This window comes from Paraburkholderia sp. RL18-101-BIB-B (assembly GCF_046026985.1).
GTDB lineage: Bacteria > Pseudomonadota > Gammaproteobacteria > Burkholderiales > Burkholderiaceae > Paraburkholderia.
The window spans coordinates 171,154-227,912 of record NZ_JARESV010000011.1; the positions used below are offsets into that span (position 1 = coordinate 171,154).

The 56,759-nt window shown below is 63.6% G+C and carries 45 protein-coding genes and 1 pseudogene (1 of these 46 running past the window's edge); 26 read left to right on the forward strand and 20 right to left on the reverse strand.

The genetic code is table 11. The features are described from left to right. A protein-coding gene (locus P0D73_RS18600; protein ID WP_408178861.1) for a deoxynucleoside kinase crosses the window boundary here: on the forward strand, positions 1-594 show its 3' portion. The gene continues 87 nt to the left of window position 1, outside the view; 594 of the gene's 681 nt are visible here — the last part of the coding sequence; the start codon falls outside the window, past its left edge; it ends in the stop codon at positions 592-594. Between the two features lie 38 nt (positions 595-632). Further along, positions 633-1,448: a 3-methyl-2-oxobutanoate hydroxymethyltransferase gene (panB, locus tag P0D73_RS18605; RefSeq protein WP_408432443.1), complete on the forward strand. Its 816-nt coding sequence runs from the start codon at positions 633-635 to the stop codon at positions 1,446-1,448. A gap of 344 nt (positions 1,449-1,792) precedes the next feature. Here panB and pabB read toward each other — a convergent pair whose 3' ends face one another. The 4 genes from pabB to grpE all read right to left on the reverse strand — a co-directional run bounded on the left by pabB (position 1,793) and on the right by grpE (position 8,218). Continuing rightward, positions 1,793-3,709, reverse strand: a complete 1,917-nt coding sequence (pabB, locus tag P0D73_RS18610) for an aminodeoxychorismate synthase component I (RefSeq protein WP_408432445.1) — start codon at positions 3,707-3,709, stop codon at positions 1,793-1,795. A 25-nt stretch (positions 3,710-3,734) separates the two neighbouring features. After that, complete coding sequence (gene dnaJ, locus P0D73_RS18615) at positions 3,735-4,874, reverse strand: molecular chaperone DnaJ (RefSeq protein ID WP_132375993.1); 1,140 nt, start codon at positions 4,872-4,874, stop codon at positions 3,735-3,737. A 280-nt stretch (positions 4,875-5,154) separates the two neighbouring features. Further along, a complete protein-coding gene (gene dnaK / locus P0D73_RS18620) occupies positions 5,155-7,107 on the reverse strand; it encodes a molecular chaperone DnaK (protein WP_132375994.1) in 1,953 nt (650 codons plus the stop codon). 526 nt (positions 7,108-7,633) lie between these two features. Beyond that, positions 7,634-8,218 carry a nucleotide exchange factor GrpE gene (grpE, locus tag P0D73_RS18625; protein ID WP_408432448.1) on the reverse strand — a complete coding sequence of 195 codons (585 nt, stop codon included), beginning with the start codon at positions 8,216-8,218 and terminating at the stop codon, positions 7,634-7,636. An 18-nt stretch (positions 8,219-8,236) separates the two neighbouring features. Between grpE and P0D73_RS18630 the strand changes: the two genes are divergently transcribed. Further along, positions 8,237-8,533: a hypothetical protein gene (locus tag P0D73_RS18630; protein ID WP_408432450.1), complete on the forward strand. Its 297-nt coding sequence runs from the start codon at positions 8,237-8,239 to the stop codon at positions 8,531-8,533. 209 nt (positions 8,534-8,742) lie between these two features. On the opposite strand, the gene P0D73_RS18635 is transcribed toward P0D73_RS18630, so the two are convergent. From P0D73_RS18635 to hrcA, 3 genes are all read right to left on the reverse strand, one after another. Further along, positions 8,743-9,150, reverse strand: a complete 408-nt coding sequence (locus P0D73_RS18635) for an RNA-binding S4 domain-containing protein (protein WP_132375997.1) — start codon at positions 9,148-9,150, stop codon at positions 8,743-8,745. Between the two features lie 8 nt (positions 9,151-9,158). Next, positions 9,159-10,229: a ferrochelatase gene (hemH, locus tag P0D73_RS18640; RefSeq protein WP_408432452.1), complete on the reverse strand. Its 1,071-nt coding sequence runs from the start codon at positions 10,227-10,229 to the stop codon at positions 9,159-9,161. A 174-nt stretch (positions 10,230-10,403) separates the two neighbouring features. After that, positions 10,404-11,423 (reverse strand): heat-inducible transcriptional repressor HrcA, encoded by a 1,020-nt coding sequence (gene hrcA, locus P0D73_RS18645; protein WP_106284494.1) that lies wholly within the window; start codon positions 11,421-11,423, stop codon positions 10,404-10,406. 330 nt (positions 11,424-11,753) lie between these two features. On the opposite strand from hrcA, the gene P0D73_RS18650 reads away from it, so the two are divergent. Both P0D73_RS18650 and recN read left to right on the forward strand, forming a co-directional pair. After that, on the forward strand, positions 11,754-12,656 hold the full coding sequence (locus P0D73_RS18650; RefSeq protein ID WP_408178867.1) for an NAD kinase: 903 nt from the start codon (positions 11,754-11,756) through the stop codon (positions 12,654-12,656). A 71-nt stretch (positions 12,657-12,727) separates the two neighbouring features. Then, a complete protein-coding gene (gene recN, locus P0D73_RS18655) occupies positions 12,728-14,398 on the forward strand; it encodes a DNA repair protein RecN (protein ID WP_408283415.1) in 1,671 nt (556 codons plus the stop codon). A gap of 188 nt (positions 14,399-14,586) precedes the next feature. Here the strand turns inward: recN and glnE are convergent, their stop codons facing one another. Next, positions 14,587-17,379: a bifunctional [glutamate--ammonia ligase]-adenylyl-L-tyrosine phosphorylase/[glutamate--ammonia-ligase] adenylyltransferase gene (gene glnE, locus P0D73_RS18660; RefSeq protein ID WP_408178869.1), complete on the reverse strand. Its 2,793-nt coding sequence runs from the start codon at positions 17,377-17,379 to the stop codon at positions 14,587-14,589. Positions 17,380-17,565: 186 nt separating this feature from the next. Here glnE and P0D73_RS18665 point away from each other — a divergent pair, with 186 nt between their 5' ends. From P0D73_RS18665 to P0D73_RS18690, 6 genes and pseudogenes are all read left to right on the forward strand, one after another. Then, the gene (locus tag P0D73_RS18665) at positions 17,566-21,750 is read left to right on the forward strand and encodes a YhdP family protein (protein WP_408432454.1); all 4,185 of its coding nucleotides are present in this window, start codon (positions 17,566-17,568) and stop codon (positions 21,748-21,750) included. A gap of 129 nt (positions 21,751-21,879) precedes the next feature. Further along, positions 21,880-22,731: a carbon-nitrogen hydrolase family protein gene (locus P0D73_RS18670; RefSeq protein WP_408178871.1), complete on the forward strand. Its 852-nt coding sequence runs from the start codon at positions 21,880-21,882 to the stop codon at positions 22,729-22,731. Between the two features lie 120 nt (positions 22,732-22,851). Next, a complete protein-coding gene (gene tldD / locus P0D73_RS18675) occupies positions 22,852-24,318 on the forward strand; it encodes a metalloprotease TldD (RefSeq protein WP_132376004.1) in 1,467 nt (488 codons plus the stop codon). A 378-nt stretch (positions 24,319-24,696) separates the two neighbouring features. Further along, positions 24,697-25,770, forward strand: a complete 1,074-nt coding sequence (gene aroG / locus P0D73_RS18680) for a 3-deoxy-7-phosphoheptulonate synthase AroG (protein WP_012431785.1) — start codon at positions 24,697-24,699, stop codon at positions 25,768-25,770. A 185-nt stretch (positions 25,771-25,955) separates the two neighbouring features. Further along, positions 25,956-26,294, forward strand: a pseudogene (locus P0D73_RS18685) (type II toxin-antitoxin system RelE/ParE family toxin). Positions 26,295-26,297: 3 nt separating this feature from the next. Further along, positions 26,298-26,630 (forward strand): helix-turn-helix domain-containing protein, encoded by a 333-nt coding sequence (locus P0D73_RS18690; protein WP_116142847.1) that lies wholly within the window; start codon positions 26,298-26,300, stop codon positions 26,628-26,630. A 77-nt stretch (positions 26,631-26,707) separates the two neighbouring features. Here the strand turns inward: P0D73_RS18690 and P0D73_RS18695 are convergent, their stop codons facing one another. Continuing rightward, the gene (locus tag P0D73_RS18695; protein WP_408432457.1) at positions 26,708-27,262 is read right to left on the reverse strand and encodes a cob(I)yrinic acid a,c-diamide adenosyltransferase; all 555 of its coding nucleotides are present in this window, start codon (positions 27,260-27,262) and stop codon (positions 26,708-26,710) included. Positions 27,263-27,478: 216 nt separating this feature from the next. On the opposite strand from P0D73_RS18695, the gene P0D73_RS18700 reads away from it, so the two are divergent. The 6 genes from P0D73_RS18700 (at position 27,479) to proC (ending at position 34,543) form a co-directional block, all read left to right on the forward strand. Then, positions 27,479-28,894 carry an FAD-linked oxidase C-terminal domain-containing protein gene (locus tag P0D73_RS18700; protein ID WP_408178873.1) on the forward strand — a complete coding sequence of 472 codons (1,416 nt, stop codon included), beginning with the start codon at positions 27,479-27,481 and terminating at the stop codon, positions 28,892-28,894. Positions 28,895-28,965: 71 nt separating this feature from the next. After that, positions 28,966-30,459, forward strand: a complete 1,494-nt coding sequence (locus P0D73_RS18705) for an FAD-linked oxidase C-terminal domain-containing protein (RefSeq protein ID WP_408178874.1) — start codon at positions 28,966-28,968, stop codon at positions 30,457-30,459. 151 nt (positions 30,460-30,610) lie between these two features. Beyond that, the gene (glcE, locus tag P0D73_RS18710) at positions 30,611-31,699 is read left to right on the forward strand and encodes a glycolate oxidase subunit GlcE (protein WP_408178875.1); all 1,089 of its coding nucleotides are present in this window, start codon (positions 30,611-30,613) and stop codon (positions 31,697-31,699) included. Positions 31,700-31,707: 8 nt separating this feature from the next. Beyond that, positions 31,708-32,934 carry a glycolate oxidase subunit GlcF gene (gene glcF, locus P0D73_RS18715; RefSeq protein WP_408178876.1) on the forward strand — a complete coding sequence of 409 codons (1,227 nt, stop codon included), beginning with the start codon at positions 31,708-31,710 and terminating at the stop codon, positions 32,932-32,934. A 37-nt stretch (positions 32,935-32,971) separates the two neighbouring features. Then, on the forward strand, positions 32,972-33,670 hold the full coding sequence (locus P0D73_RS18720; protein ID WP_408283434.1) for a YggS family pyridoxal phosphate-dependent enzyme: 699 nt from the start codon (positions 32,972-32,974) through the stop codon (positions 33,668-33,670). Between the two features lie 57 nt (positions 33,671-33,727). Further along, on the forward strand, positions 33,728-34,543 hold the full coding sequence (gene proC, locus P0D73_RS18725) for a pyrroline-5-carboxylate reductase (RefSeq protein ID WP_408283437.1): 816 nt from the start codon (positions 33,728-33,730) through the stop codon (positions 34,541-34,543). A 347-nt stretch (positions 34,544-34,890) separates the two neighbouring features. Here proC and ubiA read toward each other — a convergent pair whose 3' ends face one another. The 7 genes from ubiA to recG form a co-directional block, all read right to left on the reverse strand. After that, positions 34,891-35,754, reverse strand: a complete 864-nt coding sequence (gene ubiA, locus P0D73_RS18730) for a 4-hydroxybenzoate octaprenyltransferase (RefSeq protein WP_408283440.1) — start codon at positions 35,752-35,754, stop codon at positions 34,891-34,893. A 198-nt stretch (positions 35,755-35,952) separates the two neighbouring features. After that, entirely contained in the window at positions 35,953-36,450 is a 498-nt protein-coding gene (locus tag P0D73_RS18735) for a Dps family protein (RefSeq protein ID WP_132376013.1), read from the reverse strand. 153 nt (positions 36,451-36,603) lie between these two features. Further along, positions 36,604-36,762 carry a hypothetical protein gene (locus P0D73_RS18740; RefSeq protein WP_408315496.1) on the reverse strand — a complete coding sequence of 53 codons (159 nt, stop codon included), beginning with the start codon at positions 36,760-36,762 and terminating at the stop codon, positions 36,604-36,606. Positions 36,763-36,848: 86 nt separating this feature from the next. Beyond that, complete coding sequence (locus P0D73_RS18745; protein ID WP_408432459.1) at positions 36,849-38,303, reverse strand: catalase; 1,455 nt, start codon at positions 38,301-38,303, stop codon at positions 36,849-36,851. A gap of 76 nt (positions 38,304-38,379) precedes the next feature. After that, the gene (locus P0D73_RS18750; RefSeq protein ID WP_408178882.1) at positions 38,380-38,517 is read right to left on the reverse strand and encodes a hypothetical protein; all 138 of its coding nucleotides are present in this window, start codon (positions 38,515-38,517) and stop codon (positions 38,380-38,382) included. Between the two features lie 177 nt (positions 38,518-38,694). After that, complete coding sequence (locus P0D73_RS18755) at positions 38,695-39,654, reverse strand: LysR substrate-binding domain-containing protein (RefSeq protein ID WP_132376015.1); 960 nt, start codon at positions 39,652-39,654, stop codon at positions 38,695-38,697. 785 nt (positions 39,655-40,439) lie between these two features. Next, a complete protein-coding gene (recG, locus tag P0D73_RS18760; protein ID WP_408432461.1) occupies positions 40,440-42,794 on the reverse strand; it encodes an ATP-dependent DNA helicase RecG in 2,355 nt (784 codons plus the stop codon). A 148-nt stretch (positions 42,795-42,942) separates the two neighbouring features. Here recG and queA point away from each other — a divergent pair, with 148 nt between their 5' ends. The 5 genes from queA to secF all read left to right on the forward strand — a co-directional run bounded on the left by queA (position 42,943) and on the right by secF (position 48,980). Then, positions 42,943-44,001 carry a tRNA preQ1(34) S-adenosylmethionine ribosyltransferase-isomerase QueA gene (gene queA, locus P0D73_RS18765; RefSeq protein ID WP_408294578.1) on the forward strand — a complete coding sequence of 353 codons (1,059 nt, stop codon included), beginning with the start codon at positions 42,943-42,945 and terminating at the stop codon, positions 43,999-44,001. A 107-nt stretch (positions 44,002-44,108) separates the two neighbouring features. Continuing rightward, positions 44,109-45,299, forward strand: coding sequence for a tRNA guanosine(34) transglycosylase Tgt (tgt, locus tag P0D73_RS18770; RefSeq protein WP_408294575.1), 1,191 nt, complete (start codon positions 44,109-44,111; stop codon positions 45,297-45,299). 197 nt (positions 45,300-45,496) lie between these two features. Further along, positions 45,497-45,826, forward strand: a complete 330-nt coding sequence (gene yajC / locus P0D73_RS18775) for a preprotein translocase subunit YajC (RefSeq protein WP_007179286.1) — start codon at positions 45,497-45,499, stop codon at positions 45,824-45,826. Between the two features lie 118 nt (positions 45,827-45,944). Beyond that, positions 45,945-48,011 (forward strand): protein translocase subunit SecD, encoded by a 2,067-nt coding sequence (gene secD, locus P0D73_RS18780; RefSeq protein ID WP_408320740.1) that lies wholly within the window; start codon positions 45,945-45,947, stop codon positions 48,009-48,011. Between the two features lie 18 nt (positions 48,012-48,029). After that, complete coding sequence (gene secF / locus P0D73_RS18785; RefSeq protein WP_132376020.1) at positions 48,030-48,980, forward strand: protein translocase subunit SecF; 951 nt, start codon at positions 48,030-48,032, stop codon at positions 48,978-48,980. Positions 48,981-49,109: 129 nt separating this feature from the next. Here secF and P0D73_RS18790 read toward each other — a convergent pair whose 3' ends face one another. The 4 genes from P0D73_RS18790 to P0D73_RS18805 form a co-directional block, all read right to left on the reverse strand. Continuing rightward, on the reverse strand, positions 49,110-50,387 hold the full coding sequence (locus tag P0D73_RS18790; protein WP_408320742.1) for an MFS transporter: 1,278 nt from the start codon (positions 50,385-50,387) through the stop codon (positions 49,110-49,112). Positions 50,388-50,665: 278 nt separating this feature from the next. Then, positions 50,666-51,235: a YceI family protein gene (locus tag P0D73_RS18795; protein WP_132376981.1), complete on the reverse strand. Its 570-nt coding sequence runs from the start codon at positions 51,233-51,235 to the stop codon at positions 50,666-50,668. A 68-nt stretch (positions 51,236-51,303) separates the two neighbouring features. Next, on the reverse strand, positions 51,304-51,867 hold the full coding sequence (locus tag P0D73_RS18800; protein WP_132376022.1) for a YceI family protein: 564 nt from the start codon (positions 51,865-51,867) through the stop codon (positions 51,304-51,306). Between the two features lie 8 nt (positions 51,868-51,875). Then, positions 51,876-52,436 carry a cytochrome b gene (locus P0D73_RS18805; RefSeq protein ID WP_132376023.1) on the reverse strand — a complete coding sequence of 187 codons (561 nt, stop codon included), beginning with the start codon at positions 52,434-52,436 and terminating at the stop codon, positions 51,876-51,878. 417 nt (positions 52,437-52,853) lie between these two features. On the opposite strand from P0D73_RS18805, the gene P0D73_RS18810 reads away from it, so the two are divergent. Genes P0D73_RS18810 through P0D73_RS18825 form a run of 4 tightly spaced genes read left to right on the forward strand, consistent with a single transcriptional unit; the run spans position 52,854 to position 56,688 of the window. Further along, positions 52,854-53,639, forward strand: a complete 786-nt coding sequence (locus P0D73_RS18810) for a paraquat-inducible protein A (RefSeq protein ID WP_408183323.1) — start codon at positions 52,854-52,856, stop codon at positions 53,637-53,639. Between the two features lie 7 nt (positions 53,640-53,646). Continuing rightward, a complete protein-coding gene (locus P0D73_RS18815; RefSeq protein ID WP_132376025.1) occupies positions 53,647-54,309 on the forward strand; it encodes a paraquat-inducible protein A in 663 nt (220 codons plus the stop codon). Continuing rightward, positions 54,302-55,960, forward strand: a complete 1,659-nt coding sequence (locus tag P0D73_RS18820) for a PqiB family protein (protein WP_408320744.1) — start codon at positions 54,302-54,304, stop codon at positions 55,958-55,960. Before P0D73_RS18815 ends, P0D73_RS18820 begins: the two co-directional genes overlap by 8 nt. Further along, the gene (locus P0D73_RS18825; RefSeq protein ID WP_132376027.1) at positions 55,957-56,688 is read left to right on the forward strand and encodes a PqiC family protein; all 732 of its coding nucleotides are present in this window, start codon (positions 55,957-55,959) and stop codon (positions 56,686-56,688) included. Before P0D73_RS18820 ends, P0D73_RS18825 begins: the two co-directional genes overlap by 4 nt. Positions 56,689-56,759 lie beyond the last annotated feature (71 nt).

The following is a 56,759-nucleotide window of genomic DNA, read 5'->3' on the forward strand; positions in this document are numbered from 1 at the left end:
AAGACGTCGCTCGCACGCCGCCTCGCGCAGCGCTGGTCGATGCACGAACTGTTCGAACGGCCGCAGGACAATCCTTTCCTCGAACGCTTTTATCGCGACACCGCGCGTTACGCGTTGCCCACGCAACTGCACTTTGCCTTGCAGCGCGCGCAGCAGGCGCAGGACGTGAGCGCGGCGCACCTGTCGGGCACGCCGCTGATCGCCGATTTCATGACGCAGAAGAACGACATCTTCGCGCGTCTGACGCTACAGGAAGACGAGTGGCAGTTGTATCGCGCGCTTGCCACGCGGATCGACGTCAACGCGCCGGCGCCCGACTTCGTGGTCTATCTGCAGGCGAGTCCCGAGGTGCTGTTCGCGCGCATCCAGAAGCGCGCGGTGCCAATGGAGCTACAGATTTCCGACGCGTATCTGCACGCGCTGTGCGACGCGTACAACGAGTTTTTCTATCACTACGACCGCACGCCCGTGCTGACGGTCAACGCCGAACACCTCAATCCGCTCGACTCAGACGCGGACCTTGCGCTGCTCGCCGAACGCATCGAAACCATGCGCGGCCGCAAGGAGTTCTTTGTCAAGGGCACGTCGCTGTAAGCGGCGCCGCCACCTCTCTTTTCTCAACGGATTGACCCATGACCTATTTGCAGGAAGCGAGCCGGAACGCCATCACCGTGCCGAAACTGCAGGCAATGCGCGATGCCGGCGAAAAAATCGCCATGCTCACCTGCTACGACGCGAGCTTTGCCGCGCTGCTGGATCGCGCGGGCGTCGACGTGCTGTTGATCGGCGACTCGCTCGGCAACGTGCTGCAAGGCCAGACGACCACCCTGCCCGTGGCGCTCGCCGACATCGCGTATCACACGGCTAGCGTGGCGCGTGCGCGGCCCGCGGCGCTAATCGTGGCCGACTTGCCGTTCGGCACCTACGGCACGCCGGAAGACGCCTTCAGAAGCTCGGTGGAGTTGATGCGCGCCGGCGCGCAGATGGTGAAGCTCGAAGGCGGCGAATGGCTCGCGGACACGGTGCGCTTCCTGGTGGAACGTTCGATTCCCGTATGCGCGCACGTCGGTCTGACGCCGCAATCCGTGCATGCGTTCGGCGGCTTCAAGGTGCAAGGCAAAACCGAGGCGGGGGCGACGCAGTTGATGCGCGACTCGCTCGCCGTCCAGCAAGCCGGCGCGCAGTTGATCGTGATGGAAGCGATTCCGACGCTGCTCGCGAGCGACGTGACGAAGCAGTTACGCATTCCGACGATCGGCATCGGCGCGGGCGTGGATTGTTCGGGTCAGGTGCTGGTGCTGCACGACATGCTGGGCATTTTCCCCGGTAAACGGCCGCGCTTTGTGAAGGATTTCATGCAAGGGCAGCCAAGTATTCTGGCGGCCGTGGAAGCGTATGTGGCCGCAGTGAAGGATGGTTCGTTTCCTGGGCCGGAGCACACGTTCTGAGTTTCAAGCGATAGAGAATGCGGCGGAACGGGCGTCTTCGCGCCCGTTTTGAGACCAATCGGATATCGTATGCAAAGCTGGTTGTCTGTCTTCGTCTTCCTGTTAATGCGGCTTGGCCGCGAGCCGGGGAGAGACCACCATGAGCCCATTTTGCCTGATCGATGTAGCGGGAATCCGCGACCCCGCCACCGTACCGCATGACGTGCGGAAATCCGCCTGGCATGCGCGCCTGACCGGCTGGATGGCTCGGCTACGGCATATTCTTCACGGCTGAAGCGCGCAGACAGGCGAGCCGGCGCCGCGTTTCCTGCTGCTGCCGTTAGCGGCTTACTCTCTCGCCTCTCTCAGTCCACAATCCGCGCCGGTACCGCGCCTCGCAGCGCATTGCACACCATTAGCGCTTCGGCGTTTTGCAAATCCGTCCGGCTCAGCACACGTTCGGCCACCTGCAAATCCGACACGTCCTCGAGTAGAACGCCGCGCATCACGCCGGGTAGTACGCCCGACACAAGCGGCGGTGTCCACCAGCGCCCACCCAACTTCACCAACACATTCGAACGGCCGCCTTCGGTCAACTCGCCTTGCGCGTTGAAGAACAACGTATCGAATGCGCCCTTCGCTTCGGCTTCGCGCCAGCCGCGATCGTATTCGGCGCGGCGCGTCGTTTTGTGGCGTAGCAGCGGGTCGGCGGCGTCGGTTGCCGGGAAAGCGTGATCGGGTCCAAGCAGCACGCCGACTGTCGATTCGGCTAGCGGCGTCAATACCGCGGCAGTGATCTGTATCGTGCCGTTTTTGCTCAACGCAAGCCGCATGCGATGCGGCGTGTGCGCAGGCAGCGACGCACACTTCGCCGCGATCTCTGCGCTAATGGCGTTTGCGTCGTCAAGTTTGAAGCCGAGCGTCGCGGCGCTCGACGAGAGCCGTGCGAGATGGCGTGATAGATGCCGCACGCCCTCTTCGCGTGTCGCATACATCGTTTCGAATAGCTCGAAACCCGGCTCGGCGCCGGTCAGAAAGCTGGCCTTCAATTGGCACTCCGCATATTCGTCTGTGGCGATGCTGTCGAGCACGATGCCCGCGCCGACGCCCATCTTGCCTTCTAGTTGGCCAGTTTGTGTCGAGTGGCTCAACGTCAGCGTGCGGATCGCGACGGATAAGCAGAAGTCGCCACAGGCGGTCTGGTTTGCTTCGAGCGTGGTTGTGTCTGTGGGATCAGCAGCCGATGAAGGCGCATCCAGCCAACCAATCGCGCCGGTATAGAGCCCGCGTGGCGTGCTCTCGAGTTCATCGATCAACTGCATCGTGCGATGCTTCGGCGCGCCGGTGATCGAGCCGCAGGGAAACAACGCGCGCAATATTCCGGCGAACGACGTGCCGGGCCGCAACGTCGCATGCACCGTCGAGGTCATCTGCCACACCGACGCATACGGCTCGACCGAAAACAACGCCGGCACTTTGACCGAGCCTGTTTGCGCGACCCGCGACAGATCATTGCGCAACAGGTCGACGATCATCACGTTTTCGGCACGGTTTTTTGGATCGTTGCCGAGGAATTCGGCAGCGCGCCGGTCCGCCGCCGAGTCGTCCGAGCGCGGCGCCGTGCCTTTCATCGGCCGCGCACGCAACATCGCGCCCTGCTTCTCGATGAAGAGCTCCGGTGAGCAGGACAGCACCCACTGTCCGCCCGGTAACACGATCAGCGCGCCATACGGCACCGGCTGACGCGCCCTCAACCGCCGATACAGCGCGGTCGGCGAGCCGAATACGTCGAACCCGAGCCGATACGTGTAGTTGACCTGATACGAATCGCCCGCGCGCAGGGCCGAGTGAATTGCATCGATCGCCGCATTGAATTGCGCCGTGTCGACGCTCGCGCGCACGTTGGCCGTACCCGCCACTGATGGCTCGGCCGTGCCTTCGTCGCGCGCCATGAGCCACGCGTCGACCTCTTCGCGAGCAAGCTTCTCGCAACGTTCGAACAATAAAAAACGCAGCGTGGCATCGCCACGCTGCGTTTTCAGAGACCGGTGTACTTCTCCGTCGAGAAGATTCCGGCCGAACTCATAGTCGGCGAGCACGACGGCATGCAAACCTCGCTGCGTCTCAGCGACCACGGTCTCGCACACGGCTTCGAGCTGCGCGGCATCCGCACACACCCGTTCATGCACAAAACCCGTGTACAGACGACTCGAACGGCGCGCCGCCGTCGCGTCGCAATCGTCGAGCAACGCGAACACCGCGTCGCGCTCATCTGCCGTCATACCTACCGCCAACTTCAAACTGCCATTAATCGAAGAAACTCTTCACCCGATCGAACCAGCTCTTGCTTTGCGGACTATGCCGCGAGCCACCCTCGACCAATGCCTTCTCGAACTGCTTGAGCAGATCGCGTTGCGGCTCGGTGAGCTTGACCGGCGTTTCGACTTGCACGTGCACGTACAGATCGCCGGCAATGCTCGAACGCAGCCCCTTGATGCCCTTGCCACGCAGACGGAACGTCTTGCCCGACTGCGTGCCTTCCGGCACGGTGAAGCTGGCGCGGCCCGCGAGGGTCGGCACTTCGATTTCGCCGCCGAGCGCCGCGGTGGTGAACGGAATCGGCATCTGGCAATGCAGATCGTCGCCGTCGCGCTCGAAAACCGAGTGCTGCTTGATGTGAATCTCGACGTACAGATCGCCCGACGGGCCGCCGTTGATACCCGGCTCGCCATTGCCGGCGGAACGGATACGCATGCCGTCGTCGATACCTGCCGGGATCTTCACTTCCAGCGTCTTGGTTTCCTTCACCTTGCCCGCGCCGTGGCAGTGGCCGCACGGTTCAGGAATGTAGGTGCCGGTGCCGTGGCACTTCGGGCAGGTTTGCTGAATGCTGAAAAAGCCTTGCGACATACGCACCGAACCCGAACCGCTACAGGTCGGGCAGGTTTCCGGCTTGGTGCCGGGCTTGGCGCCCGAACCGTGACAGACTTCGCACGAGACCCAGCTCGGCACGCGAATCTGCGTGTCATAGCCGTGTGCGGCCTGTTCCAGCGTGATTTCCATGCTGTAGCGCAGATCGGCGCCGCGATACACCTGCGGGCCGGCGCGGCCGCCGCCGCGTGCGGCACCACCGGCCGCCTGGCCGAAGATGTCGCCGAAGATATCGCCGAATGCGTCGGCAAACCCGCCGAAGCCTTGCGCCCCGGCACCGCCCATGTTCGGATCGACGCCCGCGTGGCCGTACTGATCGTACGCGGCACGCTTTTGCGAGTCCGACAGCATTTCATAGGCTTCCTTCACCTCTTTGAAATGCTCTTCCGCATCCTTGTTGCCCGGATTGCGGTCGGGGTGGTGCTTCATCGCCAGCTTGCGATAAGCCTTCTTGATTTCGTCGTCGCTCGCGTTCTTTGCGACGCCCAGAACCTCGTAGTAATCCCGTTTCGCCATATCGGTTCAACGCCACTCGCGCAATGCGCACGGTGGCTCCTCTTGAATGCTGGAGTCTCACGACTCGTCCGGCCGTCGTTTCATGCCGCCTGAATGCGGCTCAAAACAACGCCCTCCATAAAACAAATGTGCCCGGAGAGCCTAAAAGGCTCGCCAGGCGTGATAACCGCTCTTGCACGTTTCTGCTGTCCTGCTGTTCGACAAAGCTGGCGCAGTCTCCGGTGCAGCCGGGCCGCACACAAGGCTGTGTGCGGCTTTACGGTCGAAAGGCGACCTGGCTTTAGTCTTTCTTGACTTCCTTGAACTCGGCGTCGACCACGTCGTCCTGCTGGTGGCTCGCGCCACCGGCCGTTGCACCCGGGCTTGCCGCGCCCGCTGCCGCTGCTTCGGCACCCTGCGCAGCCTGCATGTCGGCGTACATCTTCTCGCCCATCTTCTGCGAGGCGGTGGCCACCACTTCGATCTTGGCTTCGATCGCGGCCTTGTCGCTCGAACCGCTCTTCAGCGTTTCTTCGAGGTCCTTCAGCGCGGCTTCGATCTTTTCCTTCTCAGAAGCTTCCAGCTTGTCGCCGTATTCGGTGAGCGCCTTCTTCGTGCTGTGGACCAGCGCGTCGCCCTGGTTGCGCGCATCGGCCAGTTCACGCAGCTTGTGATCTTCTTCCGCGTTCGCTTCGGCGTCCTTCACCATCTTCTCGATTTCGGCTTCGGACAGACCCGAGTTTGCCTTGATCGTGATGCGGTTTTCCTTGCCGGTCGCCTTGTCTTTCGCGCCGACGTGCAGAATGCCGTTCGCGTCGATGTCGAAGCTCACCTCGATCTGCGGCGTGCCGCGCGGTGCCGGCGGAATGCCTTCCAGATTGAACTCGCCCAGCAGCTTGTTGCCCGCTGCCATTTCGCGTTCGCCCTGGAACACCTTGATCGTCACGGCGCCCTGATTGTCGTCGGCCGTCGAATAGACCTGGGCGTGCTTGGTCGGGATCGTGGTGTTCTTGTTGATCATCTTCGTCATCACGCCGCCGAGCGTTTCGATGCCGAGCGACAGCGGGGTCACGTCGAGCAGCAGAACGTCCTTGCGGTCGCCCGACAGAACCTGGCCTTGAATCGCGGCGCCCACGGCGACGGCTTCGTCCGGGTTCACGTCACGGCGCGGATCCTTGCCGAAGAACTCCTTGACCTTTTCCTGCACCTTCGGCATGCGGGTCATACCGCCGACGAGAATCACGTCGTCGATTTCGCCGACCTTCACGCCTGCGTCCTTGATCGCCACGCGGCACGGTTCGATGGTGCGTTCGATCAGCTCTTCAACCAGCGCTTCCAGCTTCGCACGCGTAATTTTCAGGTTCAAGTGCTTCGGACCCGACGCGTCGGCCGTGATGTACGGCAGGTTGATTTCGGTTTGCTGGCTCGACGACAGTTCGATCTTCGCCTTTTCAGCCGATTCCTTCAGGCGTTGCAGCGCGAGCACATCTTTCGACAGATCCACGCCCTGTTCTTTCTTGAACTCGGCAATGATGTAATCGATGATGCGCTGGTCGAAGTCTTCACCGCCCAGGAACGTATCGCCGTTCGTGGAGAGCACTTCGAACTGCATTTCACCGTCGACGTCCGCGATTTCGATGATCGACACGTCGAACGTACCGCCGCCCAGGTCATACACCGCGATCTTGCGGTCGCCCTTTTCGGCCTTGTCCAGACCGAACGCCAGAGCGGCTGCCGTCGGCTCGTTGATGATCCGCTTCACTTCCAGACCGGCGATGCGGCCTGCATCTTTGGTTGCCTGGCGCTGGCTGTCGTTGAAGTACGCGGGAACCGTGATCACAGCTTCCGTGACCGGCTCGCCGAGATAGTCTTCAGCGGTCTTCTTCATCTTGCGCAGCACTTCCGCGGAGATTTGCGGCGGAGCGAGCTTCTGATCGCGCACTTCGACCCATGCGTCGCCGTTATCGGCTTTCATGATCTTGTACGGCATCAGGCCGATGTCTTTCTGCACTTCTTTTTCTTCGAAGCGGCGGCCGATCAGGCGCTTGACTGCGTACAGCGTGTTCTTCGGGTTGGTGACCGACTGACGCTTCGCAGGCGCGCCGACGAGAATCTCGCCGTCTTCCATGTAAGCGATGATCGACGGCGTGGTGCGCGCACCTTCCGAGTTCTCGATCACCTTGACCGAATTGCCTTCCATGATCGCCACGCACGAGTTGGTCGTGCCGAGGTCGATGCCGATGATTTTGCCCATTTTTACTAATCTCCTAACTTTGATCGCTGCGGGAAGCGCCTTGTTTGCCCAGCTGGCGGTAAGGCGATCCGCTCTCAATTCCTACCTGCACTCAACATAAGTGCGTCCGCATCGTTTTCAAGACCTCTTTTGCGATGCGGTCTTTAATTTTTTTCAATCGGGCGAACTTTTGCCCAAATTTGTTCCATTAACCGAGCCGCCTGCCTGCCGACGTGGAAGTGAAACCACGTGGCCGCGCCGTGCAGCATGAAGCGCCGGCCCAGTTCGCGATGCTCGCCAACGTTGCTGTGAAACCATTCGAGACCGAGCGCGCGAATCGCGCCCGGCTCACGGGCACGGCTTTCCTGAAGATCTCACAGTTGAAGCGGTCGAGATTCTGGCAAACACCACGCCAGCTCATCGTCTGCTCCGAATGACTCGGCGCCGAGCTCGCGCATCGCGAAGACGCGAAGCACCGAGGCGCCGACGAGAACACTGGCCGCGGCGCTGCCTGCCGGCCGAAACGGCTTACCGAGCCTTCCGGCGCTTACTTCGGTGCCGCGACGGTCACGAGTGCCGGCCGCAGCACGCGATCGGCGATCACGAAGCCCTTTTGCAGCACGGCCACCACGGTGTTCGGCTCCTGCTCGGCCGGCACCATGGAAATGGCCTGATGGCGGTGCGGGTCGAACTTCTCGCCAATCGGATTCAGGGCGACGACGCGGCCCTTCTCCAACGCGCCGGTGAGCTGGCGCAGCGTGAGTTCGACGCCTTCGCGCACCTTCTGCAGATCGTCGGATGAGTGGGCGACGGCTGCCTCGAGGCTGTCGATTACCGGCAGCAGATGCTCGGCGAAGCTCTCGATTGCAAACTTGTGTGCCTTGGCGACGTCTTCCTGAGCGCGGCGGCGGACGTTTTCGGTCTCAGCCTTAGCCCGCAGGAAGCTTTCCTGCAACTCGGCGATCTTCGCTTCAGCTTCGGCCAAGGCCGCTTGCTCGGCGTTGACCGGCGAGTCGGTCGCGGCGTTGGCAGCCGCTTCCTGCTGAGGTGCCGCGGCATCGGCGGCCTGGCGCGCGGTTTCGTCGGCGGGCGTGGGATTCTGGCTCGTCGGGTTCTCTTGCGTGTTTTCCATGTCGCTGAAAGTCGTTAAATGGGTGAAAGCGAGGTAAAAGCCAACGGTGGCAGGCAGCGCATCAAACCTGGCGCGGTTTGTGCGTTGCAAAATCGCGACAGACAACTTCGCGAGTCACCGCAAATCAAAACGGCAGATGAGGCCGGGAACAACCATTTCAAGCGGTTCTCCCGGATCTTTTCGCACCACGAACGCGCGGCCGAAATGCCCGGTTACAACGATTATTGCTGCGCAATCAGATTGGGATTGAGTGCTATCGACAAGTGGCCTATGCTCCACTTAAGCATCGGAAAAGACGCGTTAACCCTAATCTGACGTCAACCTTTCCGACATATTGCAATTTCCACCCGATTCGCCCGTCTTTATCCTGAACCTTCCCGAGGGGAGTACCGTGAAACTGACCTTTGCAATCTCGGTGGTCGCATTGGTTCTGATTGCGGGCACCACGACCATCTGCATGTCCGGGGCTGTCAACGACCACACTACCGAATACGGCGGTGTGCACGCGACCATGGAACAACTGTTCAACCCCCACCTGAAAGTTTGTCGATAGTGCGCCTGTCGCGTTTCGTCGGCCGGCCGTGCAATGCGGCCGCCGGCTCGCGATACGTCTTGCGCCGCTCCTGTTCGACCTGCCGCTTCACCTTGCTCGCTTCGGTTTCCGCATAAAGCGTTTGCGCGACGCTCGCCGGGCCGCGCACGTCGCACACGCCCAACACTTCCACCTGCCACACGATCCGTTCGATCTCGATCTCCACCAGGTCGCCGACCCGCACGTCTTTGGCCGGCTTGACGCTGGCGCCGCCAATCCGCACATGGCCTTTTTCGACGGCGTCGGCCGCGAGCGAACGCGTCTTGAAGAAGCGCGCCGCCCAAAGCCATTTGTCGATGCGCAGCTTCGCGCCCGCTTCAGTTGAAATCGTGTAATTCATGAGCCTGTTCAAGGTCCTGTCGTATGCGGCACCGGCAACGCCTGCACCGGCCAGCCCTGCAGGTTCTGCGCGACGATTTCGCCCAGCGCGGCAATCCATGCCTGCGAGGCGTTCAAGCAGGGAATCCGATGGAAATCCTTGCCGCCCGCGTGGAGGAATTCGTCGCGCACTTCCATGCCGATTTCCTCGATGGTTTCAAGGCAATCGGCTGTAAACCCCGGACAGAACACGTCGGCGCGCCGCACGCCCGCCGCACCCAGTTCCTTCAGCGTGGGCGCCGTGTAGGGCTGCAGCCATTCGGCCTTGCCAAAACGCGACTGGAACGTGATGCGGCATTCCACCTGCGTCAGTTCGAGCGCTTGCATCAGAAGTGCGCCGGTTTGCTGGCATTGCTCGTGGTATGGGTCGCCGAGATCCAGCGTGCGCTTGGGCACGCCGTGGAAACTCAGCACCAGCTTATCGCCCGCGGCAAAGTCCGGCCGGCCGTGCTGATGCCAATAGTGATGCACCTGCGCGGCAAGCGCTGCGATGTAGGCGGGATGGTCGGCGTACTGCCGCACCGTGCGGATCTCCGGCTGATTGCGCATACGCTTGAGCGCCGAAAAGGCGTCGTCGAAAGCGGTGGCGGTGGTCGACGACGAATACTGCGGATACATGGGCATCAGCAGCACGCGCTCGGCGCCCGCCAGCTTGAGCTGGTTCAGCATGGCCGGAATGCCCGGCGTGCCGTAGCGCATCGCGTAATCGACCAGCACAGTGTAGTCGTTCAATTGCAACAGATGGCGCAAGCCCTCCACCTGCTTCTCTGTGTGAACGCGCAGTGGCGAGCCTTCGGGCATCCACACCGCGGCGTACTTCTTGGCGGACGCGCGGCCCCGGACCGGCAAAATCAGCAGCCGCAGAATGATCTGCCAGAGCAGCGCCGGAATTTCGACCACGCGCGGATCGGACAGAAACTGCGCGAGATAGCGGCGGACCGCACGCGGCGTCGGCGCGTCGGGCGTGCCGAGATTGATCAGCAGCACGGCGACACGGTGTGACGTGGCGTTCTGTGAGGGCCGCTCGAGGTCGAAGCGCATAGGCAGCAGAAGTAACCGGTTTTGGCGGAGAGTCGGTTCAGGTGGGATTCATTATAGCGGCGCGGTTCATGCACCGGTCCGCCGGACACCCCTGGCCATTCGGCCAATTGGCAAGCCGCGCGCGGTCACGCATTATTTGCAGCAGGTGCCGCCGCGGCCAGGAGTCGAAGCTATTTATTGCTGGCTGAGAGTCAGGGAAAGCAGGCGCGCGGTGATGTCCACAATCGGAATCACGCGGTTGTAGGCCATGCGGGTCGGCCCGATCACGCCGAGCGTGCCGACGATCTTGCCGTTCACCTCGTACGGCGCGGTGACCACGCTCATTTCCTCGATCGGCACGAGATTCGACTCGCCGCCGATGAAAATCTGCACGCCCGCCGCGTGACTCGACACGTCGAGCAATTGAAGGAGACTAGTCTTTTGGTCGAACACATCGAACAACTTGCGCAAGCGCGCCATGTCCGACGAAAGGTCGGCGACTTCGAGCAGGTTGCGCTCGCCGGAAATCAGCACGGTCTCGCCCGTGTCGGATTCGTCCGTGCTGGCGGTGACGGCGGCATGCATCAGCGTAGTCATGTCGCCGCGCAACTCGTCGATTTCTTCGCGCAGGCGGCGGCGCACGTCGTCGAACGAAAGGCCCGCGAAGTGCGCGTTGATGTAGTTGGACGCCTCGACCAGTTGCGACGGCGAGAAATCGCGCTGGGTCGCCATGATGCGGTTCTGCACGTCCCCTTCCGGCGTGACGATGATCAGCAGAATGCGCTTGTCGGACAAACGCATGAACTCGATCTGCTTGAACACATGGCTGCGCCGCGGCGTGAGCACCACGCCGGCGAACTGCGACAAATTGGAGAGCACGCTGGCCGCCGCCGCAACGATTTTCTGCGGTTCGCCCGCCTGCAGCGTAGTCTTGACGGTACGTGTCACGGCCTCTTCGTCTGCGGCGGACTCCACCGTCAGCATGGTGTCCACGAACAGGCGGTAGCCGCGAGGCGTAGGAATGCGGCCCGCCGAAGTATGCGGACTGATCACGAGCCCCAGGTCCTCGAGGTCGGACATCACGTTGCGGATCGTTGCGGGACTCAGTTCGAGGCCCGAATAGCGCGACAACGTGCGCGAGCCGACCGGCTGACCTTCGGCGATGTAACGCTCGATCAGCGTTTTGAGGAGGGTTTGTGCGCGAGGATCTAGCATGACGGAAAATTTTAGCTCAATGGCACGACAACCGCGAGCGCTAGGGGCGCCCATCCCTGACGAACGCGCCGCCTGTTGCCAGCGCAGCGCATTGCCTTCGGTCCGGCCTGCTAGCCGGCGTTCCGCCCGACGCTTTGCGGACCACCTTGCGGGCCACCTTCTGGGCGGCCCCGCTGCCGGCACCCCGCCGCACTTTAACCGGCGCACATGTCATCAAGGCTTCACCATTCTAACGACAATCGCGAGATGCGCTGACGGCCCGCGCATGCCGGCCCGCTACCGGGTCTGTCTGCGGTTCTTTTCAGGCCCTACCTATGGTGTAATGCCGGCATGCAAGTGACCAGCCAGTTCAAGACCGTCGCGCTCGTCGGGCGCAACAATACGCCGGGCATCGCCGAGCCCTTGACCACGCTCGCCTCGTGCATCGCGAAGCGCGGCTTCGAGGTCGTGTTCGAAGCCGACACCGCCGCCGAGATCGGCGTCACCGACTATCCGGCGCTGCGTCCCGCCGAGATCGGCGCGCGCGCCGACGTTGCGGTGGTGCTGGGCGGCGACGGCACCATGCTCGGCATCGGCCGCCAGCTTGCGCCGTACCGCACGCCGCTGATCGGCATCAACCACGGGCGGCTCGGCTTCATTACCGACATTCCGATCTCCGACATGCGCGAGATCGTGCCGCAAATGCTGTCGGGCAATTTCGAGCGCGAAGAACGTGTGCTGCTCGAAGCGCGCATCATGCGCGGCGGCAATCCGATCTATCACGCGCTGGCCTTCAACGACGTGGTGGTCAACCGCAGCGGCTTCTCGGGCATGGCGGAACTGCATGTCTCGGTGGACGGCCGCTTCATGTACAACCAGCGCTCGGACGGCCTGATCGTGGCCACGCCCACCGGCTCGACCGCTTACGCGCTGTCGTCGCAAGGGCCGATTCTGCATCCGCAATTGCAAGGCATCGTGCTGGTGCCGATCGCGCCGCACGCGCTCTCGAACCGGCCGATCGTGCTGCCGGACGACTCCAAGGTGAGCATCCAGATCGTCTCGGGGCGCGAAGTGAACGTCAATTTCGACATGCAGTCGTTCACCTCGCTCGAACTGAGCGACACGATCGAAGTGCGCCGCTCGCGTCATACGGTGCCGATGCTGCATCCCGTCGGCTACAGCTACTTCGCCACGCTGCGCAAGAAGCTGCACTGGAACGAATACCCGTCGCACGAAGAAGATCCCAAGCCCTGAGCGGCAAGGACACCGGAACGCGAACGCCGCCGCTGCCGAAACCCGACTATCACGCTCACCAGACGACCTCCATGCTTCGCCACCTCTCGATACGCGACTTCGTCATCGTCGCCGCGCTCGATCTCGAATTCGACAGCGGCTTTACTGTTTTCTCCGGCGAAACCGGCGCCGGCAAATCGATCCTGATCGACGCGCTGGCGCTCGCGCTCGGCGCCCGCGCCGATGCGAACGTCGTGCGCGCCGGCGAAAGCCGCGCCGACATCACCGCGGAGTTCGAGACGCACGCGCAGGTCGAGCAATGGCTCGACGAGCAGGCGCTCGGCACGACCGGCGACGACGGCCATCACGACGGCACGGTGATGCTGCGGCGCGTGGTGGATGCGAACGGCCGCTCGCGGGCCTTCATCAACGGCACCGCGGCGACGCTCGCGCAGTTGCGCGAGGTCGGCGAAATGCTGGTGGATATTCATGGCCAGCATGCACACCAGTTGCTGATGCGCCCCGACGCGCAACGCGAACTGTTCGACACACACGCCGGCCTGTCCGACACTGCCGCGACCGTTACGCGAGCATGGCGCATGTGGCGCGAGAAGGTTCAGGCGGTCGAGCACGCGCAAACGCGTGACCGTGAACTGCAACTGGAACGCGAGCGCCTCGCCTGGCAGCTCACCGAACTGGACAAGCTCGCGCCGCAACCCGGTGAGTGGGAAGAAGTGAACGCCGAGCATCGGCGGCTGTCGCACTCCGCCAATCTCATCGACGGCGTGCAAGGCGCGCTCGGCGCGCTGTCCGAATCGGACGAGGCCATGATCACGCATCTTTCCTCGATCGTCTCGAAGGTGCGTGATCTGGCGGAGATCGATCCGGCCTTGAACGACGTGCTGGCCGCGCTCGAGCCGGCCGAAATCCAGCTGCAGGAAGCGGCTTATTCGCTGAGTCATTACGCGCAAAAGCTCGAACTCGATCCGGATCGGCTGGCGCAGGTCGAGAAGCGTCTCGACGCGTTGCATTCGGCCGCGCGCAAGTTCCGTCTGCAGCCGGAAACACTGCCTGAGGAACACGAGGCGCGTCGCGCGCAACTGGCCGCGCTCGACGCGGCCGCCGACCTCGACAGCCTGCACGCCGCCGAAGCCAAAGCCAGGGAAGACTTCCTGACCGAGGCGAAGAAACTCTCGAAGGCGCGCGCCAAGGCCGGCAAGGCGCTGGGCGCGGCGGTGACCACGGGCATGCAGGAACTGTCGATGAAAGGCGGCAGCTTCGAAGTCGCGCTGGTGCCGCTGCCCGAAGGCGGCGCGCATGGGCTCGAACAGGTCGAGTTCCGCGTCGCCGGGCATGCCGGCGTGCCGCTGCGGCCGCTTGCCAAGGTCGCCTCAGGCGGCGAACTGGCGCGGATCAGCCTCGCGCTCGCCGTGATCGCCAGCGCCGCCAGCCCGACACCCACGCTGATCTTCGACGAAGTGGACACGGGCATCGGCGGCGGCGTCGCCGAAGTGGTCGGGCGGCTTTTGCATCAGCTTGGCCAACAGCGCCAGGTGCTGTGCGTGACGCACTTGCCGCAAGTTGCCGCGCGCGGCGACCATCATTTCCAGGTGGCGAAAGCGGGCAACGGCAAAGGTGGCACGGTCAGCAGCGTGACCTCGCTCGACAAGGCGAGTCGCGTCGAGGAAGTCGCGCGCATGCTCGGCGGCCTGGAGATCACACCGACCACGCGCAAGCATGCGAAGGAAATGCTGGCGGCGTAGTTGTTCGTCGGCTGGGGATGCCCTCGCCATCCGCGACTCGCGATCGGAGCACTGGCGGCGACGAACGACGGCTAAGGGTGAATCGCTGGGCGCGTCGCCCGCTTGGCAAAGTGAAGGCCGCGACGTCGCTCACGCCGCCGCTCGAAGCGCCGCTAGGCAGGCCCCGCTTGAGAAACCCTCGCGCGCGTTCAACCAAACACACGCTTCCACAGCCCCAGCACCGCTTCACGCTCCCTAGCCACCAGCGCCGGCTCGACCCGCGCCTTCTCCATCCCATCCAGCCGCAACTGGTGCTGCAACTTGCGGTACGTTCGGTACGCCGCGCCGACCGTCTCCGCTTCCGCCTCGCTCATCAGGCCGAAGCGCGACACTTCCCGCAGCAACGCGATGTTGCCGGTATTGCGGATCAACTCGGGATCGCTCGCCGCGTGCAACAACACCCAGTACTGCACGGTGAACTCGATATCCACCATCCCGCCGCTATCGTGCTTCAGGTCGAACAGCGCCGTATGGTTCGGATGCCCCGCTTCGACGCGCGCACGCATCTCCACAATTTCCTTCATCAGCGGCGCCGCTTCGCGCGGCGTGGTCAGCACCTGTTCGCGGATGGCTTCGAACTTCGCGCCGATCTCAGCGTCGCCCGCGCAGTAACGCGCGCGGCTCAATGCCTGGTGCTCCCATACCCACGCCGTATTCGCTGCGTCGCCCTCGCGCAACTGGTAACGGCGGAACGCGTCCAGATCGGTGACGAGCAGGCCCGATTCGCCGTTCGGCCGCAGACGCAAGTCGACGTCGAACAGGGTGCCGGCGCCGGTTGCCGTCGTGAGCCAGGTGATCAGGCGGCGGGTGTAGGTGGAGTAGACGTCGGCTGCGGCGTCGTCGGGGTCGTCGTAGAGGAAGATCACGTCGAGATCGGACGCGTAGCCCAGTTCCTTGCCGCCTAGCTTGCCGTACGCGATCACCGCGAAACGCGGCACGTCGCGGTGGCGTTTCGGCAGCTGGTTCCAGACGGCCTCGAGCGTGACGTCGAGCACGGCATCGGCGAGTTCGGACAGCCGGTCGCTCACATGTTCGACGCTCAGCTTGCCGGCCAGATCGATTAGCAGAATGCGAAACACCTCGGCCTGGTGGGCATGGCGCAACAGATCCATCTGCTGCTCGACGCCGTCCGCCGCGGCAAGGCGCAGGCGCAGCGTGCGCTTGAACTCGGGCCAGTCGAACGGACTGTTGATCGCTTCGTCGTCCAGCAATTCGTCGAGCAATTGCGGATGGCGGATCAGGTAGCCGGCCGCCCAGCGCGACCCGCCGAGCACCGACAGCACGCGATGCAGCGCCTGCGGATATTCGGTCAGCAGCGCGAGATACGCGCCGCGCCGGCTCACCGCTTCGAGCAGGTCGAAGAACCGCGCCACCGTATCGCCGCGCCGCTCGGCGGGCTCCAGCGTGCGCGCGGCTTCGAGCGCCCGTTGCGCGACGATGTCGAAACGTTGCCGGCTGCGCTCGGCCAGCCCCGCATAACGCGACGACTGCCACACCGCGCGCAGCCGCGCGAGCAGTTCGCCCGGTTCGGCCACGCCGAGTTCGATCAGGCGCGCCTGCAGGGCTTCGTCGGCGCTGTCGTCGGCGAGCGCGCTGCTCCACACCCACACGCCGGCGCCGTCTTCGGGTGCGCCACAGCCGTCGCGGCCGCTCACCTTGTCGGCGAAAATCTGATCGAACTGCTGTTCGACGAATTCGCGATGCGCGTCGAGCTTGGCCATCAGCGCGGCGTAGTCGTCGCAACCCATCGCATGAGCGAGCGCCGCGCGTTCCTCGCGATCGACCGGCATCGCATGGGTCTGCGCATCGTTGCGGTATTGCAGCCGATGCTCGAGTTCGCGCAGGAAGCGATACGCCTGCGACAGCTTCACGCAAACCGACGTGTCGATCAGCCCATGCGTGGCCGCGTGACGCAGCACGGCAAGCGTCGGCCGCACACGGAAGCCCGCATCCTGGCCGCCACGGATCAACTGGAACACCTGCGCGCTGAATTCGATTTCGCGGATGCCGCCCCGCCCGAGCTTGATGTCGTCCGCCTTGTCGGGACGCATCGACGCACGCCGCTGCGCCTCCTGGCGAATCTGCAGATGGAGTGCGCGAATCGCGCTGATCACGCCGAAGTCGAGATAGCGGCGGTAGACGAACGGCATGACGATCGCATCGAGCTGCTTCTGCAGCCGTTGCGCGGCATCGCTCGCGGCTTCGGACACGAGACGCCCCTTGATCCACGCATAGCGCTCCCACTCGCGGCCTTGCACGTAGAAATACTCTTCGAGCATGCCGAGACTGCACACGAGCGGCCCCGAGTCGCCGTTCGGCCGCAGCCGCATATCGACACGGAACACGTAGCCGTCGCCGGTCACTTCGGCGAGGGCGCCGATCAGGCGCTTGCCGAGGCGCGTGAAAAAGTCCTGCGTGGCGATCGGCGAACGCTGGCCGCCAGCGGTCTCACCGTCCTCTTCATAAATGAAGATCAAGTCGATATCGGACGACACGTTCAGCTCGCGCCCGCCAAGCTTGCCCATCCCCACCACGCCAAGCGAGAGCCGTTCGCCTTGCGGGTTGCGCGGCTCGCCATACAGCGCTTCGAGTTCGGCGGACAGGACCGCAAGCGCGCGCTGGATCGTCGTCTCCGCCAGGTCCGTCATCGCGCCGGTGACTTCGGCAACATCAGCCTCACCCGCCAGATCACGCTCCATCACGGCGCAAAAAACCTCGGTGCGCAGTTGGCGCAAGGCCCGTTTAAGTGCATCTTCACTCAATGGCGCATCGGCCGCGCCGGCCGACTCGGCGCACAAGGCGTCGAAACGCGCGTCGATACGCTCGCGCGTGAGCGGCCCGGACGCCAGCGCCGCCACGTGCGCCACGAGTTGCGGACGGGCCGCCGCAGCGCGCGCCGCGTAGTGTGAATAGTTGGAACTCAGGAGAGTGGCGTCAGTCATCAAGGGTCTGGCTCGCTCGTTGCTTGATCAGCGTGGTTCAGTTCGCAGTAGCACAGGAGTGCGGCAGCCTCGCGCAAGTCGCGAGACGGCATGCAGACAGGGTTTGCAGGAGGTCCGCCTACGCTTTCCCGTGTGTTACATTTCGTCGTTAATTCGCAAAACTACCATACGCCCTCCCGCCGCAGCATGTCCGAGCGAAACGAATCCGCCGACCAGCACGAAACTGCGCAGGTCCGGCCTGTGAGCGGACGCGACCACATCGTGCTGCGTCGGACCTTGCACGTGGTCCTCGCGCTCGCGCTCGTCCTGTACTTCATTGCGACGGGTCTGTTTCTCGGCTTGCGCTACGTGGTCCTGCCGCGGATCGATTCGTTCCGGCCGCGCATCGAAGCCGCCATCTCCGAAAAGCTGCACACGCAGTTCACCATCGGCAAGCTCGCGCCGCATTGGAGCGGCTTCCAGCCGGGTCTCGACGTCACCGACCTCGTAATCCGCGACCACGACGGCAAAGCCGCGCTGACCATCCCGCACGCCACCGCCGCGCTCTCGTGGAAGTCGCTCTGGCAGTTTCATCCCGCGCTGTCCAGCCTGATCGTCGATCAGCCGGACGTGCTGGTGTCGCGCAGCAGCGACGGCGTGCTTTCGGTGGCGGGCGTGCCGGTGCCGACTCGCCACAGCGGCAACGACACCTTGTCCACCTGGCTACTGCGTCAGCAGGCGATCGTGGTGCGCGGCGGCGCGCTGCGCTGGCGCGATGCGCAGCATGACGCGCCGGAGTTGGCGCTGCGCGACATCCGCATCGCGATTCTGAACGACGGCTACGATCACCGCCTTGCGCTGCAGGCGCCCGCCGACGGCCAGGTCCTGCACGGCCCGATCGATTTCCGCACGCACTTCAAACACGCGCGGCTCTCCGCGATCGGCAAGCCGATCAACTGGACCGGCCAGGTGTACGTCTCGACCGGCCCGGTCGATCTGCCGACGCTCGCGCGCTACGTCAATTTCCCGATCGAGACGTTTGCCGGCCGAATCGACAACGCCATCTGGATCGACTTCGCCGACGGGCGCATGAAGTCGGCGGGCGGGCAACTCGCCGGCACCGACGTCGCCATGCGGGTGCGTCCGACCCAGCCGAAGCTGCTGGTGCCGATCGCCAATTTCTCGTGGCGCCTCGAAGCCGACCAGGGCGACTACAGACTGCAACTGACCAATCTGCACGCCGAACTCGGCCAGCCGCCGCTCGACGACGGCACGCCGCTCACCCGCACACTCGCGTTCACCACGCTCAATAGCCGCTACCGGACCGCCTCGCAGCAACACGGGCAGCTCGTCAGCGTGAGCGGCGATCGTGTCGATCTCGGCATCCTCGCCGAATTCAGCCGCGCGTTGCCGCTGCCGCTGCGCCTCCTGAACAGTCTGGTGCGCTTCAATCCGCGCGGTCTGGTCGCCAATTATGTGATCGAAGTCGAACGCGGCAAACCCGAGTCCGGCGAAGCAGGCAGCGATCGCCGCCCGAGCGGCGCCGAGCCGATCGAACGCTATCGCTTCAAGGGCGACCTGCAGGGTATCAGCATCGCCGCTCAGGAACCGCCGCCGGGGCTCACACCACTGAATCACCCGCGCGCGGGCATTCCCGGCATCGAGAATCTGTGGGGCAGCGTGGATGCCGACGAGACCCACGGCACCGCCCTGCTCAACACCTCCAACGTCGCCATTACGCTGCCGGGCGTGTTCGACGACCCGCGCCTGAAGCTCGACCATCTGCATGGCCGCGCCGATTGGACCATTGCGCCGAAAGCGCCGGGCGAGAACCGCCCGGCCTTCACCGTGAAGCTGGCCGATTTCGGCGTCTCGAACGCCGACGCCGCGGCCACCGCCTCCGCCGACTACAGCAACCCCGGCCACGGACGCGGCTCGCTCGATCTGAAAGCCGACTTCCAGCGCGCGCAGGTGTCGCGCATCGTCCGCTACTTGCCGACCAGCATCAGCGAAAAGCTGCGCATCTATCTCGGCCACGGCTTGCAGGCCGGCATGTCGCACGGCGCGACCATCGAGATTCACGGCGATCTCACCAAATTTCCCTACTCGCGCGATCCGAGCGCCGGGCAGTTCCATATCGTTGCGCCGTTCAAGGGCGGCAAGTTCGATCCGACGCCATTCCCGCCGCGCAAGATGAGGAACGGCACGCCGAACGTGTGGCCCGCGCTCGACGGCATCGACGGCATGTTCGAGCTCAAGCAGAACGTGCTGCGCTTCGACATCGACCGGGCGCATTACAAGCAGGTCGCGCTGATCGGCGTCAACGGCAGGATCGAGGACCTCGGCACCAAGGCGTCGAGCCTCGTCATCAAGGGCGATGGCCACGGGCCGCTCGCCGACATGCTCGACTACGTGAACGCCAGCTCGCTCGGCATCATGGCGAAGCATGAAACCGAGAAAGTGCGCGCCGAAGGGCCCGCGTCGCTCGCGCTCCAGTTGACGGTGCCGCGTACGCCGAAGCCGCACATCGCCGTGGAAGGCGCGGTCGGCTTCCAGAACAATCGCCTGAGCGTCGAGAACGCGCCGCCGCTGTCGCAACTGAAGGGCAAGGTGCATTTCACCGAGCACACGGCGCAGGTCGACCGGCTCTCCGGGCAATTCCTCGGCGGCGACGCGCATGCGAACGGCGGATTGCAGAAGGACGGCACCTATGCGCTCGACCTCGGCGGCCATATCGCCGTCGACGCGGCGCGCGGCCTCAACCTGCGTGGCCCGGCCGCGCAGGTGCTGACGCGCATGAGCGGCAGCGCGCCCTACGCGCTCAACGTGCGCGGCGCCAAAGGACAGCTGCCCGAAGTGAAGGCGCACTCCGATCTGACCGGCCTCGCGCTCGACTTCCCCGCGCCTTTCAACAAGCCGGTCGGCACGCCGATGCCGCTGCGTTTCGCCGTCAGCCCGTCCGCCGCACCGGGCGAAGCGGGAATCGAGCGCGCCGATCTCACCCTCGGCCCGGTCGCCGCCACCTATCTGCTGCGCTATCAGCCGAAAACGACGCCGACGGTCGTGCGCGGCGCAATCGGCGTGAACAAGGCCGCCGACCTGCCGTCCGAAGGGGTGATCGCCGCCGTCGACCTGGACGAATTCGACGCGGACGCGTGGCGCGCGCTGATCACGCAAATACGCAGTAAAGAAGCGGCCGCCGCCGTGACGCCGGCTGTGCAGAACCCGACCGTCGCGCAATTCCTGCCGAGCCGCTTCGCGTTGCACATCGACACGCTGACGCTGCTCAAACGGCACTGGGACAGCGTGATCGTCGGCGCATCGCATACGGACCGCACATGGCAGGCGAACATCGCCTCGAACCAGGTGTCGGGCCATGTGTCATGGCTGCCGGGCGCGACGAAAGAGTCGCCGGGCACGCTACAGGCGCGCTTTGCCCGCGTGGTGATTCCGTCGGCGACCGACAAGGACGTGCTCGGCCAGGCGATCTCGGCGCCGGCGCAGAACATGCCGTCCATCGATCTGGTGGTCAACGAGTTGATCGTGCGCGACCGCAACATTGGCCGCCTCGAAGTCGACGCGCACAACTTCGACGAAGACGGCGTGCCGGTCTGGCAACTCGACAAGCTCGACATCACCAACCCCGCGGCTACGCTGACCGCCACCGCGAACTGGCGCACCTCGACCGGCCTCGGCAACAGCGCCGACGAAGCCACGCCGCGCCGCACCGTGTTCGATTTCAAGCTCGATATCAAGGACGCCGGCGCGCTGCTGGAGCGCTTCGGCCAGCCGCGCACGCTCAAGGCGGGCAGCGGTTCGCTTTCGGGCAAGGTGGTGTGGCAAGGCGGCCCGACCAAGATCGACTATCCGACCTTTAACGGCAATCTGGCCGTCGATCTGCGTCACGGCGAGATTCTCAAGGTCGATCCGGGCGTCGCCAAGCTGCTGGGAGTGCTCAGCCTGCAAAGCCTCGCGCGCTTCGCCACCATGAATTTTCACGACGTGATCGGCGAAGGCCTGCCGTTCGATCATGTCACCGGCACCGCGCAGGTTCACAACGGCATTGGCCGCACCGAGAACTTCGAGATGGTGACCGCACCGGCGCGCGCCGAGATGAAAGGCTCGGTCGATCTCGCTCAAGAAACGCAGGACCTGCACGTGCGGATCGTGCCGACGGTCAGCGCCGGCGCCGGTGTGATTGCCGCGGCGGTCATCAATCCGCTGCTCGGGCTGGGCGCGCTGGTGGCCGATGTGGCCTTCAGCCAGACGGTCTCGCACGCGTTCGCGCGGGATTACGCGATCACCGGTTCGTGGTCGAAACCGCACGTTGAGCGGGTGAAGAGCGATCGCGGTAAGATGGACGCTCCGGCTTCGACCGTGGACGCGCACTGAGCCTGCATCCGGCCCTTTGTTTGGTCAGACAGGCGCCGTGCCGCACCGGCGGCCCGAGCCAGCCTTGAACGACGTATGCGGCGCAAGCCATTCGCGCCGCCGCCTTGCCGGGAGTTTTTCGAAACGCTCATGAGCGAAACACACGTCTCGTCAACCGTCTCCAGCGGTTCCCTGGAAAGCGCATTCCGTGTCGCCGCGCTGCAAATGGTGAGCACACCGGATCGCGAGCGCAATCTCGCCGAAGCCGGGCGCCTGATTGCCGAAGCCGCCGCCGACGGCGCGCAACTCGTCCTGCTGCCTGAATACTTCTGCTTCATGGGCTTCAAGGATACGGACAAACTCGCCGTGCGCGAACCCTATCAGGACGGTCCGATCCAGCGCTTTCTCGCCGACGCCGCGCGCCGCCACCAGATCTGGGTGATCGGCGGCACGCTGCCGTTGATGTCGCCCGAAGCCTCGCGCGTGCTGAACACCACGCTGGTGTTCGACCCGCAAGGCAACGAGGCCGCGCGCTACGACAAGATCCACCTGTTCAACTTCGAAAAGGGCGAGGAATCGTTCGACGAGGCACGCACCATCTGCCCCGGCGGCGAGGTCCGCACCTTCGAGGCACCGTTCGGCCGCGTCGGCCTGTCGGTCTGCTACGATCTGCGCTTTCCGGAGCTGTACCGGCGCATGGGCGACTGCGCGCTGATCGTGGTGCCGTCGGCGTTCACTTACACGACCGGCCGCGCGCATTGGGAGATGCTGCTGCGCGCCCGAGCGGTCGAAAACCAGTGTTACGTGCTGGCCGCGGCACAAGGCGGCAAACATGAAAACGGCCGCCGGACGTGGGGCCACAGCATGCTGATCGACCCGTGGGGCGAAATCGTCGCGGTGCGCGACGAAGGCGCAGGCGTGGTCGCCGGCAATCTCGAGCGTGCGCGTATCGACGAAGTGCGACAGAGTCTGCCCGCCTGGCGTCATCGTGTGCTCAGTTGACTCCTCTGACCCAGTTGATAAATCCATCCGCGTGACATTGAAACTGCGGCGTCTCCTACTCACATAGTGTGTGACAGAGGCGCTAACCGAATCCTTCGTATCGAGCAGAACATACTTCGCATGAACATCATCGAACCCGGTATCCGTAATCTCGCCACCGCCAAGGACATCCTCCTGACGCCCTACGGTCTCGACGAATCCCTGCTCACCCGCACGCTCGCCGAAATCTTCACGCACAAGATCGACTACGCGGACCTGTATTTCCAGTACACGCGCAGCGAAGCGTGGAGTCTCGAAGAAGGCATCGTGAAGTCCGGCAGCTTCAGCATCGACCAGGGTGTCGGCGTGCGCGCCGTGTCGGGCGACCGCACGGCTTTCGCCTATTCGGACGACCTGTCGCCCGAAGCGATCCGCCAGGCGGCGCTCGCCACCCGCTCGATCGCCAAGGCAGGCGGCGGCAAGCAGAAGATCAAGGTGGCGTCGTCGCTGACCGGCATCGCCGGGCGCGATCTGTACCTGCCGGCCGATCCGCTGCATTCGCTCGACGCGACGGCCAAGGTCAAGCTGCTCGAACGTATCGAACAGATGGCGCGCGGCCGCGATCCGCGCATCCAGCAGGTCATGGCCGGCCTCGCCGGCGAATACGACGTGGTGTTGGTCGCGCGCAGCGACGGCGGTTTCGCGGCGGATATTCGTCCGCTGGTGCGTGTCTCGGTCACGGTGATCGCCGAGCAGAACGGCCGCCGCGAAATCGGCAGCGGCGGCGGCGGTGGCCGCTTCGATTACGCCTATTTCACGGACGAAGTGCTGTCAGGCTATGTCGACGACGCCGTCCATGCGGCGCTGGTGAACCTCGACGCGCGCCCCGCTCCGGCCGGCGCGATGACCGTCGTGCTCGGACCGGGCTGGCCCGGCGTGCTGCTGCACGAAGCGATCGGCCACGGCCTGGAAGGCGACTTCAACCGCAAGGGTTCGTCGGCATTCGCCGGGCGAATCGGCGAGCAGGTCGCCGCGAAGGGTGTCACGGTGGTCGACGACGGCACGCTGCCGAACCGCCGCGGCTCGCTCAATATCGACGACGAAGGCAATCCGACCCAGTGCACCACGCTGATCGAAGACGGCATTCTGAAGGGCTACATCCAGGACACGCTGAACGCGCGTCTGATGAAGATGCCGGTCACGGGCAACGCGCGCCGTGAGTCGTATGCGGCGCTGCCCATGCCGCGCATGACCAACACATACATGCTCAACGGCGACAAGGATCCGCAGGAAATCATCGCTTCCGTGAAAAACGGGCTGTATGCGGTGAACTTCGGCGGCGGCCAGGTCGACATCACCAACGGCAAATTCGTGTTCTCCGCGTCCGAGGCGTACATGATCGAAAACGGCAAGGTCACGTACCCGGTGAAGGGCGCGACGCTGATCGGCAGCGGCCCGGAATCGCTCAAGTACGTCAGCATGATCGGCAACGACATGAAGCTCGATTCGGGCGTCGGCGTGTGCGGCAAGGAAGGCCAGAGCGTGCCGGTGGGCGTCGGCCAACCCACGCTGCGGATCGACAGAATGACGGTCGGCGGCACGGCCTGATTCGGCTGAAAATGCATACTTCGTGCACGTATTGCGCGAAGTATGCGGATTTTCCGCATTTTTGCACCCCGCGGCTTGCAAGCACCGCCTGCCCGGGTTATAAAGTCACTCACCCTTTTTGACCTGCGACCTCATTCGTCATGTCCGCCAAGCTTTATTTTTACTTTTTTTGGCATCTCAGACCGCTGGCGGATCGAGAGGGGTGTTAGTGCACGCAGGACACCGAGAATTCCCGAAAAACCGCCAGCTAGCCTGGCGGTTTTTTTTCGCCTCATGCCTTTGAAACTTTAATTTTGATGGTCGTCCGCTCTGGCATCGCTGCTTCATCGCAACCCTGATTGCCCGCGCGAACACGCTACGAACCGATTGGAGAACAACATGCCCCCGCACAACACCGACGATGTCCGCATCCGCGAATTGAAAGAACTCACACCGCCCGCTCACCTGATCCGCGAATTCGCTTGCGACGAAACGGTGTCCGACGTGATCTACAACTCGCGCACCGCGATGCATCGCATTCTGCACGGCATGGAAGACCGTTTGATCGTGATCATCGGACCGTGTTCGATTCACGATACCAAGGCAGCGATGGAATACGCGGGGCGTCTGATCGAGCAGCGCAAACGCTTCGCCGGCGAACTCGAAATCGTGATGCGCGTGTACTTCGAAAAGCCGCGCACGACGGTGGGCTGGAAGGGTCTCATCAACGACCCGCACATGGACAACAGCTTCAAGATCAACGACGGCCTGCGCACCGCGCGCGAGCTGCTGTTGCGCATCAACGAACTGGGCCTGCCGGCCGGCACCGAATACCTCGACATGATCAGCCCGCAGTACATCGCCGACCTGATCTCGTGGGGTGCGATCGGCGCGCGGACCACCGAATCCCAAGTGCACCGCGAACTGGCTTCGGGCCTGTCGTGCCCGGTCGGCTTCAAGAACGGCACGGACGGCAACGTCAAGATCGCCGTCGACGCGATCAAGGCCGCCTCGCAGCCGCATCATTTCCTGTCGGTCACCAAGGGCGGCCACTCGGCGATCGTCTCGACCGCGGGCAATGAGGACTGCCACATCATCCTGCGTGGCGGCAAGACGCCGAACTACGACGCGGACAGCGTCAACGCCGCGTGCGCGGACATCGGCAAGGCCGGCCTCGCCGCGCGTCTGATGATCGACGCGAGCCACGCGAACAGCTCGAAGAAACACGAGAACCAGATTCCGGTGTGCGCGGATATCGGCCGCCAGATTGCTTCGGGTGACGAACGGATTGTCGGCGTCATGGTGGAATCGCATCTGGTGGCGGGCCGCCAGGATCTGCAGGAAGGCTGCGCGCTGACGTACGGCCAGAGCATCACGGACGCGTGCATCGGTTGGGATGAAAGCGTCGCCGTACTCGAAGGCCTCGCCGACGCGGTCAAGCAACGCCGTGTGGCACGCGGCAGCGGCAACTGAACCCACGCTGATTGCAGCGGTGGATGCACAGAAGAGCCCGGCTCGATGAGCCGGGCTTTTTGTTGGCCGAACGGACGAATGGTGCTTCTTTAGTCGCCTCTGTACCGTAACAACTCATGGCCGGGTCGAATGCGACTTGACCGGGATGAATGTTGCGTATAAATTTTTATACATGAAAGGCGGCTATGGAGCAGGAAAAAGAAATTCGCTGGCTAGGCTCCAGCTATCACGATTTACTCGCCTTTCCCGGGGAAATGCGTCGTCAAGCGGGGGTTCAGCTCAGCGAGATTCAGGCGGGCCTAGACCCTGACGACTGAAAACCGTTCGACTCGATCGGTCCCGGAACACGCGAGATTCGAATCAGGGAAGCAGACGGCATTTTTCGCGTCATGTACGTGACCAAGTTTGTGGAAGCGCTGTATGTGCTGCATTGCTTCCAGAAGAAAACGCAAAAGCTCGGTCCGCACGACAGGAAGATTGCCGAAACGCGGTATCGCGCCATCGTTAACAATAGGAAAACTTAACAAATGACGATCGACACCAAAATTCGTCACGTAACTAAGCCGGGCGCCAATCTGTTCCTCGAACTCGGCTTTTCCGCTGAAGAGGCGAAACGCCTGCACGCCGCATCGCAAAAACAGATCAACGACACGCGGCTGCTCAAGGAGCAGCTCATGACGGAACTGTCCACCTGGATCGAACAGCATCATTTGAAGCAGGCCGAGGCGGCCGAGATTCTGATGGTGTCTCGCCCGCGCGTGTCCGACGTGGTCAACAAGAAGACCACCAAGTTCACCATCGACACGCTGGTGGAAATGATGAGCCGGATCGGCAAGCCGGTCACGCTGGCGGTTGGCTAACGCACGGGGTCGTCAATGCGGCTGACGCTGCATGCGTCGTGGCGCGGTCTTGCGCCTATTGCAGCGGCTACCAGGCTTTAGCCTGCGCTGCGTTCGTGTTGCCACAGCACATCGGTGCCGCCGTCCACGCGATTGAGCACGCGCGCGAGCACGAACAGCAGATCGGAAAGCCGGTTCACATACTGGCGCGGCGCGGCGTTGATAGTCTCGTGCTCACCCAACGCAACAATCGCCCGTTCGGCACGGCGGCACACGGTGCGGCACACATGCGCAAGCGAGGCCGCACGCGAGCCACCGGGCAGAATGAACTCCTTCAGCGGCGGCAAAGCCGCGTTGTAGTCGGCAAGCCAGTCGTCGAGTTGCGCGAGTTGCCGGTCGGTAATCATCGTGTGGCCGGGAATGCACAACTCGCCGCCGAGGTCGAACAGATCATGCTGGATCGTCACGAGCGCTGTCCGCACCTTGTCCGGCAAGGTTTCACACAGCAGCACGCCGAGGTTCGAGTTGAGTTCGTCCACGTCGCCGATCGCGGCGATGCGCGTGCTGTCTTTGCGCACACGGCTGCCGTCACCGAGACCGGTGGTGCCGTCGTCGCCCGTGCGGGTGGCGATCTTGCTCAAACGGTTGCCCATAAAGTCTCCCATGCATTCAGTGACGATGCGCCGCGCCATGGCCCGACACAGATCCGCAGCGGCACATCGGGCACCGCGTTTATCCATATTGCGCGCATCGTGAAGTCGCCGCCATTATAGAAGCGCTGGCCGGCTGCAACGCCGGCCCACGGGTGATCGGCGTAAAATGAAACACATGCTGCAAACCAGCACCGCCCCAAATACCAGGAGACATGCGTGAATCATCCCGTGCCGCCGGCCCCGCTGCGCCGGCCGTTTCCCGCCGAGTTGCTGAGCGCGCTCAAAGCCCTCTTCGCCGATCGCGTGTCCGTGTCCGAAGCCGTGCGCACCCATCATGGCCGCGACGAATCGCCGTTCGACCCGCAACTGCCCGATGCCGTCGTCTTCGCGCGCACGACTGAAGACGTGCAAACCGTCGTCAAACTGTGCGGCCAGTACAACGTACCGATCATCCCCTACGGCAACGGCTCGTCGCTCGAAGGGCATCTGCTCGCCGTGCAAGGCGGCGTGTCGATCGATCTGTCGGAAATGAACCGGGTGTTGTCGATCAACGCCGAAGACCTGACGGTCACGGTCGAACCCGGCATCTCGCGCAAGCAGTTGAACGAGGCATTGCGCGACACCGGTCTGTTCTTCCCGATCGACCCGGGCGCGGACGCGAGCATTGGCGGCATGTCGGCCACGCGCGCGTCGGGCACCAACGCCGTGCGCTACGGCACGATGCGCGAGAACGTGCTCGGGCTGTCCGTGGTTCTGGCCGACGGACGCGTGATCAAAACCGGCACGCGGGCTCGCAAGTCGTCCGCGGGTTACGACCTCACGCGCATGTTCGTCGGCTCGGAAGGCACGCTCGGCGTGATCACGGAAATCACCGTGCGCCTGTATCCGCAACCAGAAGCGGTGTCGGCAGCCGTGTGCGCGTTCCCGTCCATGGGCAATGCGGTGCGCGCGGTCATCGAAACGATTCAGATGGGCGTGCCGATTGCGCGCGTCGAGTTCGTCGATTCGCTCGCCATCCGCTCGATCAATCGCCACTCGAATCTGACGCTGCGTGAAGCGCCCACGCTATTCTTCGAATTCCACGGCACCGAGGCGAGCGTGAAAGAGCAGGCCGAACTGGTCCAGGAGATCGCCGCGCAGAATGCCGGCGAAGGCTTCGAATGGGCGACGCGTCCGGAGGACCGCAGCCGTCTGTGGAACGCGCGCCACAACGCCTATTTCGCCATGCTGCAGCTGAAACCCGGCTGCCGCGCGGTCACAACCGACGTCTGCGTGCCGATCTCGCGTCTCGCGGAATGCGTGGAGGAAACGGAACAGGATCTGAAAGCGTCGCCGCTGCCCTGCCCGATCGTCGGCCATGTCGGCGACGGCAACTTTCACGTCGCGATCCTGATCGATCCCAACAAGCCGGAAGAGCTCGTCGAAGCCGAACGTCTGAACCATCGCATCGTGCAACGCGCGCTGCGCATGGACGGCACCTGCACGGGCGAGCATGGCGTCGGCCTGCACAAAATGGGTTTCCTGCTCGAAGAGCACGGTGAAGTCGCGGTGGATACCATGCGCTCGATCAAGCACGCGCTCGATCCGCACAATCTGATGAACCCGGGCAAGATCTTCACCTGGGCAGCATGACGCGTATTCAGGCGCGGCTGCATGAGAGAACCAGCCGCGTTGGACTTGAAAGGCACGAGGAGACAAGTCACATGAACGCACCCGCTGAACTGACGGCCGAAGTACTCGCCCAGCGCCAGCGCGAAGTCGTGCAGGCGCTGATGGCCGTATTGCCGACCCATTGTTTGCTGTATCGCGAAGAAGACACCGTCGCCTACGAATGCGACGGTCTCGCGGCCTACCGGCGTCTACCGCTCGCGGTCGCGTTGCCGGAGACGGAATCGCAGGTGCAGCGCATCGTGCAGATCTGCCATCGCCTCGACGTGCCGATCGTGCCGCGCGGCGCGGGCACCGGTCTGTCCGGCGGCGCCATGCCGATCCGGCACGGCGTGGTGGTATCGCTTGCGCGCTTCCGCAAGATCGTCGAGGTCGACTCGTACGCGCGGACCGCCACGGTGCAGCCGGGTGTGCGCAACCTGTCCATCTCGGAAGCCGCCGCACCTTACGGTTTGTATTACGCGCCGGACCCGTCATCGCAGATCGCCTGCACGATCGGCGGCAATGTCTCGGAGAATTCCGGCGGCGTCCACTGCCTCAAATACGGCCTCACGGTGCATAACGTGATGCGCGTGCGCGCCGTGACCATGGAAGGCGAAATCGTCGAGTTCGGCTCTCTCGCCCCTGACGCGCCCGGTCTCGATCTGCTGGCCGTGCTGATCGGCAGCGAGGGCATGTTTGCGATCGTTACCGAAGTCACCGTCAAGCTGATCCCGAAACCGCAAACGGCGCAGGTCATCATGGCCAGTTTCGACGACGTCGTGAAAGGCGGCGACGCGGTCGCCGGCATCATTGCGGCGGGCATCATTCCGGCGGGGCTGGAGATGATGGACAAGCCGGCCACGCGCGCCGTCGAGGAATTCGTCAACGCGGGCTACGATCTCGAAGCGGCGGCCATCCTGCTGTGCGAATCGGACGGCACGCCCGAAGAAGTCGCCGATGAAATCGTGCGCATGACCGCGGTGCTGCGCGAACAGGGCGCCACCCGCATCCAGATTTCCCGCTCGGAGAACGAGCGCTTGCGCTTCTGGTCCGGCCGCAAGAATGCATTCCCGGCCGCCGGGCGCATTTCACCCGACTATTACTGCATGGACGGCACGGTGCCGCGCCGCAGTATCGGGCCGCTGCTGGCGCGCATCGAGGCGATGGAGAAGACCTACAACTTGCGCTGCATCAACGTATTCCATGCGGGAGACGGCAACATGCATCCGCTGATCCTGTTCAACGGCAACGACCAGGACGAGTGGCACCGGGCCGAAGCGTTCGGTTCCGACATCCTCGAAACGTGCGTCGAACTGGGCGGCACGGTGACCGGCGAGCACGGCGTCGGCATCGAGAAGATCAATTCGATGTGCGTGCAGTTTTCGCCCGAAGAGCGCGACGCGTTCCACGCGGTCAAGCGGGCTTTCGACGCACCCGGCCTGCTCAACCCCGATAAAGGCATTCCCACGCGGGCACGCTGCGCCGAATACGGCAAGATGCACGTGCGCGGTGGCTTGCTACCGCATCCAGAGCTGCCGCGGTTTTAACGCTGTGCCGTGCCCGCCGACGCATCACGCATAGCTCGCGTGGGCGCCGGTTTTCCTGCTCTCACCCTGATTACCCGATGCGGGTCCGCTCCTGGTTGCCAGCGGGCCCCCGCCCGGTACAATCAAACGAAACACAACGAAGCAGGACACCATGGAAGAGGACGACATCGTCGCCGTGTGGTCGGAACGTGTGCGTTCGGCCAGCGCCGAGGGGCGCGCGTTGCGCATCCGTGGCGGCGGCACCAAAGACTGGTACGGTCAGACGCTGGAAGGTGACATCCTCGACACGCGCGCTTATCGCGGCATCATCGCGTACGATCCGGCAGAGCTGGTCATTACCGCGCGCGCGGGCACGCCCCTGCTGGAGATCGAGGCCGCGCTCACCGACCATCATCAGATGCTCGCCTTCGAGCCGCCGCACTTCGGGCCGCAGGCCACCTTCGGCGGCTGCATCGCGGCGGGTATCGCCGGTCCGCGCCGCCCATCGGCCGGCGCGGCGCGCGACTTCGTGCTCGGCGCCGTCATCATGAACGGCCAGGGGCAGAAGCTGCATTTCGGCGGCCAGGTGGTGAAGAACGTCGCGGGCTATGACGTCTCGCGCCTGATGGCCGGCTCGCTCGGCACCCTGGGACTGATCCTCGAACTGTCGATCAAGGTACTGCCGTTGCCGCAGGCCGAAGCCACGCTCAAATTCGACATGAACGGCACCGACGCGGTCCGTAAGCTCAACGAATGGGGCGGCCGCCCGCTGCCGATTACCGCGAGTGCCTGGCGCCATGGCACGCTGGCCGTGCGCCTCGCCGGCGCCGAGGCCGCAGTCAAGTCGGCGAAGATGGCGCTCGGCGGCGAAGTCGTCGATGCGGTTGAAGCCGAACGCTTCTGGGCGGGCCTGCGCGAACAGACCGACTCGTTCTTCGCCGCCATTCCGCCGCGGGCCGCACTGTGGCGCCTTGCGCTGCCTTCGATCACGGAGCCGCTGCAACTGCCCGGCGCGCAACTCATGGAATGGGGCGGCGGCCAGCGCTGGTGGATCACCGACACCGACGCGCAGACCGTGCGCATCAGCGCCAAGCAGGCCGGCGGCCACGCCACGATCTTCCGCACCGGCCACGGCTACGACCGCGGCGCCGGCGTATTCACCCCGCTGCCCGCGCCGCTAATGAAAATCCATCGCGGCCTGAAAACCGCTTTCGACCCGGCCCGCATCTTCAATCGCGGCCGTCTCTACCCCGACTTCTGAGCGACGCGATGCAAACCAACCTCGCGGACTTCATTCGCAACACGCCCGACGGCGACGAAGCCGACGGCATCCTGCGCAATTGCGTGCACTGCGGTTTCTGCACCGCCACCTGTCCGACGTATCAGATACTCGGCGACGAACTCGACGGCCCACGCGGACGGATCTATCTGATCAAGCAGATGGTCGAAGGCGCGCCGGTCACGCGCAGCACCCAGATCCATCTCGACCGGTGCCTGACCTGCCGAAACTGCGAAACGACCTGCCCGTCCGGCGTGCAATATGGCCGGCTGGTGGAAATCGGCCGCAAGATCACCGAAGAAAAAGTCACGCGCCCGTTCAGTCAACGGCTGGTGCGCCGCATGCTCGCGAGCTTCGTGCCGAACAGCGCACTGTTCACGCCGACCATGCGGATCGGCCAGCATTTTCGCCCGTTGCTGCCCAAGAAGCTGCGCGACAAAGTGCCGGCGCGGCAGCGTCCGCTCGAATGGCCGACCGCCAAACATCCGCGCAAGATGCTGATGCTGGCGGGTTGCGTGCAACCGTCGATGATGCCGAACGTCAACATCGCCACCGCGCGCGTGTTCGACGCGCTCGGTGTCGAAATGCTGATCGCGCCGGATGCGGGCTGCTGCGGCGCGATCCGTCTGCATCTGGGCTACAACGACGAAGCGCTCGACGACCTGCGCGCCAACATCGACGCATGGTGGCCCTACGTCGAACAGGGCGTGGAGGCGATCGTCATGAACGCGTCCGGCTGCGGCGCGACGGTCAAGGAATACGCGCACTTGTTGCGGCATGATCCGGCGTATGCGGAAAAGGCGCGCCGCGTGGTGGAATTGACGCGCGACGTCGCGGAAATCCTGCCGGAGTTCGAAGAAGCGCTGATCTCGGTCACGCGCCGCCGCTCGGTGCACACCGTGGCGTTTCATCCGCCTTGCACGCTGCAGCATGGTCAGCAGATACGCGGCAAGGTCGAGCATTTGCTGACCGCGCTGGGTGTCGAAGTGCGCCTGCCCGCCGACAATCATCTGTGCTGCGGCTCGGCCGGCACCTACTCGCTGACGCAGCCCAAGCTCTCGTATGCGCTGCGCGATCAGAAGCTCGAGCGGCTGCAGGCGCAGGAGCCGCAGGTGATCGTGTCGGCGAACGTCGGCTGCATTGCGCATCTGCAAAGCGGCACGTCGACGCCGGTCGCGCACTGGATCGAACTGGTCGAGCACATGCTGTCCGTATAATCGGGTAATCGACTCTCGCTGGACTTCCGGTTCCGACATGCCCGATCTGATTCACAACCTCGAGGCGGTGCAGCAGCGCATCGCCATGGCCGCGCATGTGGCCGGACGCGATACGCGTTCGGTCCATCTGCTCGCGGTCTCCAAGACCTTCCCCGCCGAAGACGTACGCGCCGCCTACAACGCCGGCCAGCGCGCATTCGGTGAAAACTACGTGCAGGAAGCCCTCACCAAGATCGAGACGCTCGCCGATCTGCGCGCTACGCTCGAATGGCACTTCATCGGTCCGTTGCAATCGAACAAGACGCGGCCGGTCGCCGAGCAGTTCGATTGGGTGCATTCGGTCGATCGGTTGAAGATCGCGCAGCGGCTCTCGGAGCAGCGTCCCGATAATTTGCCGCCGCTCAACGTGTGCCTGCAGGTCAACATCAGCGGCGAGACGTCGAAGAGCGGCGTGAGCGTTCCCGAGGCGGTGGAAGTCGCGCAGGCGATCGCCGCCCTGCCGAAGCTGAATTTGCGCGGCCTGATGGCGATTCCCGAGCCCGCCGGCGGCATCGACGAACAACGTGTGCCGCATCGGCACTTGCGCGAACTGTTCGAGCGTCTGTGCAACGACGGACTCGAACTCGACACGCTGTCCATGGGCATGTCGAGCGACCTCGAGGCCGCCGTGCTGGAAGGCGCGACGATCGTGCGCGTCGGCACTGCGATCTTCGGCGCGCGAGATTACTCTAACTGACCCTTGCGGGCCTTTTCAGGCTCTTTGGGCTCCTCACGGCACTTCCTTCGGAACATCATGAAAATTGCTTTTATCGGCGGTGGCAACATGGCTGCCGCGTTGATCGGCGGCCTCATCAAGCGTGGCGTCGCACCCGCTGACCTCTACGCAATCGATCCCAACGAAGACGCGCGCAAGCGCAACGAGCAGCAATTCGGCATCAAGACCGGCGCCGCCGCGGATGCCGCGCTCGCCGCGTACGACGCCGTCGTGCTGGCGGTGAAGCCGCAGATTCTGAAAAGCGTCGCCGAGGCGGTGGCGCCGCATCTGAATGCATCGCAACTGGCGGTGAGTATCGTCGCGGGTATTCGCATGAGCGACATGTCGCGCTGGCTGAATGGCCACAACCGTATCGTGCGCGTCATGCCGAATACGCCGGCGCTGATCGGCATGGGCGTGACGGGACTGGTGGCGACCGGCAGCGTCGACGAAGCGGGGCGCGCGCTCGCATCGCAAGTGCTGGGGGCGGTAGGCGAAACGGTCTGGTTCGACGACGAAGCGAAAATCGACGCCGTCACCGCGATCTCGGGCAGCGGACCGGCCTACGTGTTCTATTTCATCGAGGCGTTGCAGGAAGCCGCCCGCCAGCTCGGCATGGATGAAGCGCAGGGTCGCGCGCTGGCCGTGGCGACCTTCACCGGCGCGGCGCAACTGGCGGCGAATTCCGACGAGCCGCCGAGCGTGCTGCGCGAACGTGTGACATCCAAAGGCGGCACGACGGCGGCGGCGCTTGCGTCGTTCGACGCGAGCGGCATCAAGGATGCGATCGTGCACGGCGTGCTCGCCGCCGATGCGCGCGCCAAGGAAATGGGGGACGAGTTCGGCAAGCAGTGAGCGCGCTCGCGCGGCGCGAGGAAGTCGGGAAATTTCAGGAAGGGGAGCACGTTGTGGCACGCCGCGCTGCGATTCGAACCGGCGCGGCGTCTACGGCGCCGGACGCGAAGTAAGTAGCGCGGCAGAACTGACCGCGGTAGCACTTCCATTCAGGCCACGGCGACACCCGCCGATAGAAACGCAAAGCCAGCGTAAATGCCGCGCAAAAGACCGAGCGCGGTGCCTACTGCGCCGCAAGCGCGAAGAATGTAGCGCAGTAAAACTTGAAGGCCGTAGCGCTTCGATTCAAGCCGCAGCGCCGCCTGCTCAATAGAAACGCAAAACCAGCGTAAAACCGCGCAACAAAACTAAAACGACCCCACCGCGTAATGCGCGGCGATGCCGACGAACAGCGCGCCGCCCAGCCAGTTGTTATGCCGGAACGCGGCGAAGCACGCCATCCGTTCACGGTCGCGGATCAGCGTGTAGTGATAGATCGCGCAGCCCGCGGCCGCCGCCCATCCCAGCCAGTACAGCACGCCGAAGCCGAGCAGCACGCCGATACCGACGTAAATCCCCAGCGTCACCGCGTAGCAGATCATGATCGCCGCCACATCGAAGCGGCCGAACGTCAGCGCCGACGTGCGGATACCGATCTTGACGTCGTCGTCACGGTCGACCATCGCGTATTCAGTGTCGTACGCCACCGACCAGAACACATTGGCCAGCAGCATCACCCACGCGAGCAACGGCACGTGGTCCTGTATCGCGGCGAACGCCATCGGAATGCCGAAGCCGAACGCGATCCCCAGATACGCCTGCGGAATCGCGAAGAACCGCTTGGTGAAAGGATACGAACCGGCGACGAAAAGCGCCGCCACCGAGAGTTCCTTGGTCAGCGTATTCAGCGGCAGGATCAGCAGAAACGCCAGCAACGACAACGCGGCCGCCAGCGCCACTGCTTCCCACGCCTTGATCTTGCCCGACGTGATCGGACGATTCTCCGTGCGCTTCACGTAGCGATCGAAGTCGCGATCTGCGTAATCGTTGATCGCGCAGCCCGCCGAGCGCATCAGCACCGTGCCCACGATGAAAATCACCAGCAGCGGCCACGTCGGATGACCGTCGGAGGCGATCCACAGCGCGTTGAGCGTCGGCCACAGCAGCAGCAGGCTGCCGATCGGCTTGTCCATGCGCACGAGGCGCAAATACAGGGGAAGTCGGGCGAACATGGGCGGAGTCGGTGAAAGTGCGAAGACGGTGCGGCTATTTTACGGGAAGCGGACGACGGGTCGCTTCCGAGCGGGCAGGACTGACCGAGCCGGCGCTGCAAAAAACAAAGCCTCCCGTGCAGGGAGGCTTTGTTGGTGTCGCACTTTACCGAAGACGCAGACGGGTACGTCGAAACGTGACGCCTTGCGCGCTAATGCTTAAGCGAGCATCGAGCGCAGCATCCACGCGGTCTTTTCGTGCGTTTGCATGCGTTGTGTCAGCAGGTCGGCGGTCGGCTCGTCGTTGGCGGCTTCCGTCGACGGGAAAATCGCGCGTGCGGTACGCACGACGGCTTCCTGACCTTCCACCAACTGGCGGATCATTTCTTCCGCGGCCGGCACGCCGTCCGCTTCCGGAATCGACGACAGCTTGGCGAAATCCTTGTAGCTGCCCGGTGCATGCACGCCCAGCGCGCGAATCCGTTCAGCGATCGAATCGACCGCCAGCGCGAGCTCGTTGTACTGCGTTTCGAACATGAGGTGCAGCGTATTGAACATCGGACCCGTCACGTTCCAGTGGAAGTTGTGGGTCTTCAGGTACAGCGTATAGGTGTCGGCGAGCAGGCGCGACAGACCTTCTGCAATCTTCTTGCGATCCTTGTCGCTGATCCCGATATTGACGTGCTGTACGGCTGCTGCGGCTTCTTTTTTGGCCATGATGACTCCTTTGAAGAGTGATACGAACCGGTCGGCAAAGTGACGGTCTGCGGATAGCAAACTCGACAGCTCGAACGCTCGACAGTTTAGCCTGGAAAACTGCTGCGTTCGTATGACGCGTGGCCACTTGCCGCATCACGGCGGCGGCTTGGATCAGCCGCCGAGCGCGTGTTGCAGCGCCTGCGCGACGATCACTGCGACTCCGCTCGCGAAGATCGCAAAGCCCACCGCCGTGCGCGCCAACAATGCGCGCGGTCGCGCGCTGTTTGCGGCTGACGTGCCGCCCAGCGCGGCTATCATCATCTGCGTCATGATCGTGCTCCTTCAGTTCGTATCGGTACCAGCGGGACGCAGATGCGCCCCGCTTTGCTGCATGACTTCTACTGCGCAATTGCTGTTTACTTCTTATTGCGTTCCGCGAGGTTGGCCATCGCCGCGATCACGCCTTCCGCGTAAGCCGGGTCGGCGCGACGGAAATGCTCGATCTGACGCGCAACGATCTCCTGCGGCACACCGTTGATATGGCGTGCGATGTTGCCGAACAGACGCTCGCGCTGAGTTGCATCGAAGAGCGCAAACAACATACCTGGCTGCGTGTAGTAGTCGTCGTCCAGGCGATGATCGTAGCGATCCACAGCGCCCGCCGCGAGCGGCGGCTCGGACGCGTTGGCGTCCTGCGCGAAATCGCCGAAGCGGTTCGGCTCGTAATTCACGTTGCCGCCGAGGTTGCCGTCCGTGCGCATCGCGCCGTCGCGATGGAACGAATGCGGGCTCGGCACGCGCGCTGCATTCACCGGAATCTGGTGATGATTGATGCCGAGGCGATAGCGCTGCGTGTCGCCGTACGAGAACAGACGGCCCTGCAACAGACGATCCGGCGAGAAACCGATACCCGGCACCACGTTGGCCGGCGTGAACGCCGCCTGCTCCACGTCCGCGAAATAGTTCTGTGCGTTGCGATTCAGCTCGATCGTGCCGACGTCGATCAACGGATAGTCCTTCTGCGACCACACTTTCGTGATGTCGAACGGATTGAAGCGATACGTCGCGGCTTGCGCTTCCGGCATCACCTGAATCGCGAAACGCCACTTCGGGAAGTTGCCCGCGTCGATGTTGCCGACCAGATCGCGTTGCGCGCTTTCGCGGTCTTGCGCCACCACTTGTGCCGCTTCGGCGTCGGTGAAGTTCTCCATGCCTTGCATCGACTTGAAATGGAACTTCACCCAGAAACGCTCGTTGTCGGCGTTGATGAACGAATACGTGTGCGAGCCGAAGCCGTGCATCTGCCGGTAATTCTGCGGAATGCCGCGGTCGCTCATCAGAATCGTCACCTGATGCAGCGACTCCGGATGACGCGACCAGAAATCCCACGCCGCGACATTGCTGCGCATGTTGGTGTACGGGTCGCGCTTTTGCGTGTGGATGAAGTCCGGAAACTTCAGCGGATCGCGGATAAAGAACACCGGCGTATTGTTGCCGACCACGTCCCAGTTGCCTTCTTCCGTGTAGAACTTGATCGAGAAGCCACGCACGTCGCGTTCGGCGTCGGCTGCGCCGCGCTCGCCGGCCACCGTCGAAAAGCGCATGAAGAGCGACGTTTCCTTGCCGACTTGCGCGAAGACTTTCGCCTTCGTGTAGCGCGAGATATCGTGCGTGACCTTCAGCGTGCCGAATGCGCCCGAACCTTTGGCGTGGACACGGCGTTCCGGAATCACTTCGCGATCGAAGTGAGCGAGTTTTTCGAGCAGCCAGACGTCTTGCAGAACAACGGGACCGCGTACGCCGGCGGTCATCGAATTCTGGTTGTCGGCGACGGGTGCGCCGGCGGCACTGGTGAGCTTACGTTCGGTCATGCGTGACTCCTGGTTGGCTTTTATCGAAACAGATTGTGGGGAGCGGCGCGGCGCACAGATGCCAGAGGCTCATGCGTTATGCGGACAGGGCCCGATCGACCAGCAGGGACAACGCGACGGTACGCACGCTGAGCATCGACGCGACAAAACCGCGCGGCACGACGGCCGATTGAGCGATGAAGGCGTGGATTTGTTGCGGCTTGGATTGCGTCATGGCTTCCTCCGGGTCTTATGGGATCAGGCGATCCATGGAGGAAACTATAACAACACTATCAAAATACTGCTTTTGATTAATTTTATCTATTCGATAGGACTTGCGGCTATCGGCGCCTCGGGCGGGCGCCAGGCCGGTCGCTGGTGTGCGCAGCGAGCCGGCTTCTCGGTGCGCTGGTTAGTTGACGGCGACCGGCAAATCGAGCTTCTTGACACCCGCCAGATCGCAGGAGCTGATGGCGTCGCAAATGGCCTCGATGGCGGGCATGCGCGTGAAGCTCTTGCGCCAGGCCAGCACGACGCGACGATCCGGCACGGGTTCGTCGAAAGCGACGTAGCTGAGCAGCCCCGAATCGATGCCGCCGGCGTGCGGCTTGACTTCATGCACCGACATGCGCGGCAGCACGGTAATGCCGACACCGCTCGCCACCATGTGACGGATGGTTTCCAGCGACGACCCTTCGAAGGTCTTCTGGATACCGTCCGCGTTTTGCGAAAAGCGCATCAACTCCGGGCAAACGCCCAGCACGTGGTCGCGGAAGCAGTGACCGCTGCCGAGCAACAGCATGGTTTCCTGCTTCAGATCGTCGGCGTCGATTTTCAGGCGGTTTTCCCAGGCGTGACCGGACGGCAAGGCGACCACAAAAGGCTCGTCGTACAGCGGGCGCAGCATCAGGCCCGTTTCCGGAAACGGCAGCGCCATGATGGCGACGTCGATTTCGCCTTGCTTGAGCAGTTCGATCAGCTTGAGCGTGTAATTTTCCTGCAGCATCAAGGGCATTTGCGGGACGCGCTTGATCATCTGTTTGACGAGCGTGGGCAGCAGGTACGGCCCGATCGTATAGATGACGCCCAGGCGCAGCGGCCCGACCAGCGGGTCTTTGCCTTGTTTGGCGATTTCCTTGATGGCGAGCGTCTGCTCGAGAACGCGTTGAGCTTGCGTGACGATCTGTTCGCCGATCGGCGTGACACTCACTTCGCTGGTGCCGCGCTCGAAGATCTGGACGTTGAGCTCGTCTTCGAGCTTTTTGATCGCCACCGACAGTGTCGGCTGGCTGACGAAACACGCTTCGGCGGCCCGGCCGAAGTGCCGCTCGCGGGCGACCGCGACGATGTATTTCAATTCGGTGAGCGTCATTAGGGGACCAATCAGTGCGATGAATTCGATAGGTTCTAGTTATACACCTATAGGGTCGGTTCGCCAACCATTTGGTTTTTTGCGCGGGGCGCTGGTGGGGTGGAGTGCTTGCTGAGTTGGCCTTTCCTTGAATTCACGGTGGTCTATTAGCGTTGCCCCTGTGCGGGGCGGCACCTACTTTCTTTGCTTGCCGCAAAGAAAGTAGGCAAAGAAAGCGGCTTCACACCGCCAGCCTATAAGCGGGTCCCTCGCGCAGTCGCGGTAGTGGTGCATCTGGAATCTGTGTTCTCGCGCATTCCGCGTGAGTGACAAGGCAGTCATTCTTCCGGCAGCGCTGCGCGCGCCGTCGCGGTACTTCATCAACCTGCGGTGCGATCGCCCGGCGTTCGCTCTCCGTGCGGCGTCACGGCATGCGGCGCAATCCCGTCATGTTTTTCGGCGTTTCCCCGAGGCCGACGGCCCGCTCGCGCACAAGCGAATCCACCGGATTCCGCCGGACTCTTCCGGCGAGTGCGTAGCGCGAGGCGGGAGGTATGACTGCCTTGTCACTCACGCGGAATGCGCAAGAACACAGATTCCAGATGTACCACTACCGCGACTGCGCGAGACACCCGCTTATGAGCTGGCGGTTGGAAGCGGCTTTCTTTGCCTACTTTCTTTGCCGCGGCAAAGAAAGTAGGTGCCGCCCCGCACAGGGGCAACGCCAATAAACCACCGTGAACTCAAGGAAAGGCCAACACCACAAAAACCACCACCAAAGCGCCGCGCAGGCAAAACACCCACCTTCACGCCTTCAAATACTGCTCCCGCGCCCCCAACCACCGCGCCAAATGCTGCATCACAACCTCAGGAAACTTCTCCAGCAAAACCGCCGCAGCCTCCCGCGCAGGCTCAATCAACCACTGATCATTCTGAAGATCAGCAAACCTCAACATCGCCGCCCCCGACTGCCGCGCCCCCAAAAACTCCCCCGGTCCACGAATCTCAAGATCCCGCCTCGCGATCTCAAAACCATCAGTCGTCTCCCGCATAGTCTGCAGCCGCGCCCGCGCGGTCATCGACAAAGGCCCGGTGTAAAGCAGCACGCAAACCGAAGCCGCGCTCCCACGCCCCACCCGTCCCCGCAACTGATGCAACTGCGCAAGCCCAAACCGCTCAGCATGCTCGATCACCGTCAACGATGCATTCGGCACATCGACACCCACTTCGATCACCGTCGTCGCCACCAGCAACTGCACCTCATTGCGAGTAAACGCATCCATCACGGCCGCCTTTTCAGCCGGCGCAAGCCGACCATGCACAAGACCGACATTCAGCTCGGGCAACGCGGCCACCAGCGTCTCATACGTCTCGACCGCGGTCTGCAACTGCAAGGTCTCGCTTTCCTCGATCAGCGGACACACCCAGTACACCTGCCGCCCCGTCAGCGCGGCCTCGCGCACGCGCCCGATCACCTCCTCTCGCCGCGCGTCGGACACGAGCTTCGTCAGGATCGGCGTGCGTCCAGGCGGCAATTCGTCAATGGTCGAGACGTCGAGGTCGGCGTAATACGTCATTGCGAGCGTGCGCGGAATCGGCGTCGCGGACATCATCAATTGATGCGGCTGGAAGTCGCTTGCGCCATCGGCCGCGTTCTGCGCCTTGGCCCGCAGCGCGAGCCGTTGCGCCACGCCGAAGCGATGCTGTTCGTCGACGATCACGAGCCCGAGGCGCGCAAACTCGACCGCGTCCTGGATGATCGCGTGCGTGCCGATCACGAGTTGCGCCGTGCCGAGCGCGGCGGCTTCGATCGCGGCGCGCTTTTCTCTGGTCTTCAGACTGCCGGCCAGCCACGCGACGCTCACGCCGAGCGGCTCCAGCCAGCCGCGCAATTTGCGCGCGTGCTGTTCGGCGAGGATTTCGGTCGGCGCCATCAGCGCGGCCTGGTAGCCGGCGTCGATGGCCTGTGCCGCGGCCAGCGCGGCGACGATCGTCTTGCCGCTGCCGACGTCGCCCTGCAGGAGCCGCTGCATCGGATGGGGCTGGGTCAGATCGAGCGCGATCTCGCCGCCGACGCGCTCCTGCGCCGCCGTCAGCGAAAACGGCAGCGCCTTCAGCAAGCGCGCCACCAGCGCGCATTCGTCGCCCAGCTTGCGGCGCGGCATCGCCGGCGCGGCGCGCGTGCGGCGCTCGTCGTGCGCGCGCTTGAGCGACATCTGCTGCGCAAGCAATTCCTCGAACTTGATGCGCACCCAGGCCGGATGCGTGCCGTCGATCAATGCGGTCTCATCGGACTGCGCGCCCGGATGATGCAGCGTGCGCACGGCGTCCATCAGCGACGGCACGCCGAGCGGCTCCATAAACGTCCGCGCGACCGCCTCGGGCAACAACTCCGGCAGCGACGTGCGCGATAGCGCGTTGTCGATCGATTTGCGCAAATATGCCTGCGTCACGCCCGCGGTGCTCGGATAGACCGGCGTCAGCGCCTGCGGCAGCGGCGTGTCTTCGTCGACCACGCGCACGGCCGGATGCACCATCTCCATGCCGAAGAAACCGCCGCGCACATCACCACGCACCCGCAGCCGCGCGCCGATCGCCATCTGCTTGACCTGCGAGCCGTAGAAATTCAGAAAGCGCAACACGAGTTCGTCACCGGCGTTGTCGCGCAGTTTCACCAGCAACTGACGGCGCGGACGATAGGCAATCTCGTTGTCGAACACCACGCCTTCGGTTTGCGAAATGCCGCCCGGCAGCAGATGCCCGATCGGCGTCAGCGAGGTTTCGTCCTCGTAGCGCATGGGCAGATGCAGCACGAGGTCGATGTCGCGTGTGAGGCCGAGTTTGGCGAGCTTGTCGGCGGTTTTTTCGGCGGGCTTGGCCGCGGGCTTCGCGGACGATTTCGCGGAGGCCTTGGGCGCGGCCTTGCCGGCGGGTTTGTCGCCGAATATGTCGGCGGGCTTGCCGGCGCGCTGGTCGCCAGATGTATCAGCGGGCTCGTCACCCGCTGCGCCGCTGTCAGGAACGACTGTTTCGCGGTCCAGCGCCACGCCCGCGCCTGCTTCGCTTGACGCCGCCACCGCCTTGCCCCGCGAGACGCGGCGCTTGGGCTCGGCGCTCACTTCATCGGTAGCGGAGGGCAATCGGCGGTCGGACAAAGGCATGGGCTGCTTCGCAAGTACAATATCGGCTGTCAAAGGGTTCGGCGCCATACAGCGCGCGGGCTCGCGGGCCGCTCTGGCGTCCCGCAATCATAGCCGCCCGGCTCCGTCTTCGGCTCAATTCAGTTTCATTTCGCTTCCAGTCGTTCGCATGTTGACGCTTTCCGATTTCGATTTCGATCTGCCTCCCGAACTGATCGCGCAAGTCGCGCTGCCCGAGCGCAGCGCCAGCCGTCTGCTCGAGGTAGATCATCCAGCCGACGCCACCGGCCCGGCACGCCTGATCGACCGCCGCTTTGCCGAGTTGCCCGACTGCATCGCAGCCGGCGACCTGCTGGTCTTCAACGATACCAAAGTCCTGAAGGCGCGCTTCCTCGGCCAGAAGGCCAGTGGCGGCAAGATCGAAGTGCTGGTAGAGCGCCTCACCGGCGAGCGCACCGCGCTCGCGCAGATTCGTGCAAGCAAGAGCCCGCAGCCGGGCACCACGATCCGCCTGGCCGATGCTTTCGACGTCACGGTCGGCGAGCGCGTCGAGCCGTTCTACACGCTGCATTTTCCCGGCGACTGCCTGACGCTGATCGAGCAGTTCGGCCGCCTGCCGCTGCCGCCGTACATCGAGCACGATCCCGACGCGACCGACGAAACCCGCTATCAAACGGTGTTCGCGCAGAATCCGGGCGCGGTCGCCGCGCCCACGGCCGGCCTGCACTTCGACGACGCGCTGCTGGCCCGCCTCGACGCCAAAGGCGTGGAACGCGCGACGCTGACCCTGCACGTCGGCGCGGGCACGTTCCAGCCCGTGCGGGTCGAGAATCTCGCCGAACACAAGATGCACAGCGAGTGGTATCACCTGCCGCAATCGCTCGCCGACAAGATCGCGGCGACCCGCGCGCGCGGCAACCGCGTGATCGCGGTGGGCACGACCTCGATGCGCGCGCTCGAAGCCGCCGCGCGCGACGCCGAAGCCGCGGGCCGGCCGCTTGCCGCCGCCAGTACGGAAACCGACATTTTCATCACACCGGGCTATAAATTCCGCGTGGTCGACCGGCTCGTCACCAATTTCCATCTGCCGAAGTCGACGCTGCTGATGCTCGTGTCGGCGTTCGCGGGCGTTGAAACGATTCGCGAGACGTATCGCCATGCAATCGAGCAGCGTTACCGCTTCTTCAGTTACGGCGACGCGATGCTGCTCACGCGGCGCGACGCTTGAAGTCAGAGACGCCTTCAGTTTTTGCAGTTCCTCAAGCCGCCGCGAGCCCTTCCGGCGGCGTTTCAACATTGCGCCGGACTGTTCTCCGGTAGCGCAGGAGTTATTTCATGACCGACGGTCATCAGTCGCACGACACGACTTTCGAGCGCCCTGACAAGGGCCTCAATTTCGAACTACTCGGCGTCGACGGGCTGGCCCGCCGCGGCCGAGTCACGCTGAATCACGGCGTGGTGGAAACGCCGATTTTCATGCCGGTCGGCACCTACGGCACCGTGAAGGCCGTGCAGCCGCGCGAGCTGGAGGAAATGCACGCGCAGATCATCCTCGGCAACACTTTCCACCTGTGGCTGCGCCCGGGTCTGGAAACGATCGAGGCGCACGGCGGCCTGCACGGCTTCATGGGCTGGAAGAAACCGATTCTCACCGATTCGGGCGGCTTTCAAGTCTTTTCGCTCGGCGATCTGCGCAAGATCACCGAAGATGGCGTCACGTTCGCGTCGCCGATCAACGGCGACAAGCTCTTCCTGTCGCCTGAAGTGTCGATGCAGATCCAGAAGGTGCTGAACTCCGACATCGTCATGCAGTTCGACGAATGCACGCCGTACGCGACCAATAACGTGCCGACCTCGCACAAGGAAGCGGCCGATTCGATGCGCATGTCGATGCGCTGGGCACAGCGCTCCATCGACGAATTCCGCAAGCTGGGCAATCCGAACGCGCTGTTCGGCATCGTTCAGGGGGGCATGTTCGACGACTTGCGCGACGAGTCGCTGGCGGGGCTCGCGGAGAAGGATTTCCACGGTCTGGCGATTGGCGGCCTGTCGGTCGGCGAACCGAAGGAAGACATGATGCGCGTGCTGAACCACATCGGCCCGAAGCTGCCGGCCAACAAGCCGCACTACCTGATGGGCGTCGGCACGCCGGAAGATCTGGTGGCAGGCGTCGCCGCCGGCGTCGACATGTTCGATTGCGTGATGCCGACCCGCAATGCGCGCAACGGCTGGCTCTTCACGCGTTTCGGCGATGTCAAGATCCGCAATGCCGCGCACAAGAATTCGCTGCGCCCGCTCGACGAGCAATGCGGCTGCTACACCTGCCGAAATTTCACTCGCGGCTACCTGCATCATCTGCATCGTGTAGGAGAAATCCTCGGCGCGCAGTTGAACACGATTCACAACCTGCATTACTACCTCGAACTGATGCAGGAAATCCGCGACGCAATCGACGCGAAAATGTTCGAGCCCTTCCGCAAACGCTTTCACGAGAACCGCGCGCGCGGCACCGTCGAGGCGCCATGACGGCGCGGGGCAACGGATTCAGCCGAAGAATCCGTCCGCCTCGCGAGGAAAACCTTACAATCAACTTTCGCTGGCAGCGAAAAAGGCTTTAAACGGTTGATCGCAAAGCTGATTCGCCGCGCCGAGGCGCGTCAGGCCGGTGGTAGAATAACCGGCTGATTTTTTTGATCGTTTTGACTTATAACGGAGAGACCAACGTGTCGTTCATTTCCAATGCCTTCGCCCAAGGCACAGCAACAGGTGGCATTGAATCGAACCTGATGAGCTTCCTGCCGCTGATCCTGATGTTCGGCGTGCTGTACTTCATCATGATTCGCCCGCAAATGAAGCGCCAGAAGGAACATCGCAACATGCTCGCCGCCATGGCCAAGGGCGATGAAGTGGTGACGAATGGCGGCATCGTCGGCAAGGTGACCAAGGTAGGCGAAGCTTACGTCGGCGTCGAAATCTCGGAAGGCACGGAAATCACCGTGCAAAAAGCGTCGGTCACGACGATTCTCCCGAAGGGCACGATCAAGTCGCTGTAAGGCCTGCTCTCTCGCGTCCGGCGCGGCCTCGCCGGCGGTTTATGCAATCCAACGCTGAATCGCCCGCGCTCATCGCCGGACGCATCGCTTCCAAGCCAACCTTCCCGTTGGACCACTCATGAATCGCTACCCCCTCTGGAAATACGCCGTGATGCTGGTGGCTCTGGTCATCGGCCTCGTGTACACGCTGCCCAATCTGTTCGGCGAAGCGCCGGCGGTGCAGGTGTCGAGCGGCAAGGCCACGGTCAAGCTCGACTCGACCACGCTGTCGGCGGTCGAAGCTGCGCTCGCCGCGAATCAGATCAAGCCGGACGACGTCACCTTCGACAACTCGGCGACCAACGCGAACATCCGCGTGCGTCTGCCGGACACCGACACGCAATTACGCGTGAAGGACCTGCTGCAGAAGTCGCTGAACAGCGACCCGACCGACCCGCAGTTCGTCGTGGCGCTGAACCTGCAAAGCGCGTCGCCGCGCTGGCTGACCGCCTTGCACGCGCTGCCGATGTACCTCGGTCTCGATCTGCGCGGCGGCGTCCACTTCCTGCTGCAGGTCGACATGGCCGGCGCGCTGAACAAGAAGCTCGATTCGGACGCTTCGGACGCGCGCACGCTGCTGCGTGACAAGAACATCCGCGACGGCGGCGTGAACCGCGTCAACCAGTCGGTGGTGATCAATTTCGCCGACCAGGCGACGGCGGACAACGCAACCAAACAACTGGGCCGCGGCATCAGCGAACTCCAGTGGGCCTCGCAGCCCGGCCCGGACGGCGGCGTGCAACTGGTCGGCACGTTCACGCCGGCGGTGCAGAAAGCCGTGCAGGACGCCGCGCTCAAGCAGAACATCACCACGCTGCATAACCGCGTGAACGAACTCGGCGTGGCCGAGCCGGTGATCCAGCAGCAAGGCTCGGACCGCATCGTGGTCGAACTGCCGGGCGTGCAGGACACGGCGAAGGCGAAGGACATCATCGGCCGCACGGCCACGCTCGAAGCGCGCCTCGCCGATCCGGTCAACACGCATCCGAATCCGAACGATCCGGTGCCGCCAGGCGACGAGCTGTTCACGCAAGGCAATCAGACGCCGGTGCTGCTGCGCAAGCAGATCATCTTCACGGGCGACCGGATTATCGACGCGTCGGCGGGCTTCGACGAACATCAACGTCCTTCCGTCAACATCCGTCTGGATTCGGCCGGCGGCCGCGCGGTGGCCAGCATCTCGCGCGACAACATCGGCAAGCCGATGGCCATGGTGCTGTTCGAAAAGGGCAAGGGCGAAGTGCTGACGGTGGCGACCATCCAGTCGGAACTGGGCGACCGCTTCCAGATCACCGGCCAGGCCACGCCGCAAGGCGCCGCCGACCTCGCGCTGCTGCTGCGCGCCGGTTCGCTGGCCGCGCCGATGGACATCATCGAAGAACGCACGATCGGCCCGAGCCTCGGCGCGGACAACATCAAGAAGGGCTTCCACTCGGTGGTGTGGGGCTTCGCGGCGATCGCCGTCTTCATGATCGCGTACTACATGCTGTTCGGCGTGATCTCGATGATCGGCCTGTCGGTCAACCTGCTGCTGCTGATCGCCGTGCTGTCCATGCTGCAGGCCACGCTCACCTTGCCGGGTATCGCGGCTATCGCGCTCGCGCTCGGTATGGCGATCGACGCGAACGTGCTGATCAACGAACGCGTACGTGAAGAACTGCGCCACGGCGCGCCGCCGCAACTAGCCATCCAGAACGGCTACGCGCACGCCTGGGCGACGATTCTCGACTCGAACGTCACCACGCTGATCGCCGGTATCGCGCTGCTCGCGTTCGGCTCAGGGCCGGTGCGCGGCTTTGCGATCGTGCACTGTATCGGCATTCTGACGTCGATGTTCTCGGCCGTGTTCTTCTCGCGCGGCATCGTCAACCTTTGGTACGGCGGCAAGAAGAAGCTGAAGTCGCTGGCCATCGGCCAGGTGTGGCGTCCGGATACGGTGCCCGCGGGCTCGGCCGCTTACCTCGGCAGCGAAGACGCCGCGACCGACACCGCGCAAGCCGTCGCCGCGGTCGCCGCCAAGCCGTCGAAGGCCAAGGCAGCGGTCGCGCAAGCACGTGCCGGCAAGCCGACCGTGCGCCGCCGCAACGCGCCGGGTTCGTCGACAGGTTCCTCGAGCACGCCGCAGAAACCGGGTTCATCCCGCTGAGTCCCGGAGAACAAGACCATGGAATTTTTCCGTTTTCGCAAAGACATTCCGTTCATGCAGCGTGCGTTGATTTTCAACGCGATCTCGCTGCTGACGTTCCTTGCTGCTGTGTTCTTCCTAGTGCATCGCGGGCTGCATCTGTCGGTGGAGTTCACCGGCGGTACCGTCATCGAAGTGCAGTATCCGGGCGCCGCGCCGCTGGAGCCGGTGCGCGGCACGCTGGGCAAACTCGGTTATGCCGACGCCCAGGTGCAGAACTTCGGCACCTCGCGCGACGTGCTGATCCGTCTGCCGCTCAAGCAGGGCTATACGTCCGCGCAACAGAGCGATCAGGTAATGACCGCGCTGAAGGCCGAGACTCCGCAGGTACAACTGCAGCGTGTCGAGTTCGTCGGCCCGCAGGTCGGCAAGGAGCTCGCCACCGACGGCCTGCTCGCACTGGCCTGTGTGGTGGTCGGCATCGTGATTTACCTGTCGTTCCGCTTCGAATGGAAGTACGCGGTGGCCGGCGTGATCGCGAACTTGCACGACGTGATCATCATTCTCGGCTTCTTCGCGTTCTTCCAGTGGGAGTTCTCGCTGTCGGTGCTGGCCGCGGTGCTGGCAGTGCTGGGCTACTCGGTGAACGAATCGGTGGTTATCTTCGACCGGATTCGTGAGACCTTCCGCCGCGAGCGCAAGCTGACCGTGATCGAGGTGATCAACCACGCGATCACCAGCACGATGTCGCGAACCATCATCACCCACGGCTGTACGCAGATGATGGTGCTGTCGATGTTCCTGTTCGGCGGCCCGACGCTGCACTACTTCGCCTTGGCGCTGACGGTCGGTATTCTGTTCGGTATCTACTCGTCGGTGTTCGTCGCCGCGGCGCTCGCCATGTGGTTCGGCGTGAAGCGCGAAGACCTGATCAAGGACAAGAAGGATCGCACCGATTCCGACGATCCGAACGCAGGCGCGCAAGTCTGATTCTGGCGTAGTTTCAGACCTCGCAATGCAAAAGGCCGGTTCATCACGAACCGGCCTTTTGCGTTTACCGCCGCCCTTGCTCCGCCATCACACTGCTCTATCCCGCAGCAGCGTCAGAAGGCGTCCGCTTCAGCGAAAGCCTAGCTTACGCCGCGCCGCCATCAGCGCGACGAGGCTCACGATCGCGGCGAAAATCAGGTAGTAACTCGGCGCGGCCTTCGAGCCCGTGAAGCTGATCAGCCACGCGATGATGAACGGCCCGAAACCGCCGAAGATCGTCACGGCAATGTTATAAGCCAGCGACATGCCGGTCGTGCGCGTTTGCACCGGGAACATCTCCGAGAGCAGCCCTGGCAGCGCCGCGAAATAGCCGGTCATCAGAAAGCCGAACACGATCTGCATGGCGATCAAGGTGCCGAAGGTCGGATGCGCGACCAGATACACGAAGGCCGGGTAGATGAGGATGAGCAGCAGCAGCGCCGACGTCAGCATGATCGTGGTGCGTCCGTGCCGGTCCGACAGATGGCCGATCAGCGGCGAGAACACCATCTGTATCAAACCGGTCAGCGCGATCGCCGCGAACGCGACCGACGGCGCCAATCCCAATTGCTTCACGCCGAATGTCGGCATGAACAGCACCAGATAGGTCGACACCGTGCCGAGCACCACCACGCCGATCGCAATCAGCAGACGCAACTTCTGGCTGGTGAAGGTGTCGCGCAGCGGCGTCTCGGTCGTTTCGGCCGCGAGAAACTCGGGCGTCTCGTCGAGCTTCGTGCGGATGTACCACGCGACCGGCCCGATCAGCAGACCAAAAATGAACGGCACCCGCCACCCCCAGGAACCCATCTGTTCGGGCGACAGCTTGCCGGTAAGCAGCACGCCGAAGCCGGCGGCGAGCAGCGTAGTGAGCCCCTGGCTCGCCACCTGCCAGCTCGCGAAGAAGCCGCGCCGCCCCGGCACATGCTCCGCAAGAAACGCGGTGGCGCTGCCGAACTCGCCGCCCGCCGAAAAGCCTTGCATCAAACGCGCCAACACGAGAATCACCGGCGCGGCGAGGCCGATACTTTGATAGGTCGGCAGGATCGCGATAATCAGCGTGCCGGCCATCATCAGCAGGATCGAGAGCGTGAGCGCCGCCTTGCGGCCGGCGCGGTCGGCGTATGCGCCGATCACGATCGCGCCGAGCGGCCGCATGAAGAACGACACGCCGAATGTGCCGAGCGTGAGGAGCAGCGAGACCGTGTCGTTACCGGCCGGGAAAAACAGCTTCGCGATGATCACCGCGAAAAAACCGTACACCACCAGATCGAACCATTCCAGCGCGTTACCGATCGAGGCCGCGATCACCGCGCGCCACGAATTCTGCCGGCTCCCCGCCAGGCTTGCTGCCGTCGTTGCGTTCATGCAGATCTCCAAGTCGCGCGAAATATTATTCATGTTGGCTGACGCCTGAAACGCCCGACTGGATGCGCGCACAACCAATACGGTGCCTGCGCTCTATGTACCCGAAAAATTAATACGACGCGAGTGCGAAATTGCGCTATGCCGCCGAATAAGGCTTCCAGCGTGTCAGACGGCCAAGAAAAAACCGCTTCATCGCAAAAGCGAACGAAGCGGTTTTTTTGTTGCGGCGCAATGCGCCGCGCAACTCAATAGCCCAACTCAAAAGACGCGTTAGGCCCTTATTGCTTGATGCCTTCGGATTGAATGTGCAGCTTGGTATCCATGCTGAAGCCGTATTTGGTGCCGAAATCCATGCCGTAGTCGGCGCGGCTGAAATGCGCGCTCGCTTCTACGCCGCACACTTCGCGCTTGAGCATCGGATGCGGCATGCACTTGAACGAATCGATCTTCAGATTCAGCGGCTTGGTGACGCCGTGCATCGTCAGGTTGCCGATCACTTCGACCGGCTTGTCGCCGTCGAACTTGATGTCGGTGCCCTTATAAGTCGCCGACGGATACTTGGCGACGTCGAAGAACTCGTTCGACTTCAGATGCTCGTCGAGCTTGCCGTTGCCCGTTTCGATCGACGCCGGATCGACCGTCACGTCGACCGTGCCGGTTTTCGCCGCGCGGTCGAGCGTGACCGTGCCGGAACTCTTGGTGAACTTGCCGCGCCACACCGAGAGGCCGCCGAAGTGATCCGCCTCGAAGCTCGGATACGTGTGGGTCGGGTCGAGCTGATAGGTATCCGCGGCCGCGAACGCGCCGAACGAGAAAGAAGAAGCCAGCGCGCCGACGGCGATCAACATGGATGTTTTCAATTCAAGCTCCTGGGTTCTGGAAAAAAGGCTGCCGCGCCCGAACGGCGCGGCACATGTCACTTATGTGCTGCAACGATATGAAACTTGATGACGACCTCGTCGGCGACCACGGAGGTGTCCTTCCATTCGCCGGTGCCGATGTCGAATTGCGAGCGCTTGATCGGCAGCGACCCGTCGAAGGTTTGCACGGCGCCCTGCTGGGACACCGTGACCGGCACCACCACCGTCTGCGATTTACCCTTGATGGTCAGCTTGCCGGTCACCTTGAACTGGTTGCCGCCGGCCGGCGCGATCGCGCTCGAGACGAAGGTGGCGCTCGGATACGTCTTCGCGTCGAACCAGTCCTTGCCGCGCACCTGGTCGTTGTAGCTTTCGTCGCCGAGATCGTAGCTGGCCACGTCGATGCTGAGCTGCGCAGTGCCGTCGGCCGGTTTGGCCGGATCGAACTTGAGCTGCGCGTTGAACTTGCCGAACTTGCCTTCCACCGGCACGTTCATCTGCTTCGACGTGGCCGTCACCGAACTCTTTGCGACGTCGACTTGCGCGAGAGCGCTGCCGGCCACCGTCAGCGAGGTCGCGGCGAAAGCGGCGAGCATGTAGCGATAAAACGAGACCTTCATGGTTGTCCTTATTTGAGGAAAGGGAGCATGCGCGAGAGCAGGCCGTCGCGATCCAGCCATTGATGCTTGAGCGCGGCCGCGACGTGCAACGCGACCAGCACGAGCAAGGTGTAATTCAGCGTGATGTGCACGTTCTTCAGGAGTTCCTTGAGATGCGGGTCCGGCGCAATCAGGCGCGGCAGCGGAATCAGCCCGAGGTACACCACCGGTATGTTGGCCGCCGAGCTATACAGATAGCCCGAGGCGGGAATCGCGATCATCAGCACGTACAGCAGCAGGTGCACGAGATGCGCGGCGCCGCGCTGCCAGACCGGCATGCGGCGCGGCATCACGGGGGCCGCGTGCGTGGCGCGCCACAGAATGCGCAGGACGGCGAGCGCGAACACCGTCACACCGATCCATTTGTGCCACGAGAAGTACTTCAGCTTGGTGGGCGTGAAGCCCGGGATATCGGTCATCACCCAGCCGAGCGCGAAGCCGCACACGATCAGCAACGCGATCAGCCAATGCAAGGCGATGGCAGTCCGCGTGTACGACTCCCGGCTGCTGAATGAAGGATTGAGTGCCATGACAGGTCAACGCAAGCTAAGTGAGGTTAACGGCGCAGCCCGTACTGCTATTCCAGGTACCGATGCGCAGCGCATCGGCGCGTACGATCGGACCATGCCTGCTGCGGCACGCGCCAAGGCGGCCATGCTACCCCAATCGGAAAAAACTGGCTGCGGCCCGCTGATATGCCGCCGACCGGCCGCTCCAGCGACATGGCCCCATATTGAACAATTGGGGACGGAGGCTGTCAGAGTTATACCGAATCCATGTAGGATCAACCGTCCGCCGAAAAGGCCGTCCCGGCCCACGGTCCGCAGCCCGTGCGACTGTCTGTGCGACGGCCGGGCGCGTTTTGGTACTATTACCCCACCCTTTTATCAGACCTGCCATAGAACGGGCATTGCACGCTTCCCCTCACACCGTCGGCCCTTTGCCCTATGGACCATGACAATCTGATCGCGTGCCATGAATGCGATACGCTGTTCCGCAAGCCGCGGCTTGTCGGGCGCACGGTCGCGCGCTGTCCGCGTTGCGGAGCGACGCTCTATCGCGGCGTGTCCCGCAAGCTCGACGCCATCAGCGCGATGACGCTCGGCGCGCTGATCACTTTCCTGATCGCGCAGGGCTTCCCGATCGTCGAACTCGAAGCCAACGGCATTACCTCGCAGACCACGCTGTTCGGCGCGCTCGTCGCGCTGTGGGGCGAGGAGATGCAGATTGTCGCGATCATGGTGTTCTGCTCGACCATTCTGTTTCCGCTGACCGAGCTCGTCGCGCTGCTCTATGTGCTGATCCCGCTGCGCGCAGGCTATGTGCCGCCCGCCTTCAACCAGGTGCTGCGCGCCATTCAGTTCGTGCGCCCGTGGGGCATGATCGAAGTGTTCATGCTCGGCGTGCTGATCACGATCGTGAAGATGGTCAGCCTCGCGCGCGTGATTCCGGAAGCGGCGCTGTTCGCGTTCGGCGTGCTCACGCTGATGTTCGCGGTGGTGGTCACGTTCGATCCGCGCATTCTGTGGGACCTCGCCGACGAACTCGGCGCCCTCAACCAGCGGCCGCTGCCGCGCACCTCCGCCGATAGCGCGGCGGCCGCCGTCAGTTCGGTCGCCGGACCGCCCGCGCCGCCCGAGGTGCACGCCGCGGCAGCGCCCGACGTGCAGACTGCACCGTCCGCCTTGCCGTCGGCCGCGCCGCCGGCGCCACCGGTGCCACGCCGAGGATGAGCACGCCATGAAATACGTCACCGCGAAACGCGCGGGCCTGCTCAGTTGTCATGCGTGCGGACGCGTCGAACCGCGCATCCGCTCCGTCACGCCGCAGCACTGCGGACGCTGCGGCTCGCGCCTGCACTCGCGCAACCCCGACAGCCTCATGCGCACCTGGGCGCTGCTGATCGCCGCCGCGCTCCTGTATATTCCCGCGAATCTGCTGCCGGTGATGCACACCTCGTCGCTGCTCGGTTCCGAAGACGACACCATCATGAGCGGCGTCGTCTATTTCTGGACCTCGGGCGACTGGCCGCTGGCGGTGATCGTGTTCATCGCCAGCATCATGGTGCCGATGCTCAAGCTGAGCGTGCTCGTGCTGCTCACCGTCACGGCGCAGCGCCATTCGCGCTGGCGGCCCGACCAGCGCACCACGCTTTACCGGATGGTCGAGCGGATCGGGCGCTGGTCGATGCTCGACGTATTCGTCGTCACGCTGACCGTCGCGCTGGTGCGCTTCAAATCGCTTGCCGTCATTACGGCCGGCCCCGGGGCGATCGCCTTCGGTTCGGTGGTGATTCTGACCATGATGGCCTCCATGCAATTCGATCCCCGACTCATCTGGGATGACGTGGAAGGCGGCGTGAACGGCAGTACCCAAAAACCTCAGGATCTCAAACATGACTAGCCCGCAAGAACCGACGCCCGCCTCCGATGCGCCGCGCAACGATTCGAACGGACCGAAGCTTCCGCCCCAACTCCCAGACCCTGAAATTGAGCCGCGCAGCCGCTGGCTGCCTTCCCTCGTCTGGGTGATTCCGCTGATCGCCGCGCTGATCGGCATCGCGCTCGTGATCAAATCGGTGACCCAAAGAGGCCCGACCATCACGATCAGCTTCATCAGCGCCGAAGGCCTCGAACCCGGCAAGACCAAGGTGAAGTACAAGGACGTCGACGTCGGCTCGGTGAAGACCATCACGCTGTCGAAAGATCTGTCCCACGTGCTGGTGCAGGTGCAATTGACCAAGGAAGGCGAAGATTTCGCGGTCAAGGATTCGCGTTTCTGGGTGGTGCGGCCGCGCGTCGGCGCGAGCGGCGTGTCGGGTCTCACTACGCTGCTCTCGGGCGCGTACATCGGTGCGGACGCCGGGCACTCGCCGGATAGCGAGAAGAATTTCGTCGGCCTCGAAACGCCGCCGCCGATCACCGGCGACCAGAAGGGCCACCAGTTCGTCCTGCACGGCGACTCGCTCGGCTCGATCGACATCGGCTCGCCGATCTTCTACCGGCGCGTGCAGGTCGGCCAGGTGGTCGGCTTCTCGCTCGACAAGGACGGCACCGGCGTGACCATGCAGGTCTTCGTGTCCGCGCCGTTCGACCAGTACGTCGGCACCAATTCGCGCTGGTGGCATGCAAGCGGCGTCGATCTGCGGCTCGATTCCAGCGGCTTCAAGCTGAACACGCAGTCGCTGGCCACGGTGATCGTGGGCGGCTTGTCGTTCCAGTCGCCGCCGGGTCAAGGCGTGGGCGCGCAGGCGCCGAACAACATGACGTTCCGGCTCGGCTCCGACGAAGCGGATGCGATGCGCGAACCGGATGGCGTGCCGTTGCGCGTAGTGATGAATTTCAACCAGTCGCTGCGTGGGCTGTCGGTCGGCGCGCCGGTCGATTTCCGCGGCATCGTGCTGGGCCAGGTGACCAACATCAGCATCGACTACGATCCGAAAACGCGCAGCTTCACGATGCCGGTGACCATGAACCTGTACCCCGACCGTCTCGGCAAGCGCTTCCGCGAGACCGCGCCGGTGCCGGGCACGCTCGCCGGTCAAACGCTCTTGCAACAGCTCGTCAAGCACGGTTTGCGCGGCCAGTTGCGCACCGGCAATCTGATCACGAGCCAGTTGTATGTGGCGCTGGATATCTTCCCGAAGGCGCCGCCGGCGACCGTCGACGTGGCGAGCGATCCGCTCGAACTGCCGACGATTCCGAACACGCTCGACGAGTTGCAGCTTCAGGTCGCCGACATTGCGAAGAAGCTCGACAAGGTGCCGTTCGACCAGATCGGCAACAACCTCAACAGCGCGCTGAAGAACGCCGATCAGCTCTTCACACGACTCGACAAGGAAGTCGTGCCGCAGGCTCGCGACACGCTCGCGGCGGCGAAGCAGACCTTCGGTTCGGCCGAGGCGACGTTGCAGCAGGATTCGCCGTTGCAGTCGGATGTTCATCAGGCGTTGCAGGAATTGACGCGCACATTGCAGTCGCTGAATGCGCTGTCGGATTATCTGGAGCGTCACCCCGAATCGCTGTTGCGCGGTAAATCAGGAGATAAACCATGATGTTTGCCCGGCTCCCCCGCCCGCCGCGCGGGCTCGTGCGCGGCGCTTTTGTTGCCGGCGCTCTGGCCGGACTCGTGGCGCTGGCGGCGTGCTCGTCGCCTTCGAGCCGCTTTTATACGCTGGGGGCCGACAGTACTTCCGGCTCCGTCGCGCCGGTCAGTGCCCGGACCTCGGCCGCGCCGGCGTGGCTGATCGAAGTTGCGCCGATCGACGTGCCGCCGCAGGTGTCGAAGAATCAGCTGGTCGTGCAGACGGGACCGACGCAGGTCAAAGTGCTCGAAGAAGAGCGCTGGGCCTCGCTGCCGGGCGACGAGATCCGCCGGGCTTTGTCGACGAGTCTGACGCAGCAGCTCAACACGATCGATGTGTATGGGACCGCTTATCCGGATGGGACGCCGGTGTATCGGGTCAGCATGAATGTGCAGCGGTTCGAGTCATGGCCCGGTTCGCATGCGTTGATCGATGCGGTGTGGAGTGTGCGGGCCGTGCGCAGTACTGCGGTGATGACTTGCCGGAGTGTGGTGAGTGAGCCGGTTAGCGGTGGGTATGACGCGCTGGTTGAGGGGCATCGGCGGGCGTTGCAGGAAATCTCCGCGCAAGTTGCTTCGGCTGTGCAGGCTATGGCGGCTTCGGCTCCGCAGGGTAAGGGTGCGTCCGCTGGCAAAGTTGCGGCTGTAGCTACGCCGCCTTGTCCTTCTGCGGGTGGAGCGGCTGTCGCCGGCAGTTGAAGGTTTTTCGTTCGCCGCAGCGATTTGATTTGGCTGTGGTCTTCGCGGTGTTGGCCTTTCCTTGAATTCAT

Coding starts and splice junctions, on each gene's coding strand:
- glnE (WP_408178869.1), bottom strand. CDS start 17,379: ATGACTGACGCCACTCTCCTGAGTTCCAACTATTCACACTACGCGGCG.
- P0D73_RS18805 (WP_132376023.1), bottom strand. CDS start 52,436: ATGGCACTCAATCCTTCATTCAGCAGCCGGGAGTCGTACACGCGGACT.
- P0D73_RS18815 (WP_132376025.1), top strand. CDS start 53,647: ATGAAATACGTCACCGCGAAACGCGCGGGCCTGCTCAGTTGTCATGCG.
- P0D73_RS18705 (WP_408178874.1), top strand. CDS start 28,966: ATGAACGCACCCGCTGAACTGACGGCCGAAGTACTCGCCCAGCGCCAG.
- dnaJ (WP_132375993.1), bottom strand. CDS start 4,874: ATGGCGAAACGGGATTACTACGAGGTTCTGGGCGTCGCAAAGAACGCG.
- ubiA (WP_408283440.1), bottom strand. CDS start 35,754: ATGTTCGCCCGACTTCCCCTGTATTTGCGCCTCGTGCGCATGGACAAG.
- P0D73_RS18810 (WP_408183323.1), top strand. CDS start 52,854: ATGGACCATGACAATCTGATCGCGTGCCATGAATGCGATACGCTGTTC.
- recG (WP_408432461.1), bottom strand. CDS start 42,794: ATGCCTTTGTCCGACCGCCGATTGCCCTCCGCTACCGATGAAGTGAGC.
- P0D73_RS18795 (WP_132376981.1), bottom strand. CDS start 51,235: ATGTTGATCGCCGTCGGCGCGCTGGCTTCTTCTTTCTCGTTCGGCGCG.
- P0D73_RS18635 (WP_132375997.1), bottom strand. CDS start 9,150: ATGAATTACACGATTTCAACTGAAGCGGGCGCGAAGCTGCGCATCGAC.
- grpE (WP_408432448.1), bottom strand. CDS start 8,218: ATGGAAAACACGCAAGAGAACCCGACGAGCCAGAATCCCACGCCCGCC.
- dnaK (WP_132375994.1), bottom strand. CDS start 7,107: ATGGGCAAAATCATCGGCATCGACCTCGGCACGACCAACTCGTGCGTG.
- P0D73_RS18695 (WP_408432457.1), bottom strand. CDS start 27,262: ATGGGCAACCGTTTGAGCAAGATCGCCACCCGCACGGGCGACGACGGC.
- secF (WP_132376020.1), top strand. CDS start 48,030: ATGGAATTTTTCCGTTTTCGCAAAGACATTCCGTTCATGCAGCGTGCG.
- P0D73_RS18735 (WP_132376013.1), bottom strand. CDS start 36,450: ATGGCCAAAAAAGAAGCCGCAGCAGCCGTACAGCACGTCAATATCGGG.
- tldD (WP_132376004.1), top strand. CDS start 22,852: ATGAACATCATCGAACCCGGTATCCGTAATCTCGCCACCGCCAAGGAC.
- P0D73_RS18720 (WP_408283434.1), top strand. CDS start 32,972: ATGCCCGATCTGATTCACAACCTCGAGGCGGTGCAGCAGCGCATCGCC.
- P0D73_RS18650 (WP_408178867.1), top strand. CDS start 11,754: ATGCAAGTGACCAGCCAGTTCAAGACCGTCGCGCTCGTCGGGCGCAAC.
- secD (WP_408320740.1), top strand. CDS start 45,945: ATGAATCGCTACCCCCTCTGGAAATACGCCGTGATGCTGGTGGCTCTG.
- hrcA (WP_106284494.1), bottom strand. CDS start 11,423: ATGCTAGATCCTCGCGCACAAACCCTCCTCAAAACGCTGATCGAGCGT.
- P0D73_RS18690 (WP_116142847.1), top strand. CDS start 26,298: ATGACGATCGACACCAAAATTCGTCACGTAACTAAGCCGGGCGCCAAT.
- P0D73_RS18745 (WP_408432459.1), bottom strand. CDS start 38,303: ATGACCGAACGTAAGCTCACCAGTGCCGCCGGCGCACCCGTCGCCGAC.
- P0D73_RS18670 (WP_408178871.1), top strand. CDS start 21,880: ATGAGCGAAACACACGTCTCGTCAACCGTCTCCAGCGGTTCCCTGGAA.
- recN (WP_408283415.1), top strand. CDS start 12,728: ATGCTTCGCCACCTCTCGATACGCGACTTCGTCATCGTCGCCGCGCTC.
- P0D73_RS18750 (WP_408178882.1), bottom strand. CDS start 38,517: ATGACGCAATCCAAGCCGCAACAAATCCACGCCTTCATCGCTCAATCG.
- queA (WP_408294578.1), top strand. CDS start 42,943: ATGTTGACGCTTTCCGATTTCGATTTCGATCTGCCTCCCGAACTGATC.
- proC (WP_408283437.1), top strand. CDS start 33,728: ATGAAAATTGCTTTTATCGGCGGTGGCAACATGGCTGCCGCGTTGATC.
- panB (WP_408432443.1), top strand. CDS start 633: ATGACCTATTTGCAGGAAGCGAGCCGGAACGCCATCACCGTGCCGAAA.
- aroG (WP_012431785.1), top strand. CDS start 24,697: ATGCCCCCGCACAACACCGACGATGTCCGCATCCGCGAATTGAAAGAA.
- pabB (WP_408432445.1), bottom strand. CDS start 3,709: ATGACGGCAGATGAGCGCGACGCGGTGTTCGCGTTGCTCGACGATTGC.
- P0D73_RS18820 (WP_408320744.1), top strand. CDS start 54,302: ATGACTAGCCCGCAAGAACCGACGCCCGCCTCCGATGCGCCGCGCAAC.
- tgt (WP_408294575.1), top strand. CDS start 44,109: ATGACCGACGGTCATCAGTCGCACGACACGACTTTCGAGCGCCCTGAC.
- P0D73_RS18740 (WP_408315496.1), bottom strand. CDS start 36,762: ATGACGCAGATGATGATAGCCGCGCTGGGCGGCACGTCAGCCGCAAAC.
- P0D73_RS18630 (WP_408432450.1), top strand. CDS start 8,237: ATGGGTGAAAGCGAGGTAAAAGCCAACGGTGGCAGGCAGCGCATCAAA.
- P0D73_RS18825 (WP_132376027.1), top strand. CDS start 55,957: ATGATGTTTGCCCGGCTCCCCCGCCCGCCGCGCGGGCTCGTGCGCGGC.
- P0D73_RS18665 (WP_408432454.1), top strand. CDS start 17,566: ATGTCCGAGCGAAACGAATCCGCCGACCAGCACGAAACTGCGCAGGTC.
- P0D73_RS18790 (WP_408320742.1), bottom strand. CDS start 50,387: ATGAACGCAACGACGGCAGCAAGCCTGGCGGGGAGCCGGCAGAATTCG.
- P0D73_RS18755 (WP_132376015.1), bottom strand. CDS start 39,654: ATGACGCTCACCGAATTGAAATACATCGTCGCGGTCGCCCGCGAGCGG.
- glcF (WP_408178876.1), top strand. CDS start 31,708: ATGCAAACCAACCTCGCGGACTTCATTCGCAACACGCCCGACGGCGAC.
- hemH (WP_408432452.1), bottom strand. CDS start 10,229: ATGCGCTTCGACCTCGAGCGGCCCTCACAGAACGCCACGTCACACCGT.
- P0D73_RS18800 (WP_132376022.1), bottom strand. CDS start 51,867: ATGAAGGTCTCGTTTTATCGCTACATGCTCGCCGCTTTCGCCGCGACC.
- glcE (WP_408178875.1), top strand. CDS start 30,611: ATGGAAGAGGACGACATCGTCGCCGTGTGGTCGGAACGTGTGCGTTCG.